General features: G+C 54.2%; 55 protein-coding genes, 1 tRNA gene and 1 other RNA gene (1 of these 57 cut by a window edge). 27 read left to right on the top strand and 30 right to left on the bottom strand.

The window, feature by feature from the left end:
- Positions 1-19 precede the first annotated feature (19 nt).
- From AC4LF3_RS14525 to AC4LF3_RS14540, 4 genes are read left to right on the top strand one after another with little or no spacing between them, the layout of a single operon-like run.
- Complete coding sequence (locus AC4LF3_RS14525; protein WP_491835566.1) at positions 20-934, top strand: putative 2-dehydropantoate 2-reductase; 915 nt, start codon at positions 20-22, stop codon at positions 932-934.
- Between the two features lie 42 nt (positions 935-976).
- Positions 977-2,998, top strand: a complete 2,022-nt coding sequence (locus AC4LF3_RS14530) for a sensor histidine kinase (RefSeq protein ID WP_491835568.1) — start codon at positions 977-979, stop codon at positions 2,996-2,998.
- 17 nt (positions 2,999-3,015) lie between these two features.
- Positions 3,016-3,606 carry a cob(I)yrinic acid a,c-diamide adenosyltransferase gene (locus AC4LF3_RS14535; protein WP_491835570.1) on the top strand — a complete coding sequence of 197 codons (591 nt, stop codon included), beginning with the start codon at positions 3,016-3,018 and terminating at the stop codon, positions 3,604-3,606.
- The gene (locus tag AC4LF3_RS14540) at positions 3,596-4,651 is read left to right on the top strand and encodes an ion transporter (protein ID WP_197870955.1); all 1,056 of its coding nucleotides are present in this window, start codon (positions 3,596-3,598) and stop codon (positions 4,649-4,651) included. The genes AC4LF3_RS14535 and AC4LF3_RS14540 overlap by 11 nt, the downstream gene beginning before the upstream one ends.
- 39 nt (positions 4,652-4,690) lie before the next feature.
- On the opposite strand, the gene AC4LF3_RS14545 is transcribed toward AC4LF3_RS14540, so the two are convergent.
- The 4 genes from AC4LF3_RS14545 to secA all read right to left on the bottom strand — a co-directional run bounded on the left by AC4LF3_RS14545 (position 4,691) and on the right by secA (position 10,411).
- Positions 4,691-5,635, bottom strand: a complete 945-nt coding sequence (locus tag AC4LF3_RS14545) for a Nudix family hydrolase (RefSeq protein WP_491835572.1) — start codon at positions 5,633-5,635, stop codon at positions 4,691-4,693.
- Positions 5,632-6,270: a glutathione S-transferase family protein gene (locus tag AC4LF3_RS14550; RefSeq protein ID WP_491835574.1), complete on the bottom strand. Its 639-nt coding sequence runs from the start codon at positions 6,268-6,270 to the stop codon at positions 5,632-5,634. The genes AC4LF3_RS14545 and AC4LF3_RS14550 overlap by 4 nt, the downstream gene beginning before the upstream one ends.
- 91 nt (positions 6,271-6,361) lie before the next feature.
- Positions 6,362-7,579: a bifunctional glutamate N-acetyltransferase/amino-acid acetyltransferase ArgJ gene (argJ, locus tag AC4LF3_RS14555; RefSeq protein ID WP_447109036.1), complete on the bottom strand. Its 1,218-nt coding sequence runs from the start codon at positions 7,577-7,579 to the stop codon at positions 6,362-6,364.
- Positions 7,580-7,669: 90 nt separating this feature from the next.
- Positions 7,670-10,411 (bottom strand): preprotein translocase subunit SecA, encoded by a 2,742-nt coding sequence (gene secA, locus AC4LF3_RS14560; protein WP_491835577.1) that lies wholly within the window; start codon positions 10,409-10,411, stop codon positions 7,670-7,672.
- A gap of 205 nt (positions 10,412-10,616) precedes the next feature.
- On the opposite strand from secA, the gene AC4LF3_RS14565 reads away from it, so the two are divergent.
- Positions 10,617-11,081: a DciA family protein gene (locus tag AC4LF3_RS14565; protein WP_010795309.1), complete on the top strand. Its 465-nt coding sequence runs from the start codon at positions 10,617-10,619 to the stop codon at positions 11,079-11,081.
- 39 nt (positions 11,082-11,120) lie between these two features.
- Here the strand turns inward: AC4LF3_RS14565 and lpxC are convergent, their stop codons facing one another.
- From lpxC to rsmI, 18 genes are all read right to left on the bottom strand, one after another.
- Positions 11,121-12,032 (bottom strand): UDP-3-O-acyl-N-acetylglucosamine deacetylase, encoded by a 912-nt coding sequence (lpxC, locus tag AC4LF3_RS14570; protein ID WP_010795310.1) that lies wholly within the window; start codon positions 12,030-12,032, stop codon positions 11,121-11,123.
- A 109-nt stretch (positions 12,033-12,141) separates the two neighbouring features.
- Positions 12,142-13,314: a cell division protein FtsZ gene (gene ftsZ, locus AC4LF3_RS14575; RefSeq protein ID WP_010795311.1), complete on the bottom strand. Its 1,173-nt coding sequence runs from the start codon at positions 13,312-13,314 to the stop codon at positions 12,142-12,144.
- 53 nt (positions 13,315-13,367) lie between these two features.
- Positions 13,368-14,615: a cell division protein FtsA gene (gene ftsA, locus AC4LF3_RS14580; protein ID WP_010795312.1), complete on the bottom strand. Its 1,248-nt coding sequence runs from the start codon at positions 14,613-14,615 to the stop codon at positions 13,368-13,370.
- A gap of 24 nt (positions 14,616-14,639) precedes the next feature.
- The gene (locus tag AC4LF3_RS14585) at positions 14,640-15,500 is read right to left on the bottom strand and encodes a cell division protein FtsQ/DivIB (RefSeq protein WP_010795313.1); all 861 of its coding nucleotides are present in this window, start codon (positions 15,498-15,500) and stop codon (positions 14,640-14,642) included.
- Between the two features lies 1 nt (position 15,501).
- Entirely contained in the window at positions 15,502-16,452 is a 951-nt protein-coding gene (locus AC4LF3_RS14590) for a D-alanine--D-alanine ligase (RefSeq protein WP_019366773.1), read from the bottom strand.
- Complete coding sequence (gene murC, locus AC4LF3_RS14595) at positions 16,449-17,903, bottom strand: UDP-N-acetylmuramate--L-alanine ligase (RefSeq protein WP_010795315.1); 1,455 nt, start codon at positions 17,901-17,903, stop codon at positions 16,449-16,451. Before murC ends, AC4LF3_RS14590 begins: the two co-directional genes overlap by 4 nt.
- Complete coding sequence (murG, locus tag AC4LF3_RS14600; protein WP_491835581.1) at positions 17,896-18,966, bottom strand: undecaprenyldiphospho-muramoylpentapeptide beta-N-acetylglucosaminyltransferase; 1,071 nt, start codon at positions 18,964-18,966, stop codon at positions 17,896-17,898. Before murG ends, murC begins: the two co-directional genes overlap by 8 nt.
- Entirely contained in the window at positions 18,956-20,155 is a 1,200-nt protein-coding gene (ftsW, locus tag AC4LF3_RS14605; RefSeq protein ID WP_019366775.1) for a putative lipid II flippase FtsW, read from the bottom strand. Before ftsW ends, murG begins: the two co-directional genes overlap by 11 nt.
- Positions 20,155-21,501, bottom strand: a complete 1,347-nt coding sequence (gene murD / locus AC4LF3_RS14610) for a UDP-N-acetylmuramoyl-L-alanine--D-glutamate ligase (RefSeq protein WP_150346851.1) — start codon at positions 21,499-21,501, stop codon at positions 20,155-20,157. Before murD ends, ftsW begins: the two co-directional genes overlap by 1 nt.
- Before the next feature lie 7 nt (positions 21,502-21,508).
- The gene (gene mraY, locus AC4LF3_RS14615) at positions 21,509-22,591 is read right to left on the bottom strand and encodes a phospho-N-acetylmuramoyl-pentapeptide-transferase (protein WP_434134670.1); all 1,083 of its coding nucleotides are present in this window, start codon (positions 22,589-22,591) and stop codon (positions 21,509-21,511) included.
- Positions 22,591-23,958, bottom strand: a complete 1,368-nt coding sequence (locus AC4LF3_RS14620; protein WP_491835583.1) for a UDP-N-acetylmuramoyl-tripeptide--D-alanyl-D-alanine ligase — start codon at positions 23,956-23,958, stop codon at positions 22,591-22,593. The genes mraY and AC4LF3_RS14620 overlap by 1 nt, the downstream gene beginning before the upstream one ends.
- Positions 23,951-25,414, bottom strand: a complete 1,464-nt coding sequence (locus tag AC4LF3_RS14625; RefSeq protein ID WP_491836298.1) for a UDP-N-acetylmuramoyl-L-alanyl-D-glutamate--2,6-diaminopimelate ligase — start codon at positions 25,412-25,414, stop codon at positions 23,951-23,953. The genes AC4LF3_RS14620 and AC4LF3_RS14625 overlap by 8 nt, the downstream gene beginning before the upstream one ends.
- A complete protein-coding gene (locus AC4LF3_RS14630) occupies positions 25,411-27,159 on the bottom strand; it encodes a peptidoglycan D,D-transpeptidase FtsI family protein (protein ID WP_434134672.1) in 1,749 nt (582 codons plus the stop codon). The genes AC4LF3_RS14625 and AC4LF3_RS14630 overlap by 4 nt, the downstream gene beginning before the upstream one ends.
- Complete coding sequence (ftsL, locus tag AC4LF3_RS14635; RefSeq protein ID WP_010795323.1) at positions 27,156-27,449, bottom strand: cell division protein FtsL; 294 nt, start codon at positions 27,447-27,449, stop codon at positions 27,156-27,158. The genes AC4LF3_RS14630 and ftsL overlap by 4 nt, the downstream gene beginning before the upstream one ends.
- Positions 27,446-28,384 (bottom strand): 16S rRNA (cytosine(1402)-N(4))-methyltransferase RsmH, encoded by a 939-nt coding sequence (gene rsmH / locus AC4LF3_RS14640; protein ID WP_491836299.1) that lies wholly within the window; start codon positions 28,382-28,384, stop codon positions 27,446-27,448. Before rsmH ends, ftsL begins: the two co-directional genes overlap by 4 nt.
- Positions 28,385-28,386: 2 nt before the next feature.
- The gene (gene mraZ, locus AC4LF3_RS14645) at positions 28,387-28,842 is read right to left on the bottom strand and encodes a division/cell wall cluster transcriptional repressor MraZ (RefSeq protein ID WP_010795325.1); all 456 of its coding nucleotides are present in this window, start codon (positions 28,840-28,842) and stop codon (positions 28,387-28,389) included.
- Positions 28,843-29,131: 289 nt separating this feature from the next.
- Positions 29,132-29,489, bottom strand: an RNA gene (gene rnpB, locus AC4LF3_RS14650) — RNase P RNA component class A.
- Between the two features lie 51 nt (positions 29,490-29,540).
- The gene (rsmI, locus tag AC4LF3_RS14655) at positions 29,541-30,389 is read right to left on the bottom strand and encodes a 16S rRNA (cytidine(1402)-2'-O)-methyltransferase (protein ID WP_150346847.1); all 849 of its coding nucleotides are present in this window, start codon (positions 30,387-30,389) and stop codon (positions 29,541-29,543) included.
- 122 nt (positions 30,390-30,511) lie between these two features.
- On the opposite strand from rsmI, the gene AC4LF3_RS14660 reads away from it, so the two are divergent.
- From AC4LF3_RS14660 to AC4LF3_RS14675, 4 genes are read left to right on the top strand one after another with little or no spacing between them, the layout of a single operon-like run.
- Positions 30,512-32,266 carry a penicillin-binding protein activator gene (locus AC4LF3_RS14660; RefSeq protein ID WP_010795327.1) on the top strand — a complete coding sequence of 585 codons (1,755 nt, stop codon included), beginning with the start codon at positions 30,512-30,514 and terminating at the stop codon, positions 32,264-32,266.
- The gene (locus AC4LF3_RS14665; protein WP_010795328.1) at positions 32,263-32,634 is read left to right on the top strand and encodes a YraN family protein; all 372 of its coding nucleotides are present in this window, start codon (positions 32,263-32,265) and stop codon (positions 32,632-32,634) included. The genes AC4LF3_RS14660 and AC4LF3_RS14665 overlap by 4 nt, the downstream gene beginning before the upstream one ends.
- 27 nt (positions 32,635-32,661) lie before the next feature.
- Entirely contained in the window at positions 32,662-33,255 is a 594-nt protein-coding gene (locus AC4LF3_RS14670) for a phosphoheptose isomerase (protein ID WP_010795329.1), read from the top strand.
- Positions 33,252-33,824 (top strand): BON domain-containing protein, encoded by a 573-nt coding sequence (locus AC4LF3_RS14675; protein ID WP_312272500.1) that lies wholly within the window; start codon positions 33,252-33,254, stop codon positions 33,822-33,824. The genes AC4LF3_RS14670 and AC4LF3_RS14675 overlap by 4 nt, the downstream gene beginning before the upstream one ends.
- A gap of 50 nt (positions 33,825-33,874) precedes the next feature.
- Here the strand turns inward: AC4LF3_RS14675 and AC4LF3_RS14680 are convergent, their stop codons facing one another.
- The 6 genes from AC4LF3_RS14680 to queA all read right to left on the bottom strand — a co-directional run bounded on the left by AC4LF3_RS14680 (position 33,875) and on the right by queA (position 39,867).
- Positions 33,875-34,420, bottom strand: a complete 546-nt coding sequence (locus AC4LF3_RS14680) for a glycine zipper 2TM domain-containing protein (protein WP_312272501.1) — start codon at positions 34,418-34,420, stop codon at positions 33,875-33,877.
- Positions 34,421-34,475: 55 nt separating this feature from the next.
- Complete coding sequence (gene secF / locus AC4LF3_RS14685) at positions 34,476-35,384, bottom strand: protein translocase subunit SecF (RefSeq protein WP_010795332.1); 909 nt, start codon at positions 35,382-35,384, stop codon at positions 34,476-34,478.
- Positions 35,385-35,393: 9 nt separating this feature from the next.
- Positions 35,394-37,262, bottom strand: coding sequence for a protein translocase subunit SecD (gene secD, locus AC4LF3_RS14690; RefSeq protein WP_491835586.1), 1,869 nt, complete (start codon positions 37,260-37,262; stop codon positions 35,394-35,396).
- 63 nt (positions 37,263-37,325) lie between these two features.
- On the bottom strand, positions 37,326-37,664 hold the full coding sequence (gene yajC, locus AC4LF3_RS14695) for a preprotein translocase subunit YajC (protein WP_010795334.1): 339 nt from the start codon (positions 37,662-37,664) through the stop codon (positions 37,326-37,328).
- Between the two features lie 30 nt (positions 37,665-37,694).
- The gene (tgt, locus tag AC4LF3_RS14700; RefSeq protein ID WP_037030442.1) at positions 37,695-38,813 is read right to left on the bottom strand and encodes a tRNA guanosine(34) transglycosylase Tgt; all 1,119 of its coding nucleotides are present in this window, start codon (positions 38,811-38,813) and stop codon (positions 37,695-37,697) included.
- A 10-nt stretch (positions 38,814-38,823) separates the two neighbouring features.
- Entirely contained in the window at positions 38,824-39,867 is a 1,044-nt protein-coding gene (gene queA / locus AC4LF3_RS14705; protein ID WP_491835587.1) for a tRNA preQ1(34) S-adenosylmethionine ribosyltransferase-isomerase QueA, read from the bottom strand.
- 103 nt (positions 39,868-39,970) lie between these two features.
- Here queA and AC4LF3_RS14710 point away from each other — a divergent pair.
- The 15 genes from AC4LF3_RS14710 to AC4LF3_RS14780 all read left to right on the top strand — a co-directional run bounded on the left by AC4LF3_RS14710 (position 39,971) and on the right by AC4LF3_RS14780 (position 53,027).
- Positions 39,971-40,057 (top strand) — tRNA-Leu (locus tag AC4LF3_RS14710).
- A gap of 167 nt (positions 40,058-40,224) precedes the next feature.
- Entirely contained in the window at positions 40,225-41,445 is a 1,221-nt protein-coding gene (locus tag AC4LF3_RS14715; protein ID WP_491835589.1) for a tyrosine-type recombinase/integrase, read from the top strand.
- A 7-nt stretch (positions 41,446-41,452) separates the two neighbouring features.
- Positions 41,453-42,082, top strand: a complete 630-nt coding sequence (locus AC4LF3_RS14720) for a hypothetical protein (protein ID WP_491835591.1) — start codon at positions 41,453-41,455, stop codon at positions 42,080-42,082.
- Between the two features lie 136 nt (positions 42,083-42,218).
- Positions 42,219-42,434, top strand: a complete 216-nt coding sequence (locus AC4LF3_RS14725) for a helix-turn-helix transcriptional regulator (RefSeq protein ID WP_312508795.1) — start codon at positions 42,219-42,221, stop codon at positions 42,432-42,434.
- Entirely contained in the window at positions 42,431-42,721 is a 291-nt protein-coding gene (locus AC4LF3_RS14730) for a hypothetical protein (RefSeq protein ID WP_491835593.1), read from the top strand. The genes AC4LF3_RS14725 and AC4LF3_RS14730 overlap by 4 nt, the downstream gene beginning before the upstream one ends.
- A gap of 439 nt (positions 42,722-43,160) precedes the next feature.
- The gene (locus tag AC4LF3_RS14735) at positions 43,161-43,496 is read left to right on the top strand and encodes a hypothetical protein (protein WP_312600832.1); all 336 of its coding nucleotides are present in this window, start codon (positions 43,161-43,163) and stop codon (positions 43,494-43,496) included.
- A 2-nt stretch (positions 43,497-43,498) separates the two neighbouring features.
- Positions 43,499-43,921, top strand: a complete 423-nt coding sequence (locus tag AC4LF3_RS14740) for a virulence-associated protein E (RefSeq protein WP_491835595.1) — start codon at positions 43,499-43,501, stop codon at positions 43,919-43,921.
- Positions 43,918-45,228, top strand: coding sequence for an AAA family ATPase (locus AC4LF3_RS14745; RefSeq protein ID WP_491835597.1), 1,311 nt, complete (start codon positions 43,918-43,920; stop codon positions 45,226-45,228). The genes AC4LF3_RS14740 and AC4LF3_RS14745 overlap by 4 nt, the downstream gene beginning before the upstream one ends.
- Positions 45,228-45,521, top strand: coding sequence for a hypothetical protein (locus AC4LF3_RS14750; protein WP_491835598.1), 294 nt, complete (start codon positions 45,228-45,230; stop codon positions 45,519-45,521). Before AC4LF3_RS14745 ends, AC4LF3_RS14750 begins: the two co-directional genes overlap by 1 nt.
- 134 nt (positions 45,522-45,655) lie before the next feature.
- Positions 45,656-46,330: an HK97 family phage prohead protease gene (locus AC4LF3_RS14755; protein ID WP_145137237.1), complete on the top strand. Its 675-nt coding sequence runs from the start codon at positions 45,656-45,658 to the stop codon at positions 46,328-46,330.
- A gap of 9 nt (positions 46,331-46,339) precedes the next feature.
- Positions 46,340-47,452, top strand: coding sequence for a phage major capsid protein (locus AC4LF3_RS14760; protein WP_491835601.1), 1,113 nt, complete (start codon positions 46,340-46,342; stop codon positions 47,450-47,452).
- 383 nt (positions 47,453-47,835) lie between these two features.
- On the top strand, positions 47,836-50,364 hold the full coding sequence (locus AC4LF3_RS14765; RefSeq protein ID WP_491835603.1) for a phage tail tape measure protein: 2,529 nt from the start codon (positions 47,836-47,838) through the stop codon (positions 50,362-50,364).
- An 884-nt stretch (positions 50,365-51,248) separates the two neighbouring features.
- Complete coding sequence (locus AC4LF3_RS14770) at positions 51,249-51,491, top strand: hypothetical protein (protein ID WP_010795338.1); 243 nt, start codon at positions 51,249-51,251, stop codon at positions 51,489-51,491.
- A gap of 56 nt (positions 51,492-51,547) precedes the next feature.
- A complete protein-coding gene (locus AC4LF3_RS14775) occupies positions 51,548-52,468 on the top strand; it encodes a bestrophin family protein (protein ID WP_491835605.1) in 921 nt (306 codons plus the stop codon).
- 79 nt (positions 52,469-52,547) lie between these two features.
- Entirely contained in the window at positions 52,548-53,027 is a 480-nt protein-coding gene (locus AC4LF3_RS14780; protein ID WP_286787453.1) for an RDD family protein, read from the top strand.
- A gap of 50 nt (positions 53,028-53,077) precedes the next feature.
- Here the strand turns inward: AC4LF3_RS14780 and lptG are convergent, their stop codons facing one another.
- Together lptG and lptF are read right to left on the bottom strand one after the other, a co-directional pair.
- Positions 53,078-54,139 carry an LPS export ABC transporter permease LptG gene (lptG, locus tag AC4LF3_RS14785; RefSeq protein WP_010795341.1) on the bottom strand — a complete coding sequence of 354 codons (1,062 nt, stop codon included), beginning with the start codon at positions 54,137-54,139 and terminating at the stop codon, positions 53,078-53,080.
- The gene (gene lptF / locus AC4LF3_RS14790; protein WP_019364189.1) at positions 54,132-55,244 is read right to left on the bottom strand and encodes an LPS export ABC transporter permease LptF; all 1,113 of its coding nucleotides are present in this window, start codon (positions 55,242-55,244) and stop codon (positions 54,132-54,134) included. The genes lptG and lptF overlap by 8 nt, the downstream gene beginning before the upstream one ends.
- Before the next feature lie 156 nt (positions 55,245-55,400).
- Between lptF and AC4LF3_RS14795 the strand changes: the two genes are divergently transcribed.
- The 3 genes from AC4LF3_RS14795 to AC4LF3_RS14805 form a co-directional block, all read left to right on the top strand.
- Positions 55,401-56,900 carry a leucyl aminopeptidase gene (locus AC4LF3_RS14795; RefSeq protein ID WP_313551209.1) on the top strand — a complete coding sequence of 500 codons (1,500 nt, stop codon included), beginning with the start codon at positions 55,401-55,403 and terminating at the stop codon, positions 56,898-56,900.
- A 69-nt stretch (positions 56,901-56,969) separates the two neighbouring features.
- Positions 56,970-57,398 carry a DNA polymerase III subunit chi gene (locus AC4LF3_RS14800; protein WP_010795344.1) on the top strand — a complete coding sequence of 143 codons (429 nt, stop codon included), beginning with the start codon at positions 56,970-56,972 and terminating at the stop codon, positions 57,396-57,398.
- Positions 57,399-57,403: 5 nt separating this feature from the next.
- Positions 57,404-57,671: the 5' portion of a hypothetical protein gene (locus tag AC4LF3_RS14805; protein WP_010795345.1), read on the top strand. Its footprint extends 101 nt past the window's final position; only the first 268 of its 369 coding nucleotides appear in the window; it begins with the start codon at positions 57,404-57,406; the stop codon falls past the right edge of the window.

The following is a 57,671-nucleotide window of genomic DNA, read 5'->3' on the forward strand; positions in this document are numbered from 1 at the left end:
GCTAACGAGGTATAACGTCATGAGCTGGCACATTCTGGGAGCTGGAAGTCTGGGAGGGTTATGGGCAGCGCGCTTGTTTCGCGCAGGCATCCCGGTACGCCTGATCTTCAAAGACCGCTTGCGCCTGGCCCAATACCGGGCAGCCGGTGGACTCTCCTTACGTGAGGGTGAGCAGGACAGCCTTTACCCATTGCCTGCCGAAACACCTCAAGAGACCTCCCCCATCCGACGCCTGCTGGTGGCCTGCAAGGCTTACGATGCGGAGGACGCCGTCGCAGCCGTGGCATCCCGCCTCATTCCTGGCGCTGAAGTGGTTCTGCTGCAGAACGGCATTGGCAGCCAGGAGCGCGTAGTCGAGCGTATACCGCGGGCTCGCTGCATACTTGCAAGCAGCACGGAAGGCGCCTTCCGTGAGTCCGATTTCAGCATCGTCCAGGCTGGGAAAGGCCACACTTGGCTGGGTGATCCGGCTCATCCCGATCATGTACCGGAGTGGCTGGATGAGCTCAACGAGGCGGGCATACCGGTCCAGTGGTCAATAGAAATCATGGGGCAACTCTGGCGCAAGCTTGCCATCAACTGTGCCATCAACCCTTTAACGGTGCTCCATAAATGCCGTAATGGTGAGCTCAACGCCTACGCTAGCGAGATCAAAGCCCTCACCCTTGAGCTGGGCGCGTTATTAGAGGCAGTCGGGCACGGAAACCTTGCCCCTGGCCTTCAGGAAGCGGTGCTGGCTGTAATTGATGCGACTGCCGACAACACCTCATCGATGCTTCAGGACGTTGCTCATGGGCGTCGTACGGAAATCAGTTTTTTGCTTGGCCATGCACTGCAAGAGGCCCAGCGCCATGGACTCAAGCTGGGCGCCCTTGAGCAACTCCATCGCCACTTGATCGATCATCTAGGGACCCATGGATTGCCGGTAGACTAAGCGCAGGCTACCCTTTCCGATCCTATTGCAGCGATGTAAGCCATGATTCTGCGCGAGCGACTCAGAAATCTTCCGGTTGGCCAGAAGTTGTTGGCTGCGCTTCTTGTACTGTTAAGCGCTGTGTTGCTGGTAGCTAACATTACCTTCATCTCTGCAGCCTACTGGATTTCCCAGGAAAACATGACGCCCCAGGCGTTGCAAACGGTTGGCAGGCTGCTGGCAATCCCCACGCTGAGCCAGGAGGCGCTGAGCTCCAAGGAGCGGGCTGAAGCGCTTCTGCATCGACTCGACAATTACAGCCCGCTCCGCCTGGCCGCCATTTACAACCAGGACGGGCATCTACTTGCCGAAATACAAAATGGCACGTTGCTAAGGCTGCCTACGCATTACACAAGCCTTGAAAACTGGCGCTTGCGTGAGTTTCGTACGAATGTGCTGATCGAGCTTCCTCAAGAAGATGGCCGCTCCGGCCATTTGCTGCTGGTCGCCAGCAGCGAGTTACCCGGAGCCTTCTATACCGGAACGCTGACCGCCAGTATCGCCATTCTGGTGTTCAGTCTCCTGCTCTGGTTTGTTGTGGCCAGACAGATTCGTCTGTTGATCACCCGGCCGATCCTTCAGCTGGAAGAGCTGTCTCGCCAGGTTACCCGCGAGGAAAACTACTCGCTGCGCGCTGGCAAGGGTAGTGACGACGAAATAGGTCGGCTGGCAGATGCTTTCAATACAATGCTGACCCGCATCGAGGGCCGAGAGCAACAGCTCAAACGCGCCCGTGATGACGCCCAGTCCGCAGTGCTTCAGGCTCAAACCTTGGCCGAAGAAACACGGCGCTCGAACCGAAAGCTCGAACTGGAAGTTCAGGTACGGGGCAAGATCGAGAAAAAGCTCACTGGCTTTCAAAATTACCTCAACAGCATCATCGACTCGATGCCATCGGCACTGATTGCTGTCGATGAGCAGTTCTATGTGACGCAGTGGAACCAGGAGGCAACCAACCTCTCAGGCACCAATCTGGATGAGGCGTTGAATCAACCTATTTTTCTGGCCTTCCCCTCAATCAAACCGTTTCTTCCCCAGCTAAGTCGCGCGGCCGAACATATGCGTGTGGAAAAAGTAGAGCGTGTCACCTGGGCGCTGATTGACGCTCCCCGACATTACACGCTGACCTTTTATCCACTCATGGGCGGTGCCGGACGCGGAGTCGTCATCCGAATCGATGACATCACCCAGCGCCTGAACATGGAAGAGCTGATGGTGCAGTCCGAAAAAATGCTCTCGGTCGGTGGCTTGGCTGCGGGCATGGCGCATGAAATTAATAATCCGCTCGGTGCCATCCTGCATAACGTCCAGAATATCCGCCGCCGACTTTCGCCAGAGCTTCCCAAGAATATCGATCAGGCAGCAGAGTGCGGCGTGGGACTGGAGGATGTGAACTGCTACCTGGAGGGACGGGAAATCCCCCGCCTTCTTGATGGGATTCATCAGGCTGGAAGCCGTGCCGCCAAAATCGTCAGTCACATGCTGGCTTTCAGTCGTCGAAGCAACCGCAAGATGGTCGCCTGCGACCTGCCCTCCTTGATCGACCAGGCCATCGAAATTGCTGGCAATGATTTTGACCTGGCAGAAGGTTTCGACTTCCGCGCACTCAATATCCAATGTGAATTTGATCCGGATCTGGGGCCCGTACCGGTTATTGCCAATGAACTTGAGCAGGTTCTCCTCAATCTGTTGAAGAACGCGGCCCAGGCCATTCATCAACGGGATGATGAAGAAGAAGGCGAAACGGGCCGTGTGGTGCTGCGTACATACCGCCGAGGCGATTGGGCAGAAATTCAGGTTGAGGACAATGGGATCGGGATTCCGGAATCAATTTGCAAGCGGATCTTCGAACCCTTCTTTACCACCAAGGAAGTGGGACAAGGGACCGGACTGGGTTTGTCCGTGTCTTATTTCATCATTACCAATAACCACAAGGGTCAAATGGAGGTCCATTCCAGACCTGGTGAAGGCACCTGCTTTACCCTGCGCTTGCCGCTCAATCAGCCGGAGGCAGGCAACAACTGATACCAAGGAGCTTGTACATGGGCTATCGCCTGTCAAAAATCTACACCCGAACCGGTGACACAGGCGAAACAGGTCTGGCAGACGGCAGCCGCGTCCGCAAGGATCATCCTCGTATCGAGGCCATTGGTGATGTGGACGAACTCAATAGCATGCTAGGCGTTCTGCTTGCAGAGCTGGAGGATCAGCAGGCTCACATCCCCGAGCTTGTCTCCGTCATTGACGTCCTGACGCCCTGCCAGCATCGCCTGTTCGATCTGGGTGGTGAGTTGGCCATGCCAGATTATCGCGCGCTGGACTACGATGAGATCGAACGACTGGAGCAGGCGATCGATACCTGGAATGAAGAGCTGGGGCCTCTCGATAACTTCATCCTGCCCGGCGGTTCACGCGCCGTTGCGTTGGCTCATACCGCACGCAGCATCGCTCGACGTGCCGAGCGGCGTTGCCAGACGTTAAACCTAAGCGAGCCGCTCGAAGGTGTAGGGATGGCTTATCTCAACCGCCTTTCGGACTTGCTGTTTGTTGTCGCACGTATCATTGGTAGGCGTCAGGGTATTGCCGAGCACTTGTGGAAGCCGGCTCAGAAAGCGGGACATCATGATGGCTGATCCCACCGCCATTCCACCGACACGTCGCCGCGAAGGACTCCATGCCGCCTGGGATGGATTCATTCTCGTATTGGTATGCGCCAATCTGGCGTTGATTCTGTTTGATAGCCTTTATTCAATTGGCCCGTTGAATCGTCTGGTTGAGCTGGCCAGCCCCACTGCACATGGCTGGTATGCTCATTATGTGCATGCACACTTCCAGACAATCGATCTCTGCTTTGTTGCATTTTTCATTCTGGATGTACTGCTGAGCTGGGCGATTGCCATTGCAGAGCGGTGTCATGGCAAGTGGTGGTACTACCCTTTTATTCACTGGTATGACGTTCTAGGTTGCATTCCGCTGAGTGGCTTCCGCCTCCTGAGAGCCTTGCGCGTCGCCTCCCTGCTTATTCGTCTGCAACGGCTGGGCCTCATCGACATTCGTCATTGGCGCCTCTACGAGTTTCTTAATCACTACTATCAGCTCTTGATGGAGGAAATCTCCGATCGCGTCATGATTAAAATCTTCGGCGAGATACAGGAAGAGCTTCGTACGCAGGACGACTTTTCCAGCCGCGTTATCGACGATGTCATTCGACCACGCAAACAGCAGTTGATAGATGCGGTCGCCTCGCGATTACAACGCATGATCAATGAAAGCTATGCTCATAACCAGGCTACGCTGCATCGCTATGTCAGCGAATTGATCAGCTCGGCAGTAGCCGAAAACGAGGACATCAAATCCCTGAAGCGACTTCCCATGGGCGATCGCCTCGCCAAGTCTCTCGACAATACGCTTGCCGATATCGTCAATCGCCTGATCCGTGAGGCGGTTGTTGGTCTGCAGTCAAGAGACTTTAAGGCGTTGGCCAGCCGTATTGCTGATCGTAGCTTCGATGAAAGTCTGCCTCGAGGACAAACGGATCTTGATGAAGTACTGGTCGAAATTCTTGAAGTATTCAAGCAAAAGGTTATTGCTCGCCGAGCTAGCGAGCTGGGTGAACTACTGCTGCCCACCCCGCTGGCTGACGCCTCTCAGCTAACGGGGCCAGACAGGCCTCGTTAGATAGATTCCGGTGACCGTATCAGCACCGGAACTCAACGTTCACTCCGCAGGCCAAAAAGCGCGGATACCCGCTACCCCCTGGGCACCCGACGCCCAGGCACGGGACAAGTCAGCCGGCCCTAGGCCGCCTAGCAGATATGCAGGATGGTTAAATGCCTTCAAAAGCGCTTCCGCGGCTTCCCATCCCAGCGTCGGCGCTCCTGGGTGAGACTCGGTAGGTTGAACAGGAGAAAGCGTTACGAAGTCCACTCCCATCTGCCTGGCAAGCTCAAGCTCCTCAGCATTATGACAAGACGCTGCCAGCCAACGGTGCTCAGGAAAAGGTCGCCCATTGTCAGCGTAACGGCGCAGCTGCTGGCTGGTTATATGCCATCCGGCAGCCGGAAAGTCACCCAACCATTCCAATGGCCCCTTGAGCATGAGCTGAGCACGGCCAGCACAGAGTCCTTGCGCATCCACTGCAAGGTCACGGTATTGAGGATCGAATGAGGCAGGCGTGCGCAGCTGAACCAGCTCGATACCTGCATCCAATGCTCTGGCAAGCCCATTAAGCAACGCCTTCGGTTCAAGATCCCCTGGCGTGATCAGATAGGTGCGTGGTAGCCGGGCAGCCTTGACGATAGGAATGTTTGCCTCAGGAAATTCATAGTTGGGCAAGTCACGTGGCCGTACCCAAGCCAACGGTTGGCCTTCGAGTCCTTTGGCCTCCCCTGCAAATGAAGTGACCTCCCATACGTCGAGTAGAACCGACTTATCCGTATAGTCATGGCAAACCTGGATCAATGGACAGCAGGTCTCTACCTGAATGCCTAACTCTTCGCTCAGCTCACGAGCCAGGGCGACCTGAACATCCTCGCCAGGCTCGACCTTTCCACCTGGAAACTCCCACAAACCACCCTGGTGCTGCTCCTTTGATCGCTTTGCTATCAGGATTTCACCTTGAGGATTGCGAATAACCGCTGCTGCGACGTGAACTCGACTCATGAAATAACCTCTTTCTCTTTCAATGCCTCCTCATACCAGCGTTGGAATGCAGGCCATGCGTAAATGGCATCTACATATCCATCAGCATCGGATGCAAGAGGCACAGAATAACTTCTCAGGCGTGTAGCGACAGGGGCATAAAAAGCGTCAGCAATACTGGCACGACCAAACAGGAACGGCCCCTCTGCACCAAAACGCTCACGGCACTCTGCCCATAAGGAACAGATACGCTTGATGTCATTTTCAGCTTCGGCAGGTATTGTCGCGAGCCGTTGGCGGCGCTTCAGGTCCATGGGCAGGTGATTACGCAATGCTGAAAAACCGCTGTGCATTTCAGCACACAATGAACGGGCCATTGCCCGCGCGGCAGCGTCAGACGGCCACAGTCCTGCTTGCGAGTAGTTTTCGGCCATATACTCGGCAATTGCCAGAGAATCCCAGATGACCCCTTCCGGGGTTTTCAGGACAGGCACCTTACCGGTAGGAGAGTGCTGCCTAAGCCACGCACGGCTGTCTGGTGTGTAGAGCGGAATTTGGAGCTCGTCATAGGTAGCACCGGACAGCTCCATGACCAGCCAGGCTCTCAGCGACCAAGACGAGTAATTTTTGTTACCGATAACCAGGGTAAGAGACACGCGCCTCTCCTTATCCACAATCATGCATCTATAGGAGCACAAGAGAGGCGCGTTATGAAACGATTCCTCAATAAATCGGGAATGTTTCGCGTCAGGTGCGGTATTCCGCGTTGATCTTCACGTATTCATGGGACAGATCCGTTGTCCAGATCGTCTCACTGCAATGTCCACGACCCAATTCAATACGAATGCCAATTTCCTCTTTGCTCATGACTTCAGCGCCTTGCGCCTCGGTATAGGTCGCGGCGCGACCGCCTTTTTGAGCAATACAGACATCACCAAGGAAAACATCGATCAGGCTGACATCCAACTCCGGAACGCCTGCCCGGCCAACTGCAGCCAGAATGCGTCCCCAATTGGGGTCAGAGGCAAACAATGCTGTCTTGATCAGTGGGGAATGTGCCACAGCATAGGCTACGTCCAGGCATTCCTGATGATTCTTGCCGCCGTTGACTTCCACCGTTACAAACTTGGTTGCACCCTCGCCGTCTCGAACGATGGCCTGGGCAAGCTCCATGGACACCTCGAAAATCGCTCGTTTGAGTTGTGCGAACAGTTCGCCTTCGGCTCTATCAATCTCGGGGAGCAATGACTTGCCGGTAGCGATCAGCATGCAGCAATCATTGGTGGAGGTATCGCCATCGATGGTGATGCGATTGAAGGATTTATTGGAAGCGTCACGCAACAAATCCTGCAGAACGGGTTGAGCCACCTTTGCATCCGTCGCAATGTAGCCCAGCATGGTAGCCATGTTGGGACGAATCATCCCGGCGCCCTTGCTGATGCCCGTCACGGTGACGGTTTGCCCGTCAAAGGTAAACTGCCGGCTCGCCCCCTTGGGCAGGGTATCAGTCGTCATGATACCGCTGGCCGCTTGGGCCCAATTGTCTGCCTTAAGATCAGCCAGCGCTGCAGGCAGGGCAGCTTCGATCTTCTCGACAGGTAACGGCTCACCAATCACGCCTGTTGAAAACGGCAGAATGGCTGAGGCTTCCACCCCGGTCAAATTGGCAAGCGCTTGACAGGTACGCTCCGCAGCGGCCATTCCAGGCTCGCCGGTACCTGCATTGGCGTTACCTGTGTTGGTCAGCAGATAACGCACATCACCTGCAAATCGTTTACGCGCCAAAACAACCGGAGCGGCACAAAATGCATTGGTCGTAAAAACCCCAGCGACCCGCGCACCCTCTTCACAACGCATTACAACCACATCCTTGCGTCCAGGACGCTTGATGCCGGCAGATGCAATACCAAGCTCGAATCCTGGAACAGGATGTAACGTAGACAACGGGCCGAGACCAACAGCCATGAGGTTTCTCCTGTAGCTAACAATGAAACGCCGCGAGCGGCTGAGCCGGTCGCGGCGATAGGGTCATAACGTGTGCACGTCAGCCGGGCATTAGTCCAGCTTGCCGTGGCAATGCTTGTACTTTTTACCGGATCCGCACGGGCAAGGCTCGTTACGGCCTATTTTCTGCTCGTTGCGTGCAGGCTCAAGGGGTACGACCGTGTCTTCGCCCTCTTCCGGTACCTGTACCTCAGGCTGCGCAATGGAAGGCGCTTCGGCATGCTGGAACTGCATACGTTTGGCCAGCTCCTCGGCCTCATGACGCATGCGCGCCTCTTCTTCGGCAGCGTCTTCACGACGAACCTGAACGTGAGAGAGCACACGAATCGTGTCACGCTTGACGCTTTCCAGAAGTTCCTGGAACAGGTTGAAGGACTCGCGCTTGTACTCTTGTTTCGGGTTCTTTTGCGCATAGCCACGCAGGTGAATACCGTGACGCAGATGGTCCATTGTAGTCAGGTGATCTTTCCACAGATCGTCCATGACACGCAGCAGCATCTGCTTCTCGAAGCTGCGCAGAGCCTCGGCACCTGCCATCTCTTCCTTCTCATGATAGGCCGCCACCAGCGTTTCGAGAATTTTCTCGCGAAGTGTTTCCTCGTACAGCTTGTCGTCTTCATCCAGCCACTGCTGAATCGGTAGCTTGAGTCCGAAGTCGTTATAGATCGCTTCTTCAAGCCCTGGCACATCCCACTGCTCAGGCAAGGATTGCGGTGGAATATGAGCGCTGAATGTTTGCGCCAACGCATCACGGCGGAACTCGTTGATCGTCTCACCCACATCCTGCGATTCCAGCAGGGTGTTACGCATGTGATAGATCACCTTACGCTGTTCATTGGCGACATCATCATATTCGAGCAGCTGCTTACGAATATCGAAGTTCCGACCTTCCACTTTGCGCTGAGCTTTCTCGATGGCATTGGTTACCATGCGGTGCTCGATGGCCTCGCCTGCTTCCATGCCCAACGCCTTCATGAAATTCTTCACGCGATCAGACGCGAAGATACGCATCAGGTTATCTTCAAGGGACAGGTAGAAACGGCTGGAGCCCGGGTCACCCTGACGGCCTGCACGACCACGCAGCTGGTTATCGATACGGCGTGATTCGTGGCGTTCAGAGGCAATCACATGCAGGCCACCCGACTCGATGACCTGCTGATGACGCTTCTGCCACTCGGCCTTTATCTGAGCAATCTGTTCTTCAGTAGGATTCTCAAGGGCTGCAACTTCAGCTTCCCAATTACCCCCCAAGAGGATGTCTGTACCACGGCCAGCCATGTTGGTAGCAATCGTTACCATACCGGGACGCCCCGCCTGAGCAATGATCTCAGCCTCACGATCGTGGTATTTGGCGTTCAATACCTTGTGCTCAATACCTTCCTTTTGCAACAGATGAGACAGGTATTCGGAGCTTTCAATCGACGCGGTACCTACCAGTACCGGACGACCTGACTCCTGGCATTGCTTGACGTCAACGATAATCGCCGCATATTTCTCTTCCTGGGTCAGATACACCAAGTCGTTGAAATCCTTACGTGCCAGCGGTCTGTGGGTTGGAATCACAATAACGTCCAGACCATAGATCTGACGGAATTCAAACGCCTCGGTGTCCGCCGTACCGGTCATGCCAGCCAGCTTGTTATACAGCCGGAAATAGTTCTGGAAGGTAGTAGAAGCCAATGTCTGGCTTTCAGCCTGGATAGGCAGAGCTTCTTTCGCTTCGATCGCCTGATGCAGGCCCTCGGACAGACGACGTCCGGGCATCGTGCGGCCGGTATGCTCATCAATGAGCAGGACCTGGTTGTCCTGAACAATATATTCCACGTTACGGTGGAACAGCTTGTGTGCACGAAGCGCTGCGTAGACGTGAGTGAGAAGAGAAAGATTATGCGCTGAGTACAGGCTTTCACCTTCAGCCAGCAGACCCGCCTGGGTAAGCAGTTCCTCAATGAACTGGTGCCCCTGCTCGGTTATTTCCACCTGACGTGTTTTTTCGTCAATGGTGTAATGGCCTTCCTTCTCCTCCTCTCCCTCCACAGCCTCAACGTGCTGCTGAAGACGAGGAATGAGCTTATTGATCTGGATGTACAGTTGTGAGCTGTCTTCCGCCTGACCAGAAATAATCAGTGGCGTACGCGCCTCGTCGATAAGAATGGAGTCTACTTCGTCGACAACGGCAAAATTCAGCTCACGCTGATATTTCTCCTCGATACTGAACGCCATGTTATCGCGCAGATAATCAAAGCCGAATTCATTGTTGGTACCGTAGGTGATATCCGCTGCGTAAGCCGCACGCTTTTCCTCCGGCGGCTGGAAAGGCATGACAATGCCTACCGTCAGCCCTAGAAATTCATACAGCGGGCGCATCCAGTTCGCGTCACGGCGAGCCAGATAGTCGTTCACGGTGACTACGTGGACGCCTTTACCAGACAAGGCATTCAAATATACCGGCAGCGTTCCTACCAATGTCTTACCTTCACCGGTACGCATCTCGGCAATTTTGCCCTCGTGAAGCGTCATACCGCCGATGAGCTGGACGTCGAAATGGCGCATACCCATTACGCGCTTGCCCGCTTCGCGAGTTACGGCAAAGGCTTCAGGCAGGATATCGTCCAGTGTCTCGCCTTTAGCCAAACGCTCTTTGAACTCGAACGTCTTGGCACGCAATTGCTCGTCAGACAACCCAATAATCTGCTGTTCCAACGCATTAACGGCCTGTACGGCCTTGCTCATGCGCTTTACTTCTCGCTCGTTTTTACTTCCAAAGAGTTTCTTTAACAAAGGCGCAAACATATCGACTTGGGTCTTCCACTCGGAGAAATGGGGGGCGGCGGATCGGTGCCATCGCCCGCGCCGTCAAAAAGACAATGGGGCATTCTACTCGGAAACGCCGACGAGAAAAGGTTGACATCACTCAAAGGTCGGATTTCTGAATAGGTTTATCCGACTCATGAGGTTCATCTGTTAACATGCCAACCCCTGTCTGGAGTGCGCACACATGGTTTTTCGTCCTATTGTTGCCGTAGCGCCTGCCACCTTGCTTCGGCAGGCCAAACCCTTGAAACCACTACTGTATCAGGCAGAGCGTCTCGAACGCCTACAACGCCTAGTCGATGCACAGCTACAACCTGCAGCACGCGAGCACTGTAAAGTCGCAACCTGGCAGGACGGGTGTCTTCTGCTCATTATTACGGATGGACATTGGGCTACACGTTTGCGTTACCAACAGCGCCGCTTGCTTCGACAGCTTCAGCAGTCTTCAGAATTTACAGCTCTTCAAAAGATACTGTTCAAGGTCAAACCCAACCCTGATCCAAATCGAAAGCCAGGCCCGCGACGCGAGCTTTCCAATGTCGCTGCAGAAAGCCTGCTATCCACGGCTGAAGGTATCTCAGACCCTTCACTGCGCGCCGCGCTTGAGCGACTGGCCAGTAGAGCGCAGCCGAAAAAGACAGAAGAATAAAAAAGCCACCTTAAAGGTGGCTTTTTTAACACGCGTTCCTTACACCGCAGCAGCTGGCCGCATGTAAGAAATAGGAGCATCGCTAGAGCCTTCGAACGTTACAACTTCCCACGCATCAGGCTGAGCAATTAATGCACGTAGCAAGCGGTTGTTCATGGCATGCCCGGACTTATAGCCCCGGTACTCGCCAATCAAGCTTTTGCCTAGCAGATAAAGATCGCCAATGGCGTCTAGTATCTTGTGCTTTACAAACTCATCCTCATAACGAAGACCGTCTTCGTTGAGTACACCGTGCTCATCAACAACGATAGCGTTTTCAACGCTTCCGCCCAGAGCCAAGTTATGAGAGCGCAGGAATTCCAGATCCCGCATAAAGCCAAAGGTACGAGCCCGGCTGACTTCCTTGAGGAAGGAGGTGCTGGAAAAATCTACGGAAGCCTTCTGAGTACGACCGCTGACCACTGGATGGTCGAAATCGATCTCAAAGCTGACCTTGAACCCGTCAAACGGTACAAACGTCGCACGCTTATCACCGTCTACGACGCTGACTTCACGCTTGATACGAATGAACTGCTTTGCAGATTCCTGTTCTTCGATGCCAGCGGACTGGATCAAGAACACGAACGGACCGGCGCTTCCATCCATAATTGGAACTTCAGCGGCGGACAGTTCTACATACGCATTGTCGATGCCCAGACCTGCCAGTGCAGACAACAAATGCTCCACAGTGCCGACCTTGACACCACCCTGAATGAGATTGGTCGACATCGTGGTTTCGCCTACATACTCAGCCCAGGCGCGGATTTCCACGACCGGGTCCAGATCAATGCGGCGAAACACGATTCCGGTGTCTACGGGCGCTGGCTTCAGAGTGAGATATACCTTCTCCCCCGAATGCAGGCCAACGCCTGTAGCGCGAATAGTGTTCTTTAATGTGCGTTGTCTAATCATGACAGTTGCCGTTCATCGCTGATCGCGAATAGTTGTCAATAATGGGTCGATCATAACAGAACGACCCATTAATTCCCACCAATCACACAGATTGCATCGATTAATCTATTCAATCAGCCTGACGACGCAGGAACGCCGGAATATCAAGATAATCCAGGTCATCGTTTGGATTCATCTTGGCTGCAGCAGCAGAGCTTGTATGGTTCTGACTACGCATGACGGTCGGGCGATCCAGATCACGATAGTTGACGGCAGCATGCTCCTGACGCGGCGCAACGTTAGCCTGCTGAGTAGAGTTATCGACCACCTTGACCGGCTTTTCAAGACGGGCGCCTAAACCGGTAGCAACCACGGTAACGTGGAGTTCATCGCGCATTTCCGGGTCGATTACTGCACCGACCTTGACGGTTGCATGCTCAGAAGCGAAGTCTTCAATGATTTCGCCCACTGCAGCGTACTCACCCAGGGATAGATCCAGACCTGCAGTGATGTTGACCAGAATACCGCGAGCCCCATGCAGGTTGACGTCTTCCAGAAGTGGATTACGGATAGCGGCCTCAGTCGCTTCACGTGCACGGTTCGGGCCGCTGGCATGACCAGTTCCCATCATGGCCATGCCCATCTCACCCATAACCGTCTTGACGTCAGCAAAGTCAACGTTCATCAAGCCAGGACGCTGCATGATGTCCGAGATACCACGAACTGCGCCAGCCAATACATCGTCAGCCTTGGCGAAAGCGGCCAGCAGACTGGCATCCTTGCCGAGAATGGTCAGCAGTTTCTCATTGGGGATGGTAATGAGAGAGTCGACGCATTCGGAAAGGGAGCGAATACCCTCATCAGCCACCTGCATGCGCTTGCGACCTTCAAAGGGGAACGGGCGAGTTACCACGGCGACGGTGAGGATACCCATCTCCTTGGCAACTTCAGCAATAATCGGGGCGGCACCCGTACCTGTACCACCACCCATACCGGTAGTGATGAAAACCATATCGGCGCCTTCCAGAACTTCCGCGATACGCTCGCGATCTTCCATGGCTGCCTGACGGCCAATCTCAGGGTTCGTACCTGCGCCCAAGCCCTTCGTTACCCCTGGGCCAAGTTGCAGCACTGTACGAGAGCTCACATTTTTTAGCGCCTGGGCATCCGTGTTGGCACAGATGAATTCGACGCCTTCCACGCCGCTCTTCACCATGTGGTTAACGGCGTTACCGCCACCACCACCTACACCGATGACCTTAATGACTGCGCTCTGTGGAATATTGTCTACGAGCTCGAACATAATCCCCTCTCTTCCTCTCGGTTTTCGCCTACTGCTGCCGCGATTGAATTAGATTACAAATTGCCCTGGACCCAGCGCTTTATACGCTCCAGGACTGAATTCTTGGGTTCGTCACTGCTGTATCCGCCGGTGACAACCGGCACATTGTCGGATTGCTTCTGCAACCCATAGAGCAACAGGCCTACACCTGTTGAATAAATTGGGTTACGTACAACATCGGTCAGCCCCTTGACCGTCTGCGGTACACCAAGACGCACCGGCATATGGAAAATCTCCTCGGCAAGTTCAACTGCCCCTTCCATCTTTGCAGTACCGCCGGTTAATACGATCCCTGCCGGAATCAAGTCTTCATATCCGCTGCGGCGCAACTCTGCCTGAACAAGCGTGAAGAGCTCATCGTAACGCGGCTCTACTACCTCAGCCAATGCCTGACGCGAAAGTTCGCGAGGCGGCCTTTCTCCCACACTGGGCACCTTGATGGTCTCCCCAGCCCCCGCCAGCTTTGCCAGAGCACAAGCATACCGAATCTTGATCTCTTCCGCATATTGTGTAGGCGTTCGCAAAGCCATGGCGATGTCATTTGTGACCTGATCGCCTGCAATGGGAATAACCGCCGTATGACGAATGGCGCCCTCTGTAAAAATGGCTATATCAGTCGTTCCGCCACCAATATCCACCAGGCATACGCCCAGCTCCTTCTCATCATCCGTCAGAACGGAATATGCAGAAGCCAGTTGCTCAAGAATGATGTCGTCGACCTCCAGTCCGCAACGACGAACACATTTCTCGATATTTTGGGCAGCATTTACGGCACAGGTCACTACGTGGACTTTAGCCTCCAGACGAACACCGGACATACCAAGCGGCTCACGTACACCTTCCTGGTTGTCGATGACATAGTCTTGAGCCAAAGTGTGCAAGACCCGTTGATCAGCTGGTATCGCCACAGCTTGAGCTGCGTCAAGAACACGATCGATATCAGCAGGGCTGACCTCCCGATCACGAATAGCCACGATACCGTGGGAATTCAGGCTACGGATATGGTTGCCTGCAATGCCTACAAATGCCGAATGAATACGGCAGCCCGCCATGAGCTGGGCCTCTTCTACTGCGCGCTGAATCGACTGGACCGTGGATTCGATATTGACCACTACGCCTTTTTTCAAACCGCGGGAAGGATGCGTGCCGATGCCCACAATCTCGACCTGACCATCGGAAGACACCTCACCCACCAAGGCCACAACCTTTGAGGTTCCGATGTCCAGTCCGACGATCATCTTGCCGCTCTGCACGTTCGCCATGTTTATTGAATTCTCCTCAATTCTTTATTCGGCACGGGCTGACGCTACAGTTGTGGGAGCTACCGGCTCACGCCACGCCACCGCCAGCCCGTTTGGATAACGCAAGTCGATGCGAGCAATATTGGCCATCTGATCCTTGAGTACTTGGTCATACATCTTGACGAAGCGCCGCATCTTGTCCACGAGGTCATCACGACCAAAAATCAATTCAACGCCCTGACCCGTAGTCAGGAACCAACTCCCCCGATCATGCATTTCCAGCCGCGTAACCGTGAATCCAAGTGGACGCAGCATCTGACTGAACAATTGATACTGCTGCATTACCTGCTGCTGCGCACGTTGCGGCCCATAGAGGCGTGGCAGGTTGTCGTAATGTGCCAGATCCTTAGGTGCAAAGGCCTCGCCCTGGTTATTCAGCAGGGCTTCGTCCCCCCAGCGCGCAACAGGGAGCTGCTCCTCAAGATGGATGGCGACTTCATCCGGCCAAACACGGCGAACCTCTGCATGGGCAATCCAGGGCATCTGCTCAAGTGCCTGACGCATATTGGCCAGATCGATTGAGAAGAATGTCCCGTCAGCATAGGGCGCGATACGTTGCTGCACAGCCTCTCGGCTGATGTAGCTCAGGTCACCTTCGACATTCACCTTCGTGATTGGACGATCCGCATAAGGCAGCAGCTGTTGAGACAGCTCATATGTGCCGAAGCCAAGCCCTACCAGCAGAAGTGGCCAGGCCACACGCTTAAAGAGATTGAAGCTGGGCTTTGGCAGCCGAGCCGAGACAGGCTCCTTTTCCACCAGGCGGCTTGCACCACGCGGTGGTACCTTGCCACGAAGTGGCGTGCGACCCAATCCAGGTTGTGTATGACGAAGTGTCGTGACCATGTTAGCCCCTCGACTCCATTGTGCCTGCCAGAACCGTCAGGACAAGTTGTTGATAATCAAGGCCTGCGGCCTTGGCTGCCATGGGAACAAGGCTATGGTCCGTCATGCCGGGGACTGTATTGACTTCCAGCAGCCAGAACCGACCCTCTTTATCCTGCATGACATCAACGCGCGCCCAGCCAGCAGTCCCCACGACCTCACAGGCATGACGAGCCAATACCTTGAGTTCCAACTCACGCTCCTCATCAAGGCCACACGGAACCTGATAGCGAGTGTCGGATGCCAGGTATTTGGCGTCATAGTCATAGAAGTCGTGGGTAGTACCCAGACGAATAGGCGGCAGTACCTGATCGCCCAACAGGGCGACAGTAAACTCAGGACCGCTAATCCATTGTTCGACAAGAACTTGCGAATCGTACGTCGAGGCGGACTGCCAAGCAGTGATCAGCTCATTAACACTGTTCACCTTGGCCATACCAATGCTGGAACCTTCATGGGCGGGTTTGACGATAAGTGGAAACCCGAGTTCCTCAGCAGCCTTCCGACAATCAGACTCACAGCACAAAACGGCGTATTTAGGCGTGGACAGACCCTGGCTCAACCAGAGGTGTTTTGTTTTCAGCTTATCCATGGCCAATGCGGAAGCCAGCACCCCACTTCCTGTATAGGGTATACCCAGGCACTCCAACAGCCCTTGCATGCTACCGTCTTCCCCACCCCGTCCATGCAGGACGATAAAGGCACGGTCTACCTGTTCAGTGTTCAAACGCTGCAGCAGGTCCTGACCAACATCGATACCGAACGCATCAACGCCCGCAGCCTGCAGCGCAGCCAGCACCATTTTCCCTGAATTAAGGGAAACTTCGCGCTCGGCACTCTTGCCACCATACAACACGGCAACACGACCGTAATCGGCTGGCTGGATCGACATTGGATCAAGGATGGCGCTCATAGCGACTTCCTCAGAAAGTCAGAATTGAACAAGGGGCTTTTTATCAATTGCGGAGCCAGAGTGCCGATATCACCAGCACCTTGGCAGAGGAGAATATCCCCAGCCTTCAGGAGAGGCTTGATAAGAGGAGCAAGCTCGGTACCACGCTCGATGTAGATTGGGTCTAGCTGACCACGTTGACGGATACTATGACAGAGACGGCGGCTGTCGGCACCTGGAATCGGCTCTTCACCTGCCGGATAGACTTCCATCAACAACAATACATTGGCATCAGCCAGGACCTGCACGAAATCATCGTACAAATCACGTGTACGGCTATAGCGATGGGGCTGATAAACCATGACCAGGCGGCGCTCAGGCCAACCACCACGAACGGCCTTTATTACCGCTGCCACTTCACGGGGATGATGACCATAATCATCTACCAGCATCACACTGCCATTTTCGACAGGCAGTTCACCGTATACCTGAAAGCGACGACCTACTCCCTGGAATTCAGACAGGCCCGCTACGATGGCGTCATCGCTAAGCCCTTCATCTGTTGCAATGGCGATAGTTGCCAGCGCGTTGAGTACATTATGTACTCCTGGCATGTTCACAGACACCGCCAAGGGTTCACGACCATTGCGAAGCACGGTGAAATAGGTACGCATGCCTTTTTGGCGGATATCGACTGCGCGGACGTCTGCATCCTCGCTGGTGCCGTAAGTCACCGTGGGACGCGCAACCTGAGGAATGATCTCACGTACGACCGGATCGTCAACGCACAGTACAGCCAGTCCATAGAACGGCAAATTATGCAGAAAATCGATAAAGGTTTTCTTCAGCCGACTGAAGTCCCCTTCATACGTATCCATGTGATCAGCGTCGATATTGGTTACTACCGCCACCATAGGCTGAAGATGCAGAAAGCTCGCATCACTTTCATCAGCCTCGGCAACGAGATAACGACTGGTTCCAAGTTGAGCATTAGTCCCTGCTGCATTCAGGCGACCACCGATGACAAAGGTAGGATCGAGGCCTTCGGCCGCCAGCACGGAAGCAATCAGACTTGTCGTTGTGGTTTTCCCATGAGTACCTGCTACTGCAATTCCATGCCGGTACCGCATCAGCTCAGCCAGCATTTCAGCGCGAGGAACCACAGGAATACGGTTTTCCAGGGCAGCTGCCACTTCAGGGTTGGACTTGTTAATAGCGCTGGAAACGACTAGTACGTCCACGCGCTCAAGGTTTTCGGCGCTATGACCTATATAAATCTTGGCACCAAATTGCTGCAAGCGCTCGGTAACAGGAGAAGCCCGGAGGTCGGAGCCGGATACTTCGTACCCCAGATTGAGCAGAACCTCGGCAATTCCACACATGCCTACGCCGCCGATTCCTACAAAATGAATTCGCCGAATGCTACGCATACGACGCACTTCTGCCTGGATTGCGCTCTGAGATTTAACCATTGGCCACCTCCAGGCAGGCATCTACCACGGCTCGGGTTGCATCAGGCTTAGCCAGGGCATGGCTACGAGTGGCCATGGCAGTCAATCGTTCGGGTTGCATCAAAACCTCAGTTAGCTGTGCGGCAATCGCCGTCGCATCAGTCATTTTCTGCGGGAACAAAAGGGCTGCGCCCTCGTTCACCAAAAATTCAGCATTGCGTGTCTGGTGATCATCAATGGCATGAGGCAGTGGGATCAGAAATGCCGGCAAGCCTGCGGCCGTAAGCTCACTTACCGTCAGTGCACCTGCGCGGCAGATCACAAGGTCAGCCCAGGCATAAGCCTGAGCCATATCCGAGATGAATGGCATCACCTCTGCATCAAGATTCGAGGAGCTATAGCGCTGCTGTGTTACTTCAGCGTGCTGCCGCCCTGCCTGGTGTTTCACGTTAGGACGCAGGCCGGCGGATACCTGAGCAAGCGCTTCAGGCACAAGTTTATTGATAGGCTCTGCACCAAGGCTGCCACCCAAAATCAGCAGATTGACCCTACGCCCTTCAAAAGAAGGCCGCACGGTTTGCAGGAAAAGCTCCTTGCGAACGGGGTTACCTGTACTTAACCGCTTGGGAGACGCGGCGAACGTGGCAGGAAAACCTTCGCATACTTTTTTTGCGATAGGCGCAAGCAAGCGGTTTGCAGTACCGGCAACTGCATTCTGCTCGTGAATAATAAGAGGAACGCCAGACAGACGAGCCGCCATACCGCCAGGCCCCGTGACGAAGCCACCCATACCCAGCACACAGACAGGCTTGAGAGTACGCATGATGCCGAGCGCTTGCATTAGGGCTCCGCTGAGCTGAAAGGGAGCTTTCAGCAGTGACTGCATACCCTTACCACGCAGTCCGGTAACGGTAATACGGTGTAAGGGAAGACCTGCTTGCGGGACGACATCATTTTCAATACCACGAGGCGTACCCAGCCAATGAACGGTATACCCCCGACTTTCAAACTCCCTGGCGCAGGCCAGCGCGGGAAAAACGTGTCCCCCAGTACCGCCTGCCATGATGAGGACATTACCGGACATCAGCAAAATCCTCTTCCGAAAACTCAACTTCCTCGTCGTTCATGAGTGTCCGTCTTTCCCACTCGATCCTAAGCAACAATGCCATGCTGATGCAGCAGATGATCAGCGAACTTCCGCCATAGCTTAAAAATGGCAGTGTCAGTCCCTTGGTAGGCAATAGCCCGACATTTACGCCGATATTGATCAGGAACTGGCCAATCCAGAGCATGGAAAGTCCATACGCCATATAGGCTGCAAAATACTGTTTGGCCTGCTCTGCCCAATAGCCAATGTAAAGGCCGCGTACGCATACAAAGAGAAACAACCCGACGGTGGCCAAGGCTCCGACAAGCCCCAACTCTTCTGCCAGAACGGCAAATACAAAGTCAGTGTGAGCCTCTGGCAGGTAGAACTGCTTCTGGATGCTGTTACCCAAGCCAAGCCCGAACCAGCCTCCTCGGCCAAAAGCGATTAATGCCTGAGTGAGCTGGTAGCCCGACCCAAACTGATCAGCCCAAGGGTCGGTAAAGGTGATGAGACGCTGCATACGGTACTCCTGGGTCTGAACCAGGATAAACACCGCCAGAACAGCCAGGGCCACCATCAGAATGAAACGGAACAACCCTACGCCACCCAGAAACAGCATGACAGCGGCTGCACCCATCATGACAACCGTTGCCCCGAAGTCTGGCTCACGCAGCAGAAGCATGGCCAGCGGAAGCAACACAATGAAAGGCTTGAAAAAACCGGCCCAACTACGTCGCACTTCCTGCTCTCGCCGCACCAGATAGCCAGCCAGGTAAATAACAACAAATACCTTGGCTATTTCGGAAGGCTGAACGTTAAACAAGCCGAAGCCGATCCAGCGCAACGATCCATTTACTTCACGGCCGATTCCGGGAATCAACACCATGATCAACAAGGCGAATGCTGCAATTAGCAGAGTTCCACCAAAACGCTGCCAGGTAGCCATTGGGATCATGAGCGTAGCTCCACAACCCACGACACCTATCGCCAGATAGATCAGATGACGAATCATGTAGTACAGCGGATTTCCAGCCTGAGCGGCTGCTACTTCCGACGATGCGGAAGTGATCATGACCAAGCCCAAACCGAGCAAGGCCAGACAGCCAGCCAGCAAAGGAAAGTCAAGATCAACACCGTTCCGGCTGATGAGCGGCGAAGGATAAGGGCGCAGCAAGGAAAACATCAATTAAGCGCCTCCACGGCCTGAGCAAACAACCGCCCACGCTCTTCAAAATTACGGAACATGTCCAGGCTTGCGCACGCTGGAGACAAGAGAACAGCATCACCAGGCTCGGCTAACGCTGCGGCTCTCTCGACGGCTTGCTCTAGTGTGGAGACATGAACGATCGTGATATCGGTATTCAAGGATTCAGCCAAGCGTTCAGCGTCCCGTCCAAGCAGAACGACTGCGCGGCAGAAAGCACTTATCGGTTTGCGGAGCGGTTCAAAATCGGCTCCTTTGCCATCGCCGCCAGCCAAAAGCACCAGTTTGCCTGCGATATCGCTTCCCAATCCTTCGATAGCAGCCAACGCAGCACCTACGTTGGTAGCTTTTGAATCGTTGTAATAGTGCACACCAGCCTTCTCACCTACCCACTGGCAACGGTGAGCCAAACCTGAAAACTCGCGAAGTGCTTCCAGCATCGGCTCGAAAGGCAATCCGGCAGCATGTCCCAAGGCTAACGCAGCCAAGGCATTGGCCTGATTATGGGCGCCACGAATCTTTAGGTCCTTTACAGGCATGAGCGGATCGAACTGAAAAGCCAGCCACTTCTCACCGTCGTGCTCACGCAGGCCGAAGCCGTTGAAATCCGGCTGACCACAACCAAATGTCCAGCATGGGACTTGCTCGGACACTAACGGGCGAGACAAGGGGTCATCCCGATTGACGACCACCTGACGTGCGCCTCTGAAGATCCGGTGCTTGGCCAGATGGTAAGCAGCCATACCACTGTAGCGATCCATGTGATCTTCACTGACGTTCAATACCGTGGCCACCTCAGCGTTCAACCGCTCACAGGTTTCCAATTGAAAACTGGACAGCTCAAGCACATAAAGGTCGACATTGTCGTCTAATAGATCCAGCGCTGGCGTTCCAAGGTTTCCGCCTACGCCGACGTGCTTGCCCGCCTTGCAGGCCATTTCACCAACAAGGGTCGTTACGGTACTTTTAGCGTTGGACCCAGTAATCGCAACGATAGGCGCCTTGGCCAGACGGGCAAACAATTCAATGTCACCGGAAAGCCTGACACCCTGCTCCGCCGCCTTCTGAATTGCAGGCGTCTGCAATGACAAGCCGGGGCTGACATAAAGCTCACTGGCGCGGCTCAAGAAATCGGCATCCAATTCACCACAGCGCACTTCTACCTGTGGATAGTGGGTGCGCAGTGTTTCCAGCTCAGGCGGGTTTTCCCGCGTGTCCACCACAGCGAATGGAACACCTTGGCGCGCCAAATGGCGAACCAGCGACATGCCACTCTTGCCAAGGCCTACAACAATGCGGAACTGGTCGGAAGCGATCAGGCTCATGGTTGTCTTACCTCAGCTTCAACGTAGCCAGGCCGATCAGCACCAGAATTACGGTGATAATCCAGAACCGGACGATAACGCGCGGCTCAGGCCAGCCTTTAAGTTCAAAATGGTGGTGTATCGGTGCCATGCGAAAAACACGACGACCGGTGAGTTTGAAGGAGGCAACCTGAATCATTACTGACAAGGTCTCCATCACAAACACCCCACCCATGATGAAGAGCACAACTTCCTGTCTGACAATGACCGCAATGGTGCCCAGTGCCGCACCCAGCGCCAGTGCGCCCACATCCCCCATGAAGACCATGGCGGGATAGGTGTTGAACCATAGAAAGCCCAGTCCGGCTCCGATCAGCGCGCCACAAAAGACGATTAGCTCACCAGAGCCTTCTACGTAGGGAATCAGCAAATAATCAGCAAACTTTACGTTACCGGATAGGTAGCAAAAGATACCCAGGGCACCACCTACCATTACGGTCGGCATAATGGCCAGACCGTCCAGGCCATCAGTCAGGTTAACGGCGTTACTGGATCCGACGATCACAAAGTAGGTCAGCACAACGAAGAAAATCCCAAGCGGGATTTCAATGTTTTTCAGCAGCGGGACAATGAATGTCGTCTCGATAGGTGTCTTGGCTGTCACATAAAGGAAGATTGCTGCTCCCAAGCCGAAGACCGATTGCCAGAAATATTTCCACCGGCTGGGTAAGCCTCGAGAATTTTTTTCGATTACCTTGCGATAGTCATCCACCCAACCAATGGCACCGAACAAGAATGTAACAGCTAGCACGGTCCATACATATCGGTTGGAAAGATCAGCCCAAAGCAGCGTGCTGATACCAATCGACGTCAGGATCAGCGCGCCCCCCATCGTAGGCGTACCCGACTTCGAAAGGTGCGACTGCGGGCCATCGTTACGTACTGCCTGACCAATCTGCCGTATCTGCAAGGTACGGATCATCCACGGCCCCAAAGCAAGCGAAAGCACGAGCGCTGTCAACACGCCAAAAATGCCGCGTAGGGTCAGGTACTGAAAGACCGCGAAGCCCTTGTAAAACTGTTGCAGGAACTCCGCCAACAGCAGCAACATCAGTGTTTCTCCTCAACATCTTTATTGCACAGCGCGAAAACGACGTTATCCATCGCCGCACTACGCGAACCTTTGATCAAAAATGTGGATCCAGGAGCCGCCTCGAGAAGCAATGCCTCGATTAACGCAGCCCGATCATCGAAATGCCGTGCATCGGTTCCAAATGCCTCAGCGGCATGCTTCATGAGAGGACCTACGGCGTAGAAAGCGGATACCTTACCTTTCGCATACTCGCCGACTTCGCGGTGAGCAGATTCGGCCCATTCGCCCAATTCACCCATATCGCCCAAGACAAGAACGGTACGGCCAGAAAACCCTGTCAGTACATCGACAGCGGCTTTCATGGAGCCGGGGTTGGCGTTATAACTGTCATCGATAACACGTGAATCATTGATACCCAGCTTGCTTACCGTCCGCCCCTTGACCGGCTGCAACGCCTCAAGCCCCTGGACAATATGCGCAAGCTCCACTCCCAGGACATGGGCAGCCGCGGCCGCGGCCAGTGCATTGACAACATTGTGCTCGCCCAGCAGATTTAGCTGAATGTCAGCAGAACCCGCCGGGCTGAGCAGCGTGAAGGAAGGGCAGCCACGAGCATCACGAACAATATTCGCAGCCCGGAACATAGCCGTGTCATTCAGGCCAAAGCTGATAACGTTGCGCCCCTTGGCACGCTTTCTCCATATTTCGAAGGCCTGATCGTCTCGATTCAATATGGCAGTGCCGTTTGCTGCCAACCCCTCCAGGATTTCACCCTTGGCTTCGATAATCTTTTCGACGCCACCAAACTCTCCTACATGGGCTCGTCCTGCATTGGTAATGATCGAGACGTGGGGATGGGTCAGTCCTACGGTATAGGCGATCTCGCCTAGGCGTGAGGCCCCCAGCTCGATAACGGCATACTGATGGCTCTGCTCCAGCCTCAATAGCGTCAGCGGAGCACCCAGGTCGTTGTTCAGATTGCCTTGAGTTGCCAGTGTCGAGCCCAGCGTATTCAAAATGGCAGCCAGCATTTCCTTGACTGTGGTCTTGCCGCTTGACCCTGTCACGGCAACCACAGGGCCAGAAAACGAGAGCCGGTTAAGCTCACCCAACTGCCCCAGGGCGACACGGGTGTCTTTGACGATCAGCTGAGGAATGTTCAGGTCAGGCTGCGCTTTTTCTACCAATGCAGCGACAGCGCCTTTCGCCGCTACGCTGGATAGATACGCGTGACCATCGAACCGAGGCCCTGTAAGTGCAACAAAGAGCTGTCCAGCCTCAAGTGTACGACTGTCCGTAGAGACCGCTGTAAAACTTACATTTCCACCTTTCAGGGAAGCTGAAAGCGGCTCGGTCAAATCCTGGAGAAACATTGGTTTAAGCATGGCTTTCATCCCTTGCAACCAGCTCGCGAGCGGCCTGCTCCAGATCAGAGAAAGGCATCCTGACCCCGTTGACCTCCTGATAGTCCTCATGCCCTTTTCCAGCAATGAGCACTACATCGTCACGGGAAGCCTCTCCAATAGCATACGCAATGGCTTCGTCGCGAGCGGGTATAAATGTGGCACGCGCCGGTTCATTAAAGCCGGCACGAATATCGTCGATAATTCGAGCGCTGGACTCGGTACGAGGATTGTCATCGGTAACGATAACGGCATCGGCTAGCCGCTCAGCAATGCGAGCCATCAGCGGGCGCTTGCCACTGTCTCGATCGCCGCCACAGCCAAACACGCAAATCAATCGCCCCTTGGCATGAGGGCGTAAGGCAACCAGAACCTGCTCAAGCGCGTCAGGAGTATGGGCATAATCGACAACGACCAGGGGTTGCGTACCGCCTCCCAGGCGCTGCATTCGCCCGAGGGGTCCCTGGAGCTCAGGCATTACATGCTGGATATGGCTCAGAGTGAATCCCATACCCAGCAGAGCCCCTGTCGCTGCGAGCAAATTGCTGAGATTGAAGCGACCAATCAATGGGCTGACCAGCCTGGCCTCTCCCTCTGGCGTTACAAGACTCGCCTCGATACCCGCATCGCTAAAAGCGATGTGTTTGCAATACAGCGTAGCGGCGGGATTTTCCAGGCTGAACGTAATAAGCCGAGAGGCATGCTCGACTTCAGCCAGGCGACAGCCCTGCTCATCATCCAAATTGATTACACGTGCCCGTAAAGACGGCCACTGGAAAAGCTTGGCCTTTGCGGCGGCGTAGGCCTCCATCGTGCCATGATAATCAAGATGATCTCGAGACAGGTTGGTGAACACGGCCACATCAAACTGCACAGCCGCCACACGGCCCTGCTCCAGACCATGAGAAGAAACCTCCATTGCAACAGCTTGAGCACCCTGCTCCTTGAGTGCAGCCAACGCTGCCTGAACCGCAAAGGGATCCGGCGTGGTATGCCGACCGGCCTCAAGTGCTCCCCAAAACCCTGCCCCCAACGTGCCTACGATGCCGCAGCGCTGCCCTAGGCGATCACAGGCTTGGGCGATTAGCTGCGTCACGCTGGTCTTACCATTGGTACCGGTAACGCCTATCAGCGTAAGAGCAGCGCTGGGCTCGCCATAAAAACGCCCTGCAATGGCTGAAAGCTCGGCGCCAAGCTCTTTGACTGGCACAAGAGGTACCGAAGCGGGAGGCAAATCGGGGGCTTGATCTGCCTCATAGACGATTGCCGAGGCACCATTGGCAATCGCTTCGGCAATATGTAAACGCCCATCACGCACTCCGCCAGGTACTGCAAAAAAAACGGATCCTGGCTGGATACGTCGACTGTCCAGGCAAAGTGCTTTTACAGAAACATCACTACTGGCCTGCGGTATCAACCGGGTGAGAGACATCATCAGCCACGCCCTCCACTGGATACTTCAGTAGCGCTGGCTTGCTCCTGCTCTGGCAACGGAGCGACATTGTCGGGGGAAACATTCATGAGTCGCAAAGCACCCGCCATGACTCGGCTGAAAACAGGCGCAGAGACCACGCCGCCGTAATATCCGCCCTTGCTGGGCTCATCAATGACGACCACCATGGCAATACGCGGATTGCTGGTCGGCCCGAAGCCGGCAAAAAGGGAACGGTAGGAATTCTGTGTATATCCTTTGGCACCCACTGCGGCCTTACGGGCGGTACCACTCTTGCCAGCCACGTGATATCCCGGCACCTGAGCACGGAACACGCCGGTAGGCGCTTCAACTACCTGCTGCAGCATTCCCTGAAGGGTTTTAGCTACCTGTTGAGGGACCACCTGGGAGCCTTGAGGGGAACGTTCGACGCGTGTCAGGGACAGCGGGATAAAACTTCCATCATTGGCTAACGTGGCGTAGGCATGCGCCAACTGGATAGCGGTGATGGAAAGACCATAGCCATATGACAATGTGGCTGTTTCTGCCGGATGCCACTTACGGTAGTTGGGTAGATTACCTACACGCTCACCGGGAAAGCCCAGACCAGTGTCCTGCCCAAGGCCAAACTGGCGCATGGTGTTGTAAATGGTTTCGCCGCCGATATCGAAAGCAATCTTGCTCATGCCCACGTTACTGGACTTGATCAGGATACCTGTCAGGTCCAGGGGGCCCTGGCTGCGAGCCACGTCCTTGATCGTGTAACGGCCGATCTGCAGATAACCAGGATAAACATTCACTGTGTCCGATGGCTTCCAGCGTCCACTTTCAAGAGCAGCGCTCATCGAAAGCGGCTTCATGGTGGATCCTGGCTCGAACACATCGATCATGGCCCGGTTGCGCATGCTGGCCGGGTTCAGATTGCGACGGTTGTTCGGATTGTAGGTAGGCTGGTTAACCATGGCGAGGATCTCGCCAGTCTTGACGTCAACCATTGTCAGGCTACCGGACACTGCGCCAAACTGCGCCAGTGCGTTGCGCAATTCGCGATTTGCAAGATACTGAAGGCGCAGGTCAATGGACAAGGTAATCGAATTACCCGGCTTGGCGTTTTTTGCAACCTGAACGTCCTTGATGACCCGACCTCGCCGGTCTTTCAAAACCTGCCGTTTGCCTGGGACACCAGCCAGCCAGTCATTGAACGCCAGCTCAACGCCTTCACGGCCGCGATCATCAATGTCGGTAAACCCCACGACATGTGCAGCCACTTCACCCGCCGGATAAAAACGGCGAAATTCCTCGATGTCATAAACACCAGGAATCTTGTGCTGCTTGACCGTAGCCATGACGGCTTCGCCCTGCTCCGGTGTTATTCCCCGAACCAGGTAAAGGAACTCTCGATTGGAATTCTGCTCCAGCCGCTTTGCCAAATCACCGTAAGGCTGGCCTACAGACTCCGCCAGAATCGACCATTTATCTTTGGCACCAGCCAGCTCCTTGGGGTTTATCCAGATTGTGCTGACAGGCGTACTGACAGCCAGCGGCTCACCATTACGATCCGTGATCAGGCCGCGGTGGGCAGCAATAGGAATAGTTCTGACGCTTCGGGCATCTCCCTGCCCCTTGAGGAAGGCACGATCAATGACGTGCAGGTCAACGACACGCCAGCCAATAGCGGCGACCATACCTGCCAAGCCAATGACAACCAGGCGAAATCGCCATGGATGTTGAATGCCCCCCAGCTTCATCATGGCGCCACCATCTTGATCTCTTCAGGATCAGGAATGCGCATCTTGAGTTGATCGCTGGCTAATGCCTCGATGCGGCTGTGAGCCGTCCAGGTGCTTTGCTCAAGCAACAGACGCCCCCATTCCGCCTGGGCCTTGTCTCGAACGCTCAACTCGGAATACAGGGTATTAAGCAACTGCCGGTTCCAGTGGGCGCTGTAAGCGACAGCAACAGCGGACAGCAGGACGGCTATGAATAGAACCAACATGGTCGTACTGCCCTTGGGCAGACGCTTTACAAAGAGACTACTCATCGCAGCTTCTCCGCAATACGCATGACTGCACTTCGGGACCGAGGGTTGACGGACAGTTCAGCCTCGGAGGCATACACAGGCTTGCCTACCAGCAAGGCGCGGGGCTCAAAAGCCTGCGTACGAATAGGAAGATTTCGTGGAAGTTTATCGGCCTCACCCTTAGCCAGGCGACGCATGAAGAGCTTGACGATTCTGTCTTCCAGAGAGTGAAAACTGATCACCACGAGCCGGCCGCCTATGGCCAGGCTTTCAAAGGCCGCTTCCAGACCTCTTTCCAGATCGCCCAACTCGTTATTGATGAAAATCCGGATACCCTGAAACGCTCGCGTGGCAGGATGCTTGCCTTTTTCCCAAGCAGGATTCGCGTCAGTCAATACCTGGGCCAGATCAGCCGTACGCGTAAAGGGTGTGACGTCCCTGCGCTGTACCACAGCCCTGGCCATCCGCTTGGCGAATCGCTCTTCACCGTACTCTTTGAATACGCGACTGATTTCATCTTCCGGTGCGGCTGCAATCCACTCGGCGGCGCTTATACCGCGAGAGGGATCCATACGCATATCCAGAGGACCATCATGCATGAAGCTGAACCCGCGCTCGGGATCATCCAGTTGAGGAGAGGACACGCCCAAATCGAGAAGCACGCCATCCGTACGTCCCATCCAGGCGCGCTGCAACAGCTCTTCGCCTATGTCGGCAAAGCTTCGCTGCACAATGACAAAGCGGCCATCTTCGGCCGCCAGTGCTTGTCCCGACTGGATCGCTTGGGGATCCTTGTCGAAACCAAGCAGGCTTCCGCTTTTAAGTCGTGCAAGAATTGCACGGCTATGCCCTCCGCGGCCAAATGTGCCATCGACATAGAGGCCTTCGGGACGCACAGCCAGGGCTTCGACGGCTTCGTCGAGCAAGACAGTGACATGGCTGAACGTAGTGGTCATATTCACAGGATTAAATCGCGCAGTTCTTCCGGCAAACCGCCGGGTTCCTTGATTGCCTTGAGGTCGCTTTCACACAGACCATTCCAGGCATCCTCATCCCACAGCTGAAACTTGTTCAGCTGCCCTACCAGTACAGCGCGCTTATCCAGACGAGCATAATCCCTCAAGCGGGGCGGCACTAAAAAGCGCCCGTTCCCATCCAGCTCAAGGTCTACCGCATTACCGATTAGCAAACGCTGCAAACGACGTGTTTCTTCTCTTAAAGACGGAAGTTCACGGAGTTTGCTTTCGATGATTTCCCATTCGGGAAGGGGATAAACGCAAAGGCAAGTATCAATGGCATCAATCGTTACGATGAGCTGGCCGGCACAGCGCTCTAGAAGCTCATCACGATACCGGCTCGGCATCGTAAGGCGCCCCTTGGCGTCAAGGCTGATGGCATTCGCTCCACGGAACAAGTTGCTTCTTCCTTTGGCTGGCTTTCCCTACCATTAAATCCCACTTTTAACCACTTCGTACCACCGGGCACACTATATTGACGCGCTCCCCCCACCGTCAAGGCGAGGCCATGGCACAAAAAGGCTTGCAGACTAAGGAGTTACAGAAATTATGGGGCTTTTAGCGAAACGGTGACGAACATACTTTTCCGACAAACGGAAATTAACTCAACTAATTGCCTCGACTAGTTAAAGTAATTTCTCAGATAGGGTTATCAGTAAGGATGTGAAGCAGGAGAAGGGAGAGTGAGTGGAGAGTCGATCTGTAAGCCGGGTTCTGTCGAGAACAGTCATTCCTCTAGGACAGCCATCACTGACTGCCTCAAGCAACCTACCCGAATCCAGCGCGGGCCACGCCTATGGATTCCTATTTGGTCTTGCTCCAGGTGGGGTTTACCTAGCCACGAACTGTTGCCAGCCGTGCGGTGCGCTCTTACCGCACCTTTTCACCCTTACCGGCGCTTGCGCGCTTAGGCGGTTATTTTCTGTGGCACTTTCCGTAGGCTCACGCCTCCCAGGCGTTACCTGGCACCTTGCCCTATGGAGCCCGGACTTTCCTCCCCTCCTGCTGCTTGCGCAGCGGGAGCAGCGACTGTCCGATCGACTCTCCGGGCGCAAGGGTACCTAGATGCCAGGCGTATAACAACCTTGATATTTTCCTAATGCTTGTTCTGTTGCTCCAAAGCAAATTGGTACAGCATGTTCTTACGCTCTCCTGTGATTTCAGCGGCCAACGCAGCCGCGCGTTTGAGAGGCATTTCAGCGAGCAATATATTTAAAATTCGCACCGCCTCGGGCGTCAGGGAATCCTTTTCAGGCGACTCATAACCTGAGATCAATAAAACGCACTCTCCGCGCTGTTGATTGGAATCGGATCGGATCCAGTCGACCAGCTCACCAAGCGGTGCGTCCTTGATGGTTTCAAACGTCTTGGTCAGTTCACGGGCTAATACAGCAACGCGTTCGTCTCCCATGATTGCAGCAAGATCTTCAACACTTTCCAGCAACCGATGGGGCGCCTCGTAGAAAATCAAGGTCCGCTCTTCCTGCTTCAAGGCGTCCAGGCGGCTTCGTCGCGCTGTGGCCTTTGCAGGCAGAAAGCCCTCGAAAATAAACCGGTCAGATGGGAGCCCGGCCGCTGATAGTGCCGCTATGACAGCACTGGCTCCCGGAACCGGCACAACAGGGATTTGCGCAGCACGCGCCTGTCGCACCAGATGGAAGCCCGGATCGGAAATCAGGGGTGTTCCTGCATCGGAGACCAGAGCAACACTTCCCCCTTCGAGCAAACGGTTGATGAACCGCCCACCCTGCTCGCGCTCATTATGATCATGGCAAGCGGCCAGAGGGGTATTGATCCCGAAATGCTGCAACAAGCGCGAAGAATGGCGCGTATCTTCAGCGGCAATCAACGACACTTCTTTCAGAATGCGAAGCGCCCGAGCACTGATGTCCTCCAGATTACCTATGGGGGTCGCGACGATATAAAGCGTGCCGGGAGTGCTCATAATGAAACTCTTGTATCAATAAAGGCCTCCATTGTACGCGTTTCGAGGCATCGCTATTCGCGCCGCTCACCAGCACTCGCTACAATCCAGCCAATTAATTGTTTTGCGCCAGGAATTACGCCATGACTGTTCGCCTGCGTACGCTAGTTAGCGTTCCACTTATTAGCCTACTTGCCGCCTGTGCAAGCTCGCCTTCCAACACATTGGGTGAGCTGCCTCGTATCCCCCAGGCCAACATACAGCAATTGCTTGAGCAGGCAGGTAGTGATACATCAGAGAAGGCCAACATGCTGCGCCTCTCCGCTGCCGAGATTGCCTACAAGCAGCAAAACTTCACGCAGGCCAAGCAGATACTGGGCAGCATTCAACTGCAGCAATTGAAGCCTATACCGCAGGTATACGCCGGCACCCTGAGAGGCGAAATTGCTTTAGCGGAAAATCAGCCAAAGGAGGCTCTGAAAGCACTCCAACAGCCTGGCTTCGAACACCTGAGCGAGCTGCCTGTCGAGCAGCAGATCAGTGTATCCATGGTAAAGGCACGCGCCCTGCAGGCAGACAACCAGACCCTGGCGGCAGCCAAGGAGCGCATTTTCATTGCCCCGCTTCTCAAAAGTGATCAGGCCAGTGCCAACCACGAAGCCATCTGGAGTCTGATTTCGGCTCTTCCTGCCGACCAACTCCAACCTGTGGCAGGCAACAATGAGCTTAATGGCTGGCTGGCACTGGCCGCTATCACTCATTCAAACGGCTCACTGGATGATCAGCTCGCCGCCATTGACGACTGGCGCAAGCAGAATCCAAATCATCCAGCCGCCTCGCATCTTCCGCAAGCGCTTGAAAAGCTGCGCAACCTGGAGCAACAGCCGCTGACACATATCGCCTTGCTGCTACCGCAACAGGGACAACTTGCCAATGTATCCCGCGCCTTACAGGACGGCTTCATGGCTTCGCTTTACGAGAGTCAGCAAAACGGCCAGACACCTCCTGCCGTATCCTTTTACGACAGCACACAGGTCCGCTCCATTGACGACTTTTATCGTCAGGCCAAAGCCGACGGCGCCCAGCTGGTGGTTGGTCCGCTAGAGAAAAGCTTGGTCAAGCAACTCAGCGATCATCAACAGCTACCTTTGCCTACTCTTGCGCTCAACTACAGCGACAGCCAAGGCGTAGGCCCAAAGCAGCTCTATCAGTTCGGTCTGGCGGCAGAGGATGAGGCACGCGAAGCGGCCGACCGCGCAGCAGAAGAAGGCAAGCACACTGCGGTAGCGATGGTTCCACGCGGCGATTGGGGCGACCGTGTACTGGCAGCCTTTGACCAGGAGTGGCGGGCAAAAGGCGGCATGCTGCTTGGAGCCGAGCGAATCGATCAGCCGGTAGAGCTGGCACGCCAGATTACGCGTCTGCTGCAAAACCGTCAGGGCGGGCAAAGCATCGACTTTATCTTCCTTGCAGCAACACCCCAACAGGCTCGCCAGATCAAGCCTACGCTGGCGTATCAATATGCTGGAGATATACCCGTCTACGCCACTTCACACCTGTATTCCGGCAGCAGCAATCCTGCTCAGGATCAGGACCTGAACGGAATTCAGTTCTGCGAAACACCGTGGCTGCTTAATACCAACGATCCTGTTCGCCGCAAGGTTGTCACTCAGTGGCCCCAAGCGTCCAGCAGCCTGGGTCGCCTATATGCCATGGGAGCAGATGCCTACTTGCTTTCTACTCGTCTGCCACAGCTCAAGGCGCTCCCCAATACGCAAATAAATGGCCTGTCAGGTGACCTGACGCTAAGCCCGACGCAGCGCGTGGTGCGCAGACTACCTTGGGCCCAGTTCGTCAATGGGCAGGTTCAGCCCGTTTCACAATCCGGTACGCTGTGAAAACCACGACGCGAGAAAGTGGGCAGGCCGCCGAAGATCAAGCGCTTGCCTACCTGCAGAAACAAGGGCTCAAACTTGTAGTCCGCAACTGGTCGCGGCGTAGCGGCGAGCTTGATCTGGTCATGCTCGACAGGGATACAGTAGTATTTGTGGAAGTACGCTCCAGGCGTCATATTGCCTGGGGCGGAGCCGTTGAAAGCATTGACGCCAGAAAGCGTCAACGTCTGATTGCAACCGCACAGCTTTTTCTTCAAAGCGAGTCTCGTTGGGCTAAATCCCCTTGCCGCTTTGATGTTGTTGCGCTCAGCCCTGCTGTCGGCAGTACCTCTTCGCATCTCGAATGGATAAAGAACGCATTCGATTCCTGAGTAGTTTTACAAGGTCAAGCAAACCCGATGGACACGCAAGCCCGCATTACCAAACTCTTCCTGGACAGCATTGAGACCAAGCGTCAGGCCATGGATGTGCTTGTTCCTCACATCGAGCATGCCAGCCAGGTAATGGTCAATGCACTATTGAATGAAGGAAAAATCCTGTCCTGCGGAAACGGTGGCTCCGCAGGAGATGCCCAGCATTTTTCATCAGAGCTTCTCAATCGTTTTGAGCGTGAGCGCCCAAGCCTGCCCGCCCTCGCCTTGACGACCGACAGCTCGACTCTGACCTCAATTGCGAACGACTATAGCTATAACGAAGTCTTCTCAAAGCAAATTCGGGCGTTGGGCCAGCCTGGCGATGTACTGCTTGCCATTTCCACCAGCGGAAACTCAGCCAATATAATCCAGGCCATACAGGCCGCCCATGACCGCGAGATGACCGTTGTGGCGCTTACCGGGCGAGACGGGGGCGGCATGGCCTCGCTGCTTCTGCCAGAGGACATCGAGATTCGCGTCCCAGCCAAAGTCACAGCGCGCATTCAGGAAGTGCATCTGCTAGTCATCCACTGCCTGTGCGACCAGATAGATCAGCAACTGTTCGGGAGTGAAGAATGAAAAAATGCTTGGCACTGTCCTGCCTCGCCCTCACCGTCGTACTCAGCGGCTGCAGCGGCTTTCTAAGCGCAACCCGTGACGACCCCATCGCGGACAACCGCGGCACGCGGACCATCGGTAGCAAGATTGATGATTCACTGATCGAGACCAAGGCAAAAGTGAATATATCCAAGGCCAACCCTGACCTGGATAAGTCGCACATTGTCGTTGTCAGCTATAACGGAGTAGTTCTACTGGCCGGCCAGACTCCGCGTCTAGAACTCAAGGCACAGGCCGAGCAGGTTGCGCGCAACGTACAACGTGTAAAGCTGGTTCATAACGAACTCCAGGTACTTGAGCCCTCTTCTTTGCTAGCTCGCAACAACGACACCTGGATTACCACAAAGATCAAAAGCAAGATGCTTACTGATAATAGTGTGCCTGCCTCTCGTATCAAGATAGTCACGGAAAATGGCATTGTTTACATGCTTGGCCTGGTGACGCACCAAGAAGCCAATCTGGCCACAAACGTTGCTCAGAGCGTCTCTGGTGTTCAAAGGATCGTGAAACTCTTCGAGTACATCGACTGATTCGAGCATAAAAAACCCGCCATATGGCGGGTTTTTTGTGGTCACTTTTCTTACTGTACGGAAGCAGTCTGCTCGGCCAATACCAGCTGACCACCCTGTACGGGGATCTGCTTACCGGGATCACGATCCATGCGGACTTGCCCCACCTTGCCATCCAGCAGATACTTGACGTCGTAAGCTACCACTTTTTCGCTCGCGTCTGTAATCGTGCTGCAGCGCTTTTGCGTGGTGGTATAGGTATCGGAGTTTTGCATGTGCTCCTGGGTTTTGTTACCTACGTAACCTCCACCCACAGCCCCGGCGACAGTAGCAAGCTTCTTGCCATTACCCCCACCGACCTGATTACCCAGCAGACCACCGACTACAGCACCGATGGCAGTCCCAGCAATCTGATGCTGATCCTGTACAGGCCTGCGATGTGTAACCGCTACATCCTTACAGACTTCACGGGGCGTTTTGATCGTTTCCTTGACCGGTTGGACGGCTACGACCTCAGCGAACTTTGGACCTCGATCTGAAACACCATAGGCAACAGCACCTCCAGCCGTAACCAGAACTGCGCCCAATACCGTTCCAACGAGCATCGATTTATTCACGTCAATCTCTCCTGATTTACCAACAAGGCATCCACCTTATTCCAAGCCTTGGACATCAAGGCCTGTCATCAAGTTCCTTTGCTGCTGGTGGTATCAGGTCTTCCGAATTCAAATTCAGCCAGATCAACACAACGTTTGCGATATAGATTGAAGAATAAGTCCCTGCGAGCACGCCAATAAACAAGGCAACTGAGAAGCCGAAGAGGTTATCGCCTCCAAAAACCAGCAATGCTGTAATTGCCAACAATGTGGAAATGGATGTCGCCAAGGTTCTGAGAAGTGTCTGCGTAGTAGAGATGTTGATGTTATCGATCAGGCTTGCTTTGCGTAAAACACGGAAGTTTTCACGTACCCGGTCAAACACCACGATGGTGTCGTTCAATGAATAGCCAATGATAGCCAGTACTGCAGCCAGAACGGTCAGATCGAACGTAACCTGGAAGAACGACAGCACGCCAAGCGTAACAATAACGTCGTGCACGAGAGACAGGATCGCGCCCAACGCAAACTTCCACTGGAAACGAAAGCCGACGTAAAGCAATACCCCGCCCAGCGCCAGAAGCATTCCGAGTCCACCCTGGTCCCGCAGCTCTTCCCCTACCTGGGGACCTACGAATTCGACACGCGTAACAGAAGCCGGATTATCGTTACTGGCCTGCTGCAGCGCAGCCGCAACCTTCTGACCTAGCTGCGCATCATCGCCAGGCATACGTACCAGCACATCGGTAGTCGCACCAAAGCTCTGAACAACAGCATCCTTAAAGCCTGAACGCTCCAGTTGAGTACGAATGCTTCCCAAATCCGCTGCTTTCTCATAACGCAGCTCAATCAGGGTTCCGCCTGTGAAATCCAGGCCGAAATTGAGTCCCTTGATAGCCAGGCTACCAATGGCAATCAATGTAAGCACCAGTGTCAGGGCGAACGCAACATTGCGTACGCCCATGAAATTAATGGTTCGTTTCATCGCAGCTCCTCAAATCCACAGCTTCTTGATGTTACGGCCGCCAAAGCTCAGGTTGACCATTGCACGAGTCACCATGATGGCTGTGAACATGGAGGTGAAAATACCGAGCGACATTGTGACAGCGAAGCCCTTGACCGGGCCGGTGCCCATTGCAAACAGGATCGCGCCGACGAGAAGCGTAGTCAGGTTGGCATCGACAATCGCACTGAACGCCCTGCTGAAACCTTCATGAATTGCTCGCTGTACGTGCATACCATTCGCCAGTTCTTCGCGGATACGCGAGAAGATCAATACGTTGGCATCAACCGCCATACCCATTGTCAGAACGATACCGGCAATACCTGGCAGCGTAAGCGTTGCATTAAGGACAGACATCAACCCGATCAAAAGAACCATGTTGAAGCCCAACGCCACTGTCGCGATCACACCAAAGACGCGGTAGATCACGATAATAAACAGGGAGACAAAAGCCATTCCCCAGAGCGCAGCATCAAGGCCCTTGGCAATATTATCTGCACCAAGGCTTGGGCCCAGCGTTCGCTCCTCAGCGAAATACATGGGCGCGGCAAGACCACCAGCACGCAACAGCAGCGCAAGCTCGGAGGCTTCACCAGAACCATTCAGCCCTGTAATACGGAAACTGTTGCCCAGCGCTGACTGGATGGTAGCCAGACTGATAATACGGCGATCTTCCTGGAAGCTTGGTACGGCGACATCCTTTTCAACACCATTAACGGTCTGACGCTCGTAGCGAGTCACCGGCTTCTGCTCAATGAACACAACGGCCATGCTGCGTCCAATGTTCCCACGCGTAGCACGACTCATCAGATCACCACCGTGACCATCCAGTTTGATGTTCACTTGCGGGCGACCATTTTCATCAAAGCTTGCAGAAGCGTCTGTAACCTGATCACCCGTGATGATTACACTGCGTTCCAGCGGAACGGATTGACGACCGGCATCACGGAACTCAAAGCTTTCTGTAGCACTGCGCGGAGTGTCTTGCGTTGCTGCCAGACGGAACTCCAAGTTTGCCGTCTTGCCGAGAATACGCTTCGCTTCTGCAGTGTCCTGTACGCCAGGCAACTCTACTACAATACGGTTGGCGCCCTGGCGCTGAACAAGCGGCTCGGCCACACCCAGCTCGTTCACACGGTTACGAACAGTAGTAAGGTTCTGTTTGATGGAGTATTCACGAATCTCCGTCAGCTTCGCCTGAGACAGTTCAAGGCGTAGCACCTGAAGATTGTCACGCGCTTCATTTGTCAGAACGAAGTCGTTGTAATTCTTTCGGATCAGATCGGACGCTTGTTCCAGTGCTTGCGCATCGGCAAAGCCCAGCTGAATGACATTGCCCTGCTGGGGAAGACTGCGGTACCGAACTCTCTCGCGACGAAGCAGTGTCTTCACTTCGCTGTCGTACACCTTCATACGCGCATCGACAGCCTTATCCATGTCAACGGATAGCAGGAAATGCACACCACCCGACAGGTCAAGACCCAACTTCATTGGACTTGCGCCAAGCTGGCGCAGCCATTCGGGCGTAGTCGGGGCCAGGTTAAGCGCAACGACATAGTCATCACCCAAGGTCTTGCGCACTACGTCCTGAGCCGGCAATTGATCATCTGCCTTACTCAACCGAATGAGCCCACGCTTACCGTCACTGGCAAGATCGACAGCCTTTACGTTGATATTGGTGTCGGCCAGCGCCTTGGTAATGTTATCCAATTCCGCCTGACTCACCGTCAGTTCCGTGCTTGAGCTGCTGATTTGAATAGCAGGATCATCGGGGTAGAGATTGGGCGCGGAATAAATGAAGCCGACCACCAGCACTGCCAGGATCAGCAGGTATTTCCATAAGGGATATTTATTGAGCATGACACCGCCCGGATTAAGAAACGAGGCGCCTTGCGCGCCCCGTGCATATACCTAGAGGTAGGATTAGATTGCTTTCAACGTGCCCTTGGGCAACGTAGCGGCAATCGCACCTTTCTGGAACTTGAGTTCGACAGTATCGGATACTTCGATAACCACGAAATCATCCGTCACCTTTACTACACGTCCAGCGATACCACCGGACGTTACCACTTCGTCACCCTTCTGCAGATTGCCCAGCAGGTTCTTGTGCTCCTTGGCACGCTTGGCCTGTGGACGCCAGATCAGAAAGTAAAAAATGACCACGAAACCGATCAGGAAAATGAATTGAATATATTCACCACCTGGTGCGGCAGCCGCCGGAGCAGTCTCCTGGGCATAGGCAGCGGGGATCAGAAAGCTCATTGCAATAACTCCTGTTGCAAAGTCTGGAAATCAATCTGCCAACGGCGGGGTAGGCAAGCCGCGGCGCGCATAGAAGGAATCGACGAAGTCGGCCAATTTACCCTGTTGAATAGCATCACGTAAACCAGACATCAGCCGTTGATAGTGACGCAGGTTATGGATTGTATTCAGCATGCTGCCTAGCATTTCGCCGCATTTATCCAAGTGATGCAGATAAGCACGGGAAAAGTTGCGGCAGGTATAGCAGTCGCAGGTCGGATCCAAGGGTGAATCGTCATGCCGGTGGACAGCATTACGAATCTTGAGAACGCCGGTATCAATGAATAAATGCCCATTACGTGCGTTACGTGTAGGCATTACACAATCAAACATGTCGACGCCACGCCGCACACCTTCGACCAGATCTTCCGGCTTTCCAACACCCATGAGGTAACGAGGTTTGTCAGCAGGCAGATGCGGCGGAAGAAAGTCCAGAACCCTGATCATTTCTTCCTTCGGCTCTCCTACTGAAAGCCCGCCGATGGCGTAACCATCGAAACCGATGTTTTCCAGCCCCTCCAGCGAACGCAGACGTAGCTCCTCATGCATTCCGCCCTGGACAATGCCAAATAACGCCGAAGGGCTATCACCATGGGCAATACGTGAACGCTTGGCCCAGCGCAGCGACAGCTCCATGGAGCGCTTGGCTGTATCGAAGTCGGCAGGATACGGCGTGCACTCATCAAAGATCATGACGATGTCCGATCCCAGCGCTCGCTGAACGGCCATGGACTCTTCCGGCCCCATGAAGACCTTGGCACCATCGACTGGCGACGCAAAGTACACGCCCTCTTCCTTAATCTTGCGCAGCGCCCCCAGGCTGAATACCTGAAAGCCGCCAGAATCCGTAAGGATAGGGCCCTTCCATTGCATGAAGTCATGCAGATCGCCGTGACGACCAATGACTTCGACCCCAGGCCTCAGCCAGAGGTGGAATGTATTCCCCAGGATGATATGTGCCCCAATCGCCTCAATGTCCCGTGGCAACATGCCTTTGACGGTGCCGTATGTGCCAACCGGCATGAACGCAGGGGTTTCGACTACGCCGCGAGGAAAGCTCAGTCGGCCTCGACGGGCCCGGCCTTCGGTCGCCAGCAACTCAAACTTCATGAAGCTCATTTCAGGACTCTGGCCCTTTGGCGTTTGGGTTACGGGTAATGAACATGGCATCACCATAACTAAAGAAACGGTAGTTTTGCTCAACGGCAGCGGCGTAGGCGGCCATTGTCTCAGGATAACCTGCAAAAGCCGAAACCAGCATCAGCAACGTCGACTCGGGCAGGTGAAAGTTGGTCACCAGCGCATCGACAACGTGAAAAGGCTTGCCAGGATAAAGGAAGATATCCGTATCGCCACTAAAAGCCTTGAGTTGACCGTCTCGCGCAGCGCTTTCCAAGGAGCGGACACTGGTCGTGCCCACTGCAATGACGCGCCCGCCACGGCCCTTGCAGCGCTCGACGGCATCGACGACCGCCTGACTGACCTGCAACCACTCTCGATGCATATGATGATCTTCGATGCGATCGACCCGAACGGGCTGGAACGTACCGGCCCCCACATGCAACGTCACGAATTCGGTTTCGATACCTTTTTCGCGAATGGCTTGCAGCATGGCTTCGTCAAAATGCAGCCCTGCCGTCGGTGCAGCCACAGCCCCTGCATTGCGAGCATAAACAGTCTGATAACGCTCCCGGTCCTCTTCTTCATCCGGGCGATCAATGTAGGGCGGCAGCGGCATGTGCCCTACCCGCTCCAGAAGCCCTAGTACAGGCTCTGCAAAGCGCAGCTCGAACAGCGCATCATGTCGCGCCAGCATTTCCGCCTCACCGCCACCCTCGATATGGATGACTGCACCCGGCTTGGGAGACTTGCTGGAACGCACATGAGCCAAGACCCTGAATTCATCCAGGACACGCTCGACAAGTATTTCAAGCTTTCCGCCACTGGCTTTTTGCCCAAACAATCGCGCAGGAATAACCCGCGTATCGTTGAAGATCATGAGATCCTCTGGACGCAGATAGTCCAGCAGGTCGGAAAACTGCTGATGATTGATCGCTCCAGAAGGTCCGTCCAGCACCAGCAGCCGGCTTGCGCGGCGCTCGGATAGCGGATGACGTGCTATGAGCGATTCAGGTAGTTCAAAATAAAAATCGGAAACTTGCATGCAGGCTCATCTCGAAAGGTCGCACAGCTTACCGGAAGAGATGAAATAAGACCATTTAAAGCGTTGACTCGAAACAATCTCATCCCTATACTGCGCCGCCATTGCCTCGGTGGCGGAATCGGTAGACGCGGCGGATTCAAAATCCGTTTCTGGCGACAGAGTGAGAGTTCGAGTCTCTCCCGAGGCACCAATCATAGTTTCCAAGTGGTCCCCACCAGACCCGGAAACCCAGAGAAACCGGCCACTGCGCCGGTTTTTTTGTGCCTACCGTTCCCGAGTACACCCTTGCAAACCCAACTCAAACGAGTACATTTCTGAGTACACCGCGAGTTCGGTCACTAAAAGTGTACTCACCTGATGCCTCTAACAGCCCTACAAGCCAAGAACGCCGAGCCTAAAGACAAGCCCTACGGCCTGCCTGATGCTAACGGCCTGTCCCTTTGGATCAAACCAGACGGCAGTAAATACTGGCACTTCCGCTACCGCCTACATGACAAGCAGCCACGCATTTCTCTAGGCGTTTACCCTGCAGTGACTCTAGCCGAAGCACGCGAGAAAGCCGCCGAGCTGCGCAAACTGGTTGCCCAGGGCATTGACCCTAGTGCCAAGCGTAAAGCGGATAAGCACCAGGCTACCGAGGAGCGTGCTAATACCTTCGAAGCTGTAGCCGACGACTGGTATGCCCATCGCTTGCCCCGCTGGGCTCAGGCCTCAGCCTTAAAGGCCCGGATGTATCTGGATAAAGATCTGATTCCAGCTTTGGGGAAAAGGCCTATCAGCGCTATCGAACGTACAGAATTGGTCAAGATGCTTGCCGCAATCGAGAAGCGTGGCGCGCTGAACGTGGCTAAGAAGTGCCGGCAGTGGCTAAATCAGATCTTCCGCTTTGCTCTAGCCAAGGGATTGATCAAGTACAACCCAGCAACCGACCTGGACGTAGTCGCTGCACATGCCCCTGCTGTCCGCAGTCACCCTTTTCTGCCCATAGCTGAACTGCCAGGACTTCTAGAAAAGCTGAGTACACTTCAATCCAGAAATGTACTCACCATCAGCGCTATTCGGTTGCTTCTACTGACTGGCGTTCGCCCTGGAGAGCTTAGGCATGCGCCCTGGAGCGAGTTTGACCTTGAGGCTGGGCTTTGGACGATTCCAGCCAAGCGAATGAAAATGAGGCGCCCGCATCTTGTTCCCCTGCCCCGCCAAGCCCTTGAAATCCTCCATACGCTGCGAGAGATAACCGGGCGGTACGAATTGATCTTTGCAGGCCGAAACGACCCCAGACGGCCTATGAGCGAGAACACGGTGAATAAGTGCCTGGCTGATCTTGGCTATAAGGATCGGCAGACCGGGCATGGCTTCCGCCATCTACTCAGCACTGAGTTGAACAGCCGTGGCTACAACAAGGACTGGATTGAACGCCAGCTGGCCCATGGCGATGAGGACGAAATACGCGACACCTACAACCATGCTCATTACCTAGAGCCGCGCCGCCAGATGATGCAGGCCTGGGCTGATGAGCTCGATTCGCTATGCAGCGGATCCAATATTGTGGCGATTAATAAATTTGTCAGGTGCTAACAAGAGCATGCGAAAAACCGACACTGAAACAGCAAACTTACGAAAACTATTTAATGCCAGCGAAGATGCATTTAAGCCTAAGCGAAATTACCCTGAAGAGCTTATACCCAAAGGCAATGCCACAGCTGCTTTTAACATGCTTGTGGGCATGCTCATGCTCAACTCTTCTAACAATGAAAATTATGAAGTAATTGAGGAAACCAACAAGCTAATTGACAGATCCTGGAAGTATTTTGATGAAATTGTCGAACGCTTAGATGACGAAGGACTGGATTCACTGGCCGCTTTATTAACGGCAGTTTCCGGTGCATCTATACTGCATTATAAAGATCACTCAGAAACCTATAAAAGAAAGATGCAGAGCATCTTATCAGGGCTCAATACCTTCAATGAAACCAAAGGCTCTGCTAAAGAAAGAGCTAATGAAATAGCCAGCGAGCTTTGGGCGGAAGATACGGAAAGGAAAATCCGCATCGGAGAAATGGCTGATTTAGTTTATAAGAAAATGCTCGAAGAAGGCTTTAAAGAGACATTGCCCGAAACGATTGAAAGAATGAAGAAATGGATTGAAACAGTCGCTCCAGAATATGCAAGACGTGGCGGCAGAAGTAAAAAACCCAGTAAACGTAACGGATAACCCCTTTACCGTAAGGGATAATGTAATAACCGTAAGAGATAACCTAATAACCGTAGCGTCTGCCCAATTTTTTAAAGTCTCATCTCTTATCAATATCTAGCCATCGCTCCCAAACAGCCCCAAGGAGGCTCCTGCGATGGCTACACAGATCAATCAATCCCGCCGCTTTATCCGCATCAAGGAAGTGCTCTCGATCACGTCGCTGAGCCAATCTGAACTCTACCGCCGCATTGCTGCTGGCAGATTTCCCGCGCAGGTGCGCTTAGGCCCAGGCTCAGTAGTCTGGCTGGAAAGTGATGTACTGAACTGGATGGACGCTCGCATTGCCGAGTCGCGTGGGGAGGTTGCATGAAAAAGCCGCTCACTCCCGGACAGAAGCAAAGCGGCCTTGAAAACATGCAGGACGAGTATAACGGCTGCAGTATCGAAACTCACGAGCCGTTCATTCTCAACACTCTTCTACCCTTGATTACAGCCCAAGCCCAGAAAACGGAACACCCTGCCTCAGTCGTAGTGCTAGCCTGCTTTATGAGCCTAGCGACAATCCTGCAAGCCAAAGGACTAAGCCGTAACACGCTCATCGCCCTGGTTGATGGCTCTCGTCTGGAAATGCACGAAGCGCCGGAGGGTTTGCAATGATGCCTATTGCCTCTACACGTTCCCGCATGTATCTTAATTCTATCGCTGCAAATTCAGCGATTCGGGTTTGGTCACCCGAAAAAGCAAAAGGCGCACAAGCGCCCCATACGATTGCGAGCGCTTTTTTTGTGCCTGCAAGTTCGTGTTATGGCGGCTGTGTGTGGGAGGCGTTCGCGCCTGCCGGGTTCCTTTTGCCCCGGTTGACCAACCTACATACAGTCCGCCTCCATTCGTTTGGTCACGAAGGTGGCGGTTCCTCAGCAAAAGGAGCTACACCTATGCGCTCTACCCTTACCCTAAATCCGTCTAAAGCACGCGCCGCCGCTCATCGAGCAATGGCCCTCTCTGCCCTGCATTCCAACTCCAGCTTATCCGTACGCCTGAAACGTTATAACTCCCATATGACTAAGGCTCGCAGCCTGGAAGTAGGAGGTGCCAAATGAACGGTGCCGACCTGCCAGTATGGAATGATCTGCTTCCTAGCTATGAACAGATCAACACTATGCAGCCTGAGAAACTGGATAAAGCAGAAAAGATGGCGGCTAGCCAAGTTGCGACTCTTGCACTAGGTATCTCAGGTATTGGAAACCTCCTCGCCTGCACGGCCAGCAATGATGAGACTGGCTTATCTGAAAGCGCGGTGACTGATGTCGGCTGGATGCTGGAAAGCCTGGGCAAGCTGATCTGCAGCCTTAGCGATACCCAAATGGGCATCCAAAACCGATTGGATGAACTGGCTAAGCAGCCAGAAAAAACCTCGAAACCGAGGACTTAACCATGACTAATTTTCAATCCTGCCAAATGGTGGGAACGGGATCGGCTTGCCTGCCGATAGACAAAATCCTCTCCCGGCTGGACAAGGTTAAGGCCAAAGGTCCTTCTAAGTGGGAGGCCTGCTGCCCTGCTCACAAGGACAAACACCCAAGCTTAGGGATCAAGGAATGCGATGACGGAACAGTCCTGCTCAAGTGCTGGGCGGGCTGTACGGCTACTGACATTACCGCCGCGATTGGGTTGGATCTGCGCGACCTCTTCCCGGGTGAAAAGACCCAGCGCCGCGGCCCTAGTAAAGCAGCAATCCGTCATGAGCAGGCTGTCTACCAGATCGGCCTGTCCATGCAGGCTCAAGGCCTGGCCTTGAGTGAAAAGGATCAGGCCCGCTTTGAGCTCGCCAAGCAGCGCTTGGGGGTGAGGAAATGACCACTCCTGAAGACCGCTTTAGCAAGGAATGGACAGAGGCAGCCAAGAATGACTGGCGCGTTAATGCTGTATCCGCTTCTCAGATCACACCGACTGCCATTCGCTGGGCGTGGCCTGGCTGGTTGGCGCTAGGCAAGCTCACCATTCTGGCCGGTGCTGGCGGTACCGGCAAAACCACTCTCACTATTGGGCTTGCTGCCACCATGACGTGTGGCGGCCGCTGGCCTGATGGAGAGATATTTAATGAGCGCCGTAGCGTCATTATCTGGTCGAGTGAAGACGATCCTTCAGACACGATCGTGCCGCGCCTTATCGCTGCCGGCGCCGACCTCAATAAGGTTTACATCCTCCAGGGACGGATCAATGGCCTGGGTGAAAGCATGCCGTTCGATCCAGCTAAGGACATCGACCTATTAGCGGCTGAGCTTGAGCGCATTGGTGATGTGGGGATGATCATGATCGATCCTATCGTCTCCGCTGTGGCAGGTGACATGCACCGAGCCAACGATGTACGCCGAGCCCTGCAGCCAGTAGTGGATATGGCCGAGCATTATGGCTGTGCGGTACTGGGTATCACTCACTTCTCGAAGGGATCAGCAGGCAATAACCCGGCTGAGCGCGTTTTGGGTTCTCAAGCCTTTGGCGCTCTCGCCCGTACCGTACTGGTGGCAGCAAAGGAGGAAGAATCAGACCTTCGCGTCCTGGCCCGGGCCAAGTCGAATATCGCTACCGACTCAGGCGGCTGCTCCTACGTGATTGAACAATGCACTGTTGGCGCTGGCATCCCGGCTACACGAGTGCTGTGGGGTGACAAGATCGAAGGTAGTGCCCGAGAGATTCTAGGACAGATCGAAACCCAACCTAGTGAGGAAGCCAACGAGCGGGAGGAAGCCGAACAGTTTTTGATCAATCTGTTAGCCAATGGGCCTGTACCTACTCGCCAAGTAAAGGCTGATGCTAATGGTGCTGGTTTCGCCTGGCGCACTGTCGAGCGAGCTAAAAAAACACTAGGTGTCGAGGCAGTAAAAATCGGCATGAAGGAAGGATGGGTTTGGCGACTAGGCACCGAAGACCGCCAAGAATCTTCGAACACCGCCACTAAAAAGAGTGACGGTCTTCGGGAAAAAGTGGCGGTCTTCGAGCGGCCTTCGGAAGTGCCCAAAACTCCATTCGTGCCCTTAGATGCCCATTCGTGCCCACAAAAAAGTATGGGCACGAATGATGAAAAAGGGCACGAATGGGAGGAAAGGGCACCTATGGCCGAGCCTGAGTCTGCCTTCGATGACGCTGATCAGGAGGAAATCTGATGGGCGCTGCTATCGATTACCTGCGTCAACATGGGCTGACCGCTAAAGCCAGGGGGAAACGTATTGCTATCTCTCCAGCTTCAAGGCTTACGCCCGATGTTCGTCAGTACGTTAAATCCCACCGCCTGGAGCTACTGGCGGAACTGACCTCAAACGATGGCCAGGCCCGCAAGCTTCACTGGCAGGTTTTCCTGAACGGGAAGCCTCTCTGCCAAATAGTTGGTGAGCCTATGACCCACGCCGAAGCCCTGGAAGCTGCCCGCTTCCGGTGGCCTGATGCTGACGTTATTTGATTGACCATAAACATACGAAACGGTGTATGCTTATACAGTCATGTGCGTGATGTGCATGACCCCCGTCAAGATGCGCGTGATGCGCTTCGAGCGGCAAATGAGCATTCCCATTTGCACCCTTGGAGACATCGCTAATGCGCCCATTCCAAACAGCACCACTACACTTGAAGTTCGCTGCCAGTGAAGATCTCGGCAGCTTTACCGGCTATGCCTCGACCTTTGGCGGAGAGCCCGACCACCATGGCGACCTGATCGCCCCCGGTGCCTTCACAAAGAGCCTGGCCAAGCATGCAGCGGCAGGCACTCGCCCCGCCCTGTTATGGCAGCACGACCAAACCAACCCCGTAGGCGTATGGACTTCCTTTGAACAGGACGCCCAAGGCCTATTGGCTAATGGTCGGCTGACTCTAGACGTGCCACAAGCCAAGGCAGCGCATGCCCTGGCAAAGGATGGAGCACTAGCCCTCAGCATTGGATACACCATTCCACCCGGCGGTGCCGAGTTGGTTAACGGTGCCCGACTGCTGAAGGAAATTGATCTGGTGGAGGTGTCCCTGGTGGGCATCGCTGCTAACCCATCGGCCCGGATCGTCAGCGTAAAAAGCGTATTCGATCCAGCCAATCCAAACCCAAGAGATTTTGAACGCGCCGCGCGTGATGCGTTGGGGCTTTCTGCCCGTGAGGCCAAACGGCTAATGGCGGGCGGCTGGAACGGACTTGTTCGAGAGGAGCAAGCCGACGACAGCGCAGAACTGGCTCAGATCGCAGCCAAACTCCAACGCATCACACAGTCCCTGCAGGGACGTTGAGGTATCACCATGTCATTCGAAATCGTAACCAAAGCTATTGAAGAACACGGCGCCGCTGTAGCAGCTATTGCCAAGAAAACAGATGAGGCCTTAGATCGGCTGGATCGCATGGAAGAAAAAGGTGTGCGCTTGCGGGGCGCCACACGTAGTCCTGATGCCAAAAACCCGATTCAAATGTTCATGAAGTCTCAAGGTTTCCAAGGCATGCGTGACGGTTCGCAGTCAACCGGACGTGTTGAGCTACCAGAAATCAGTATTAAAGCCCTTGTTAACGTAGGTCGAGGTCAGGATGGCGATAGTCAATTCGATGTCGCGCCCAATCGTGACTCGACCATGCGCAACGATCCTCGGCTTGCCCTGCAGCTGCTAGTAGCCTTGCCTTCCATCCCGGTGACCTCGTCTACTTATGAGTTCACTCAACTTGCAAGCTTTACGAATAACGCTGACTTCCAAGTTACTGAAGGTACGCTTAAGGCAGAGTCTGGAATGAGCTTCCAGCAAGTGACTGCCAATATCGACACAATTGCTCATTGGACACGCGCCTCGGTTCAAATCCTGGACGACGCTCCAACCCTTGGCACTTATGTAAGCAACTTGCTTGGCTATGGCCTGCTGACCAAGCTGGAAAGTAGTTTGATCAATGGTACAGGTGGCACAGGAAGGATCAATGGTCTGCGTGCCCAGGCTACAGCATTCCCAACAGCTGGCTCACCCTATTCAACAGCTGCGCCTATTGATCGTATCGGCGCTGCAGTTGCCTCTCAAAAGGCAGCAGGTTGGAAGCCGGGCATTATCCTCATGAATCCAATGGACTGGTTCAGTATCACTGACACCAAGGCCACTGATGGCCAATACCTGATAGGTAATCCTCAGAGCCCAGCACCTGCAACCCTTTGGGGATGCCGTGTGATTGAAAGCGCCAGCATGCCAGCAGGTGAAGTCCTGATCATTGATACTGCTAACGTAGCAATCCTGGAGCGTATGCAACCGACCATCATTGCCACTCGCTTCGACCGGGACAACCTTGTCACCAACCTGGTCACGATCTTGGCTGAGCTGCGTGCGGGTCTGGCTGTGTTTGCTCAGGATGCCTTGCTGTCTGTATCGATTGTAGAGGCTTAACTCATTGGCTCTCATGCAGTGTTAGTCGGTGAGTGACTGCATGAGGGCTTCCCTTCGGGGAGTCTGCCCTAACCCCGACAGCCTGCGGATGCTCGTCCTTGTGACACTCCAAGCATCGCGGCAGGCATCTCGTTGAGAAGGCAGGGGCACATCAAAAATCTAGAGCATCTCCGTTACTAGACCGCCCCCGACCTCATTCAGAGATTTTTTTCCGCTTTTTAGAAAAAGTTAACAAGACATTTACCGGCAGGTTTACCGGAAACAGTCTGAAACCCGCATGGATACTGAGCTTATCGCTATATCAACCATATAGTCGGGGTTAACTTTTTTAACGCACAAGTTAACAATTAACAGTGATCAGCGCATCACTGAGGAGAATACCCATGGCAGGTACAGACGTAGAAAGCATGCTGATTCGTATCGAGGCAACAACTGCCCAGCTTCGCCAGGAGATTGCTCGTGCTGATAGCGCAGTGGCCAACGCCAGCAGCAAAATTAACAAGAATCTAGGCGGCATCGATCTAGCATTCAAAAACATGGGTGATTCAGCCCGAGATGCTTCCAAGATAACCGGTGCGGCTTTAGCTGGACTAACGACAGCCGCAACTGCAGCTTTTTCGGCAGTGACGATAACCATGGCCAATCATGCCAAGGAGATAAGCCGCTTTGCTGCCATTTCAGGGACCTCAGTTGAGGAATTCCAACGTATGGCCGTTGGTGCTCAACAGGCGGGCGTCGAGAACGACAAACTGGCTGATATATTTAGAGACGTTGCCGATAAGCTAGGCAACTATGCCACTACAAGCGGTGGCGAATTGAAGGAGTTCTTTGATACAGCGGCCAAACAGGCTGGCGTTACTGCTGAAAGCTTTAAAGGACTGAGCGGACCCGAAGCGTTGGGGCTTTTCGTGAATACTCTCGATAAGGCCGGAGCAAGCGAGCATCAAGTAACGTTCTTTATGGAGAGCCTGGCCGATGACGCCTCTCTCTTGTATCCGGTGCTGCGTAACAACGGCGAAGCAATGAAGGCCTTTGCTGATGAGGCCCAACGTGCTGGGGCAATCCTGAGCAGCGACACGATCAAGAAAGCTAACGAGCTTAACGCTGCCATCTTCTTGATGGACACCGCTACAACTGGTGTAAAGAACCGAATAACGACCGCGCTAATTCCAGTCTTAGGCGACTTCGCCAGGGCCCTCTCTTCCTCTACAACAAACACTGCACTAGCCGCTACCGTCGCTGATGACTTGGCCAATGGGCTTCGTGCGATTGGCAAGGGGGCAGTCGGTGCTGTTGCTGGACTTCATATAGCAGGCAAAGCCATTCAAGGGCTTCATGATCTGAATGAAGCATCAAAAGGTGAGGGTTCCTGGTGGGAAACCATCCTACCACCTGTACGCCTATACCGCGCTTATGAAAATTTCGACAAGATCAGGGACAGTGCAAGCGGCACCACTGATAGCTTGAATAATTTGGCCTTGGGTTATGCGGAGTTCATGGAAAAGGTCGATGGCAAAGACACTACTGGCCAGGATCGGATCAAGAGACTAGCCGAGTTCATGACCCAGTATCAAAACTTGTTAAACGGTAAGGGTGTATCCGGAGTATCCCCTGCTGCCAGCACAGCAAAGGCAAGCGAGGATGCAGGCCAGAAGCTATTAGATAGCCTTAAGCAGCAACAAGCCGTACTGCAAGCTCAATACGGCACCATTGACGCCCAAACTGGCAAAGTTAACAGCCTGGGACAGCAAGCTCAGGAACTGGTGAAGTGGGAAGAGGAGCTTGCTGAGATTAAGAGCAAAAAAACCCTGACCGCTGATCAAAAGTCACTGCTAGCTAGTGCCGATTTGATTACGGCCCAATACAAGCGCAATGCTGCCTTGGAAAAAGAGGTGGATTTACATAAGAAGTCGATTGAAGAAGTTATGAAGCTTCGAGACTTCGAATTAAACCTGGCGAGGCAGCTGAATGCCATCCAGCAGGATCAAAACGGCGCAATTGCCTTGGTTGGTATGGGCTCAAAGCAATCTCAACGCTATCAGGAGATGGCTAGCATTCGCCAAGAGTACCAGCGGCAGCAGGACGAGCTATTAGCTCAGCGTAACTCAGGAGATATAAGTCCAGAGTTGTATGACAAGGAAACGCAGGCTTTGTCGGCTGCTTTGCAAGAGCGCCTGCAGCTTCAGCAGAACTATTACAAGCAGGTAGATGATGCTCAATCTGACTGGTCCAACGGAGCTAGTGCAGCATTTCAGGATTACCTGGATAGCGCACGGGACGTCTCAAGCCAGACATATAGCCTATTCTCGAATGCATTCAGCAATATGGAGGACGGCATCGTTGACTTCGTAAAGACCGGCAAGCTGTCATTTAAGGACTTCTCAAACTCGCTAATCGAAGATCTTATTCGGATTCAGGCCAGGCAAGCAGCAGCTGGGTTATTAAGCTCGGCATTTAGTGCGGGAAACTCTTTATTCGGTGGATCAGGCACCATGACCGGATTTAGTCAGGGACACTCCTATACGCTGAACGCTAAGGGCGGGGTCTACGACAGCCCATCCTTGTCTGCCTACTCTGGTGGCGTGTATGACTCTCCGCAGCTCTTTGCCTTTGCCAAGGGAGCTGGCGTGTTTGGCGAGGCCGGGCCAGAAGCAATCATGCCGCTAACCCGAGGGCCAGATGGTTCACTAGGAGTCAGGGCTTTAGGGGGCAGCAGTGATTCATTATCAAACCAGGCGGGCGTTAAGATTGACCAAACCTTTCATGTAAGTGGTGACGTAAGCCAGGATACGCTCAATAGGATGGCTCAAATGGCTGAGCAGGCTGCTAAAGACGGCGCTATAGCCGGTTATGAGATGGTGCTAAAGGACGCAAATCGTAATGGTCCCGTTCGGCAAAGGTTGAACAGATAAGTCCTAGCGGCTAGCAAACGAGTACATTTTTGAGTACATCTCAAGAACCAAATCAAAGCCAGCCCCTTATTTCATAAGGCTTTAAAGCTTGTAGTTCGAAGACCTCCCGAGCACCATACAAAGTTTTCAGGACTTCCCACCAAGTCCCGAAACACCAGAAGAGCCGGCCCTTGAGCCGGTTTTTTTGTGTCTCACTATCCTGCCCTCTTCTGGTTCTCCCAAGTAATAACTACTTCCTTGGTATAAAGCGCCTCAGGCGTGCCTTGGAGTAGATCATTACAAGCCAACGCGAAAGATTCATCCTCCCGATCTCTCTATGCATCGTTCTGCACCGTTTAACGCAGGCTTGAGCGGTCTTCCTGCCTCACCTCTTTACCCAACCTTTACCTGCCTTGACGTCACGCGACAGCCGTACGGTGCTTTATAGCAGCGAGGCAAAAGCTCTTGCTGAAGGAGGTACGTATGCCAGGTCGAATATTGAAGGTAACCTTACTCATCGGCTGCCTTATCAGTGCAGGTGAAGCCGCGGCTTTTGAGCGTGAGCGGGTTTATGGGCCGCCGCCTCACCATGAGAATTACAAAGCCCCTATTACTTACCGTCAGCTTCAAAGGCTGCACTACCATAGGCTCCACGCAAGACACTATTACGCTCCGCCGCCACGTCATCGTGCCCATTATCACAAGCCTGCGCCGACGTATTACAAGCCCGCTTTCCAATGGTGATTAAAAGCCAGTTGACGCTTTGTCTTTAAAGCCTCGTCTTGCACGAGGCTTTTTAATAGTGCATGAACGCCAGGCACACTCCTCCAAGCCTCTTCCGCCAAACGGCGAGAACTCAGGGACCGGAAGTCATGTCATTCTGATACATCTGAGGGGATATGGATATGAAGAACCTGCTGGCCGCATTAGTCAGTCAACTCGCTTGCGAAGGCAAGGTGGAATGCCTGGAAAGAGATGAGAATTTCGCCAGAGTCATTGTCACGACACCCCACGGCATCATTGTCGAGAGGGATCTACACGCCACCCAGCTTCATCATGCCGTTCTGCTCAAGGCTGTTGCCGATGAGATAAAAGAAGAAATTCAGGAACGAACCCTGCGTCTTTATGGTGATATTTCCGAATGCTAGGGGCACTCGGCTGACGTCCACTTCTCACCGTTTGGTATTTGAACATAAGGGTTAGCATGATCGTACGCCCTCAGACCCCATCGCTATGGGTGCTGCTGTTTTCTCTGAAAGGCTCCATTATTCCCGCCATCTGGAAGCGAGTGCTCTACACGGTGCTGCTAAGCTCCTTTGTCGTAGCCACGCATGGCACCCTCTACCACTACAAGGTTATTTTGACAGCTACGCCTTTTACACTTTGGGGACTGACGCTGGCGATATTCTTGGGCTTTCGTAATAGCGTGGCCTACCAGCGCTTTTGGGAAGCGCGGACCCTGTGGGGAGAACTGCTCATCGTCTCTCGCAACCTAGTGCAGCAAACGTTGAGTTTTTTTCCTGGAATGACTGTTGAAGAGCGACGCTCCATAGCCCTTCAACTGACCGCATTCAGCCATGCGCTTCGCGACCACTTGAGAAACGATGACCCAACGCCCGACCTGAAGCGCCTTCTGACACAGAACGACTGCGCCCGGGCGCTGGCAGCCGCCAATCGGCCTAATGTGATACTGGGTCTTATTGGACAGAACATCAGTCAGTTGATGCGGCAACACAACTCCAGCGAAATTCTTCTTAGCTCTGTAGATCAACAGATCAGTCGCCTCTCCTATGTGCTGGGAGGCTGTGAACGCATCAGAAATACACCTATCCCCTATCCCTATATTCTGATGCTGCATCGCACCGTACACATTTACTGTTTTCTACTACCGTTCTGCCTGGTGGATAGCATTGGCTGGTTTACTCCACTTGCTGTTTGCGTACTGGCGTATACCTTTTTTGGACTGGATGCCCTGGGAGATCAGATAGCGGACCCTTTCGATAAGATGCCAAACGACCTGCCACTCAATGCCATGTGCAGAGGTCTGGAAATCTCCCTGCTTGAACTGCTGGATGAACGAGACCTCCCGCCCCCTCTACACCCTCAGGACGGTTTATTGCTGTAAGCCTTTCGAGGAAAGACAGGCTTGCCATGCTAACTACCAGGTGTTGCAGTAGAACGCTTATTACGAACAGCAACGCCTCATGCCACGAACCCTATCCCTGCCTACCAGAAAATACCCATCCGCCGGTCTTGCCAGGCGACTAGCTGCAAGCCTCTATGACAGCATTCTGCTTGTTGCCTTGATAATGGTGGCTACATTGGGTTATTTCGGCGGGTTGGCGGCCTGGATGGGAGGTTCCCGCCTCAAGGCAATGGCCGAACAAGGGGAGCTGATAGGCGACCCTATATTGAGCATCCTGATTGTATTGGTCAGCTTTGCTTACTTTGCGGGCTACTGGATACATAACGGCCAAACGCTCGGCATGCAGGCCTGGAAGATCCGAATACAAAATACCGACGGCACAAGGATTAGTCTGCCTCAAGCCGCCCTGCGCTTCGCCGCCGCTCTTTTCTCGTATCTCTGCCTGGGGGTAGGCCTTTTATGGATACTCGTCGATACACGCAGGCGAAGCTGGTCTGATCTGGCTTCCAAGAGTCAAACCATACATATCTTGGAGTAGGACACAAAAAAGGCCGAACAGATGAATGTTCAGCCTTTTTCGTGAGGACATCAGCCCGCTTTACGCAATAACCATATGCCTGCTAATGCACAGACTCCTGCAGGCACCAGGACCGCTAGTATGGGTGAGAATCCAAATACCAGACTGGAGGGTCCCAACAGGTCCTGAGCAATACGGAATACGAATCCTACTACCACACCGGTAAAAATACGCTGACCCAATGTTACCGAGCGCAGCGGGCCGAAGATGAATGAAATGGCCATTAATACAAGTGCTGCTGTCACCAGCGGCTGGAATACCTTGCCCCAGAACGCCAGCCAGTAAGAGGCATTATTAAGCCCCTGATCCGCCAGGTAATGGATGTACCACCACAAACCAGAAATGGACAAAGCATCGGGCTCCATCACAACGGTGTCGAGTATCTGTGGTGTCAGTTCGATGTCCCAATTTTCTGTTGGAGCTGTTATGACCTCGGTGTGACGATCACGGAAGTGGGTCGTGGAGATCGTTTGCAGCTCCCAATGGTCGCCTCGGTACTCGGCACGCTTGGCAAAACTTGCCGACAGCAAATGGCGCTGCTCATCAAACTGATAACGTGTAATACCAAACAGAACACCGTTGGGCTGCACTGCATTGATATGAACGTACTCACGTCCCTGACGATGCCACAGGCCATGCTTGGAACTCTGGGCATCACCGCCGCCCTGCGCCATTGCACGATTGCTCTGAGCAATGTTTTCCGACCAGGGAGCGACATATTCACCAATAAGCACGCCTGCAAGCATGATCAGCAGCATAGGCTTCATGACAGCCCAGACAATTCGAGCCAGCGAGACACCAGCGGCTCGCATGATGATCAGCTCGCTGCTACTGGCCAGCGAGCCCAAGCCAATCAGACAGCCTATCAGCGCTGCCATGGGCAGGAGCTCATAAGCCCGCCGCGGGCCAGTCAACAGTACATACGTAAGCGCTTGCAGGGCGCCGTAGTTATCATCGAAATCCCCTAGCTGATCGATATAGGCAAACAGCAAGGCCAATCCAAGAATAACGCCAAGAACAGCCAGAATACTGACTAGAACCGAGCGACCTATATAACGATCGAGTTTACTCATGACCTTTCTCCGTAGCACGGCGGCGCATGGACAGGCGCAACGGCTCCCAGAAGGCCAGCAGCAAACCTAACGCAAGAAACAACAGATGAACCGGCCAAAGACCGATGGCAGGCGGAAGCTTGCCCTTATCGAGCGAACCACGGGCGGCAATCAGCAGGGAAAGGTAGGCCATATAAAGCAGGATGGCAGGCAGTAGTTTAAGGAAGCGTCCCTGACGTGGATTGACACGCGATAACGGCACGGCAATCAGCGTCACGATGAAAACCAGCACCGGAATGGAAAGACGCCACTGCAGTTCGGCCTTCTGACGGATGTCATCACTGGACATCAGGGCACGTGTCGGAATCGCTTCGCGCGCACCTACATCCGTACTGACTTCAGGTTTAGGAAGCAACACTCCGTAGGTATCGTATTGAACCGCACGATAGTCCGCCTGGCCTGGGGTACCGTCATACCGGAAACCATTTTCCAGAATCAGGTAACGACTGCCATCGGAATGGATTTCCTGGTGGCCCTTATCGGCGATCAGCACACCAATGCCCCGATCAGACCCGGCCTTGGCTTCATTCTTTTCAGAAATAAAGACGCCCGAGAGCTGGGTACGATCATTGCTGAGCGCTTCGGTATAGGTCACCCGCGAGCCATCACGCAGCGACTGGAAGCGACCGGGCGCCAGGGTGTCGAACTCGGTCAGCGCATCCTGCTGATTCAAGATCTCACCCACACGCTGAACGCCCATAGGGGTCAGCGACAGACTCAACCAGGCAACAACAAGCGCAATGAGTGTTGCCGGTGCCATCGTATAGGCCAGGAGGCGTTGCTGACTCATTCCGGTAGCGGAAAGGACCGTCATCTCACTTTCCAGGTACAGACGGCCATAGGAAAGCAGAATCCCCAAAAATAGACCAAGCGGCAGAATCAGCTCTAGGAAACCGGGAATCCGGTATCCCATGATCATCATCAAGGCGCCAGGATCCAGGATACCCTGCGCAGCTTGAGCCAGATATTTAATGAAGCGACCACTCATGATGATCACCAGCAAAACGGCGCTTACCGCGCCCATGGTGGTGAGAACTTCACGTGCTAGATAACGAAAGACGATCAAACAAGGCTCTCCAGGGTTGTCAGGCTCAGGCGCGTACGCTCAAACTAGCCGCCGTTGCTAAACCGACCCGCGCAAGGCAGCCCGCAGGGCGGCCCCGGCGAAAATAGCTGGCATTATCCTGCAAACCTACTCGTTTGTCTTGGGGAGCTTCTCGTAATGGAATTTCTCGTTAAAAGTGCAAGTCCGGAAACACTGAAAACAGCCACACTGGTTCTTGCTGTTGGTGAACATGGTTACATGGACGCTTCGGCGGCCACGGTCGATACCGCTACCGGTGGCGCCCTGAGCGCTGCAGTCAAGCGCGGTGATCTGGCAGGCAAACCGGGGCAGACGCTGCTGCTGACCGGCCTTACCGGTCTGAAAGCCGAGCGCGTTTTGCTTGTGGGCACTGGAAATACCGAAGAAGGCCTGGGCGATCGCACGTATCGCAAAGTGGTCAGCGCAGCATTAGGCGTACTCAAAGGTTTGGGCGGTACTGATGCCGCCTTCCTCCTCGGCGATGTCAACGTCAAACAGCGTGACGGCTATGCGAAGGCTCGCCTGCTGGCTGAAACGCTGGCGGATGGCCTGTATGTTTTTGATCGTTTCAAGAGCAAGAAAGCCGAGCCTCGTGCTCTGAAGAAAATCATTCTGGCAGGCAGCAAGGCCGCTCAAGCTGATATGGAGCGAGGCCTTGCCCACGCCCAGGCCATTGCTGCAGGCGTTGCCTATGCCAAGGATTTTGGCAACCTGCCGCCAAACATCTGTAACCCCGCCTACATTGCGGACGAAGCCAAAGCACTTGGCAAGCAGTACAAGGAAACCGGCCTCAAAGTCGATGTACTGGACGAAAAGAAGATGCGCGAGCTGGGCATGGGTTCGTTTCTCGCCGTGGCACAAGGCAGCGAGCAACCGCCCCGCCTGGTAGTGCTTCAATACAAGGGTGCTGCAAAAGACACAGCCCCCCATGTTCTGGTCGGCAAAGGCATTACGTTCGATACCGGCGGCATCAGCATCAAGCCCAGCCAGGGCATGGATGAGATGAAATACGACATGTGTGGTGCTGCCAGCGTACTGGGTACATTCCGTGCCGCGCTCGAGCTCAAGCTCCCAATCAACCTGGTAGGCCTGTTGGCTTGCGCCGAAAACATGCCTAGTGGAACGGCGACCCGCCCTGGCGACATCGTCACAACCATGAGCGGTCAGACGGTGGAAATCCTCAATACAGACGCTGAAGGCCGTCTGGTGCTGTGCGATACACTAACCTATGCCGAACGCTTCAAGCCCCAGTCCGTGATCGATATCGCCACACTGACCGGCGCCTGCGTCACAGCCCTGGGGTCGGTTGTATCCGGCCTGCTAGGTAACGATGACAACCTGATCCAGCAGATCAAAGCCGCCGGCGATGCGGCTGATGACCGCGTATGGCAGTTGCCTCTGCATGATGAGTATCAAGAGCAACTCGACAGCCCCTTCGCTGATATCGCAAACATTGGCGGTCCCAAGGCCGGCACTATTACAGCAGCGTGTTTCCTGTCGCGCTTTGCCAAGAACTACAAATGGGCTCACCTGGATATCGCTGGCACAGCCTGGATCAGTGGTGGCAAGGACAAGGCCTCTACCGGCCGCCCCGTCCCATTGCTTATGCAGTATCTGCTAGACCGCAGCCAAGGCTGAATCGGTGCAGCGCGATAGGGTTCGCTTCCCTATCGCGCCGCTGCTGCCAGCCATACTCCGGAGCCAGACATGACCCGTGTCGACTTCTATGTTCTTCCCAGCGACGACCCTGACGCCCGACTGACGTTTGCATGCCGCCTCGCCGAAAAAGCGTGGAGACAGCAGATGCAGACGTATATCCATTGCGCTGACGAAGCCCAACGCAGTCAGCTGGACGAACGGCTTTGGGACTTCCGTCCCGACAGCTTCCTGCCTCACGATTTTGCCGAGGACAAGCCGGATAGCCCAGTCCTGCTGGGTATTGACACCCAACAGGAGCGAACCGGCGAACTGTTGATCAACCTGGATACTCGTATTCCTGCTTTTTTTGCCGGCTTCAGCAGAATTGCCGAACTGGTCATCGAAGAGGCTTCAATACGCAAAGCGGCTCGTGAGAATTTCCGCTTTTACCGAGAGCGCGGCTATGCTTTACAAGACCATCGTCTGCCGCGAGTCTGACAATCATGGACAAAGACCTCCCGCCTCGCCCGGCACATCTCATGAATGATCTGGAATCGATCCGCCAGCTACTGGATAAACACGACCTTCCCATGCTTACCGACCGGCTGGACCAGGATGGTATTCCTGTACTGTCCGATGTAGTCGTACCCTCTATTGAACGGCTAAGCGCCATTCCTCCGCTGCTTGATCAGATCGAGCCGGAGCGCGTTTCTCGACAGGATGAGGAATCCCTGGAGGAGCTACTTCGCCAGGAAGCGCGCCTCATACTCC

Source organism: Pseudomonas sp. C2.3V (assembly GCF_058536325.1).

Coding starts and splice junctions, on each gene's coding strand:
- mraY (WP_434134670.1), bottom strand. CDS start 22,591: ATGTTGCTGCTGTTGGCGGAGTTCCTGCAACAGTTTTACAAGGGCTTC.
- AC4LF3_RS14780 (WP_286787453.1), top strand. CDS start 52,548: ATGCCACGAACCCTATCCCTGCCTACCAGAAAATACCCATCCGCCGGT.
- AC4LF3_RS14800 (WP_010795344.1), top strand. CDS start 56,970: ATGACCCGTGTCGACTTCTATGTTCTTCCCAGCGACGACCCTGACGCC.
- AC4LF3_RS14565 (WP_010795309.1), top strand. CDS start 10,617: ATGGTTTTTCGTCCTATTGTTGCCGTAGCGCCTGCCACCTTGCTTCGG.
- AC4LF3_RS14670 (WP_010795329.1), top strand. CDS start 32,662: ATGGACACGCAAGCCCGCATTACCAAACTCTTCCTGGACAGCATTGAG.
- tgt (WP_037030442.1), bottom strand. CDS start 38,813: ATGAAGTTTGAGTTGCTGGCGACCGAAGGCCGGGCCCGTCGAGGCCGA.
- murG (WP_491835581.1), bottom strand. CDS start 18,966: ATGTCCGGTAATGTCCTCATCATGGCAGGCGGTACTGGGGGACACGTT.
- AC4LF3_RS14755 (WP_145137237.1), top strand. CDS start 45,656: ATGCGCCCATTCCAAACAGCACCACTACACTTGAAGTTCGCTGCCAGT.
- rsmI (WP_150346847.1), bottom strand. CDS start 30,389: ATGAGCACTCCCGGCACGCTTTATATCGTCGCGACCCCCATAGGTAAT.
- AC4LF3_RS14585 (WP_010795313.1), bottom strand. CDS start 15,500: ATGGTCACGACACTTCGTCATACACAACCTGGATTGGGTCGCACGCCA.
- AC4LF3_RS14715 (WP_491835589.1), top strand. CDS start 40,225: ATGCCTCTAACAGCCCTACAAGCCAAGAACGCCGAGCCTAAAGACAAG.
- AC4LF3_RS14525 (WP_491835566.1), top strand. CDS start 20: ATGAGCTGGCACATTCTGGGAGCTGGAAGTCTGGGAGGGTTATGGGCA.
- AC4LF3_RS14675 (WP_312272500.1), top strand. CDS start 33,252: ATGAAAAAATGCTTGGCACTGTCCTGCCTCGCCCTCACCGTCGTACTC.
- lptG (WP_010795341.1), bottom strand. CDS start 54,139: ATGAGTAAACTCGATCGTTATATAGGTCGCTCGGTTCTAGTCAGTATT.
- AC4LF3_RS14720 (WP_491835591.1), top strand. CDS start 41,453: ATGCGAAAAACCGACACTGAAACAGCAAACTTACGAAAACTATTTAAT.
- secF (WP_010795332.1), bottom strand. CDS start 35,384: ATGAAACGAACCATTAATTTCATGGGCGTACGCAATGTTGCGTTCGCC.
- AC4LF3_RS14795 (WP_313551209.1), top strand. CDS start 55,401: ATGGAATTTCTCGTTAAAAGTGCAAGTCCGGAAACACTGAAAACAGCC.
- AC4LF3_RS14660 (WP_010795327.1), top strand. CDS start 30,512: ATGACTGTTCGCCTGCGTACGCTAGTTAGCGTTCCACTTATTAGCCTA.
- ftsA (WP_010795312.1), bottom strand. CDS start 14,615: ATGGCGAACGTGCAGAGCGGCAAGATGATCGTCGGACTGGACATCGGA.
- ftsZ (WP_010795311.1), bottom strand. CDS start 13,314: ATGTTCGAGCTCGTAGACAATATTCCACAGAGCGCAGTCATTAAGGTC.
- argJ (WP_447109036.1), bottom strand. CDS start 7,579: ATGGCTGTTGGTCTCGGCCCGTTGTCTACGTTACATCCTGTTCCAGGA.
- queA (WP_491835587.1), bottom strand. CDS start 39,867: ATGCAAGTTTCCGATTTTTATTTTGAACTACCTGAATCGCTCATAGCA.
- AC4LF3_RS14620 (WP_491835583.1), bottom strand. CDS start 23,958: ATGCTTAAACCAATGTTTCTCCAGGATTTGACCGAGCCGCTTTCAGCT.
- ftsL (WP_010795323.1), bottom strand. CDS start 27,449: ATGAGTAGTCTCTTTGTAAAGCGTCTGCCCAAGGGCAGTACGACCATG.
- AC4LF3_RS14540 (WP_197870955.1), top strand. CDS start 3,596: ATGATGGCTGATCCCACCGCCATTCCACCGACACGTCGCCGCGAAGGA.
- AC4LF3_RS14535 (WP_491835570.1), top strand. CDS start 3,016: ATGGGCTATCGCCTGTCAAAAATCTACACCCGAACCGGTGACACAGGC.
- murD (WP_150346851.1), bottom strand. CDS start 21,501: ATGAGCCTGATCGCTTCCGACCAGTTCCGCATTGTTGTAGGCCTTGGC.
- AC4LF3_RS14775 (WP_491835605.1), top strand. CDS start 51,548: ATGATCGTACGCCCTCAGACCCCATCGCTATGGGTGCTGCTGTTTTCT.
- AC4LF3_RS14760 (WP_491835601.1), top strand. CDS start 46,340: ATGTCATTCGAAATCGTAACCAAAGCTATTGAAGAACACGGCGCCGCT.
- yajC (WP_010795334.1), bottom strand. CDS start 37,664: ATGAGCTTTCTGATCCCCGCTGCCTATGCCCAGGAGACTGCTCCGGCG.
- AC4LF3_RS14545 (WP_491835572.1), bottom strand. CDS start 5,635: ATGAGTCGAGTTCACGTCGCAGCAGCGGTTATTCGCAATCCTCAAGGT.
- AC4LF3_RS14725 (WP_312508795.1), top strand. CDS start 42,219: ATGGCTACACAGATCAATCAATCCCGCCGCTTTATCCGCATCAAGGAA.
- secD (WP_491835586.1), bottom strand. CDS start 37,262: ATGCTCAATAAATATCCCTTATGGAAATACCTGCTGATCCTGGCAGTG.
- secA (WP_491835577.1), bottom strand. CDS start 10,411: ATGTTTGCGCCTTTGTTAAAGAAACTCTTTGGAAGTAAAAACGAGCGA.
- AC4LF3_RS14740 (WP_491835595.1), top strand. CDS start 43,499: ATGACTAATTTTCAATCCTGCCAAATGGTGGGAACGGGATCGGCTTGC.
- AC4LF3_RS14750 (WP_491835598.1), top strand. CDS start 45,228: ATGGGCGCTGCTATCGATTACCTGCGTCAACATGGGCTGACCGCTAAA.
- lpxC (WP_010795310.1), bottom strand. CDS start 12,032: ATGATTAGACAACGCACATTAAAGAACACTATTCGCGCTACAGGCGTT.
- AC4LF3_RS14770 (WP_010795338.1), top strand. CDS start 51,249: ATGAAGAACCTGCTGGCCGCATTAGTCAGTCAACTCGCTTGCGAAGGC.
- AC4LF3_RS14735 (WP_312600832.1), top strand. CDS start 43,161: ATGAACGGTGCCGACCTGCCAGTATGGAATGATCTGCTTCCTAGCTAT.
- ftsW (WP_019366775.1), bottom strand. CDS start 20,155: ATGTTTTCCTTGCTGCGCCCTTATCCTTCGCCGCTCATCAGCCGGAAC.
- murC (WP_010795315.1), bottom strand. CDS start 17,903: ATGGTTAAATCTCAGAGCGCAATCCAGGCAGAAGTGCGTCGTATGCGT.
- rsmH (WP_491836299.1), bottom strand. CDS start 28,384: ATGACCACTACGTTCAGCCATGTCACTGTCTTGCTCGACGAAGCCGTC.
- AC4LF3_RS14590 (WP_019366773.1), bottom strand. CDS start 16,452: ATGAGCGCCATCCTTGATCCAATGTCGATCCAGCCAGCCGATTACGGT.
- AC4LF3_RS14730 (WP_491835593.1), top strand. CDS start 42,431: ATGAAAAAGCCGCTCACTCCCGGACAGAAGCAAAGCGGCCTTGAAAAC.
- AC4LF3_RS14530 (WP_491835568.1), top strand. CDS start 977: ATGATTCTGCGCGAGCGACTCAGAAATCTTCCGGTTGGCCAGAAGTTG.
- AC4LF3_RS14745 (WP_491835597.1), top strand. CDS start 43,918: ATGACCACTCCTGAAGACCGCTTTAGCAAGGAATGGACAGAGGCAGCC.
- AC4LF3_RS14630 (WP_434134672.1), bottom strand. CDS start 27,159: ATGATGAAGCTGGGGGGCATTCAACATCCATGGCGATTTCGCCTGGTT.
- AC4LF3_RS14765 (WP_491835603.1), top strand. CDS start 47,836: ATGGCAGGTACAGACGTAGAAAGCATGCTGATTCGTATCGAGGCAACA.